Source organism: Oscillibacter sp. PEA192, from assembly GCF_003574015.1.
GTDB classification, from domain to species: domain Bacteria; phylum Bacillota; class Clostridia; order Oscillospirales; family Oscillospiraceae; genus Oscillibacter; species Oscillibacter welbionis.
The window spans coordinates 1421170-1476893 of sequence record NZ_AP018532.1 but is presented as its reverse complement, the minus strand read 5'-3'; the positions used below and the strand labels follow the sequence as shown (position 1 = coordinate 1476893).

Annotated in this window: 54 protein-coding genes, 1 pseudogene and 1 other annotated feature (2 of these 56 only partly in view); of the genes and pseudogenes, 36 read left to right on the top strand and 19 right to left on the bottom strand. The window is 63.5% G+C overall.

Translation table 11 applies throughout. The features are described 5' to 3' along the window. Both DN611_RS07150 and DN611_RS07145 read left to right on the top strand, forming a co-directional pair. On the top strand, positions 1-584 hold the 3' portion of the coding sequence (locus tag DN611_RS07150; RefSeq protein ID WP_021750679.1) for a M24 family metallopeptidase. It extends 490 nt beyond the left edge of the window; only the last 584 of its 1074 coding nucleotides appear in the window; the start codon falls outside the window, past its left edge; its stop codon occupies positions 582-584. A 125-nt stretch (positions 585-709) separates the two neighbouring features. After that, positions 710-1978 (top strand): replication-associated recombination protein A, encoded by a 1269-nt coding sequence (locus DN611_RS07145; protein ID WP_119310974.1) that lies wholly within the window; start codon positions 710-712, stop codon positions 1976-1978. Here the strand turns inward: DN611_RS07145 and DN611_RS07140 are convergent. Next, positions 1959-2894 carry a S1 RNA-binding domain-containing protein gene (locus DN611_RS07140; RefSeq protein WP_021750677.1) on the bottom strand — a complete coding sequence of 312 codons (936 nt, stop codon included), beginning with the start codon at positions 2892-2894 and terminating at the stop codon, positions 1959-1961. The two genes, DN611_RS07145 and DN611_RS07140, sit on opposite strands and share 20 nt — an antisense overlap. A gap of 94 nt (positions 2895-2988) precedes the next feature. Here DN611_RS07140 and DN611_RS07135 point away from each other — a divergent pair, with 94 nt between their 5' ends. From DN611_RS07135 to DN611_RS07100, 7 genes and pseudogenes are all read left to right on the top strand, one after another. Further along, positions 2989-3180 carry a DUF951 domain-containing protein gene (locus tag DN611_RS07135; protein ID WP_021750676.1) on the top strand — a complete coding sequence of 64 codons (192 nt, stop codon included), beginning with the start codon at positions 2989-2991 and terminating at the stop codon, positions 3178-3180. Between the two features lie 143 nt (positions 3181-3323). Next, positions 3324-4259, top strand: a pseudogene (locus DN611_RS16970) (sigma-E processing peptidase SpoIIGA); the annotation flags it as partial. 64 nt (positions 4260-4323) lie between these two features. Continuing rightward, positions 4324-5028 carry an RNA polymerase sporulation sigma factor SigE gene (gene sigE, locus DN611_RS07125; protein ID WP_197714239.1) on the top strand — a complete coding sequence of 235 codons (705 nt, stop codon included), beginning with the start codon at positions 4324-4326 and terminating at the stop codon, positions 5026-5028. A 46-nt stretch (positions 5029-5074) separates the two neighbouring features. After that, positions 5075-5300: a binding site (T-box leader), on the top strand. A 150-nt stretch (positions 5301-5450) separates the two neighbouring features. Next, positions 5451-8087: a valine--tRNA ligase gene (locus DN611_RS07120; RefSeq protein WP_119310973.1), complete on the top strand. Its 2637-nt coding sequence runs from the start codon at positions 5451-5453 to the stop codon at positions 8085-8087. Positions 8088-8524: 437 nt separating this feature from the next. Continuing rightward, the gene (locus tag DN611_RS07110; RefSeq protein WP_119310972.1) at positions 8525-8992 is read left to right on the top strand and encodes a VOC family protein; all 468 of its coding nucleotides are present in this window, start codon (positions 8525-8527) and stop codon (positions 8990-8992) included. A 54-nt stretch (positions 8993-9046) separates the two neighbouring features. Then, positions 9047-9592, top strand: coding sequence for a CD3072 family TudS-related putative desulfidase (locus DN611_RS07105; protein WP_119310971.1), 546 nt, complete (start codon positions 9047-9049; stop codon positions 9590-9592). Between the two features lie 8 nt (positions 9593-9600). Beyond that, on the top strand, positions 9601-10035 hold the full coding sequence (locus tag DN611_RS07100; RefSeq protein WP_119310970.1) for a GNAT family N-acetyltransferase: 435 nt from the start codon (positions 9601-9603) through the stop codon (positions 10033-10035). 59 nt (positions 10036-10094) lie between these two features. Here the strand turns inward: DN611_RS07100 and DN611_RS07095 are convergent, their stop codons facing one another. Next, the gene (locus DN611_RS07095) at positions 10095-10721 is read right to left on the bottom strand and encodes a flavodoxin family protein (protein WP_021750669.1); all 627 of its coding nucleotides are present in this window, start codon (positions 10719-10721) and stop codon (positions 10095-10097) included. Between the two features lie 192 nt (positions 10722-10913). Between DN611_RS07095 and DN611_RS07090 the strand changes: the two genes are divergently transcribed. The 3 genes from DN611_RS07090 to DN611_RS07080 are packed head-to-tail and all read left to right on the top strand — an operon-like array spanning position 10914 to position 12387. Beyond that, positions 10914-11219, top strand: a complete 306-nt coding sequence (locus tag DN611_RS07090) for an STAS domain-containing protein (protein WP_025544241.1) — start codon at positions 10914-10916, stop codon at positions 11217-11219. Between the two features lie 17 nt (positions 11220-11236). Then, positions 11237-11686, top strand: a complete 450-nt coding sequence (gene spoIIAB / locus DN611_RS07085; protein WP_021750666.1) for an anti-sigma F factor — start codon at positions 11237-11239, stop codon at positions 11684-11686. Further along, a complete protein-coding gene (locus DN611_RS07080; RefSeq protein WP_119310969.1) occupies positions 11683-12387 on the top strand; it encodes a sigma-70 family RNA polymerase sigma factor in 705 nt (234 codons plus the stop codon). The genes spoIIAB and DN611_RS07080 overlap by 4 nt, the downstream gene beginning before the upstream one ends. Here the strand turns inward: DN611_RS07080 and DN611_RS07075 are convergent. The 4 genes from DN611_RS07075 to DN611_RS07065 all read right to left on the bottom strand — a co-directional run bounded on the left by DN611_RS07075 (position 12275) and on the right by DN611_RS07065 (position 15736). After that, positions 12275-13132, bottom strand: coding sequence for a TIGR03915 family putative DNA repair protein (locus tag DN611_RS07075; protein ID WP_119310968.1), 858 nt, complete (start codon positions 13130-13132; stop codon positions 12275-12277). The genes DN611_RS07080 and DN611_RS07075 overlap by 113 nt on opposite strands. A gap of 12 nt (positions 13133-13144) precedes the next feature. Next, the gene (locus DN611_RS07070; RefSeq protein ID WP_119311900.1) at positions 13145-14410 is read right to left on the bottom strand and encodes a putative DNA modification/repair radical SAM protein; all 1266 of its coding nucleotides are present in this window, start codon (positions 14408-14410) and stop codon (positions 13145-13147) included. Position 14411: 1 nt separating this feature from the next. Then, complete coding sequence (locus DN611_RS16965) at positions 14412-14540, bottom strand: hypothetical protein (protein WP_256264507.1); 129 nt, start codon at positions 14538-14540, stop codon at positions 14412-14414. A 173-nt stretch (positions 14541-14713) separates the two neighbouring features. After that, on the bottom strand, positions 14714-15736 hold the full coding sequence (locus DN611_RS07065) for a threonine aldolase family protein (RefSeq protein ID WP_036631050.1): 1023 nt from the start codon (positions 15734-15736) through the stop codon (positions 14714-14716). Between the two features lie 185 nt (positions 15737-15921). Between DN611_RS07065 and DN611_RS07060 the strand changes: the two genes are divergently transcribed. From DN611_RS07060 to DN611_RS07050, 3 genes are all read left to right on the top strand, one after another. Continuing rightward, positions 15922-16428 carry a DUF4358 domain-containing protein gene (locus DN611_RS07060; RefSeq protein WP_021750661.1) on the top strand — a complete coding sequence of 169 codons (507 nt, stop codon included), beginning with the start codon at positions 15922-15924 and terminating at the stop codon, positions 16426-16428. Between the two features lie 66 nt (positions 16429-16494). Beyond that, complete coding sequence (locus DN611_RS07055; protein ID WP_021750660.1) at positions 16495-17889, top strand: MBOAT family O-acyltransferase; 1395 nt, start codon at positions 16495-16497, stop codon at positions 17887-17889. A 15-nt stretch (positions 17890-17904) separates the two neighbouring features. Then, a complete protein-coding gene (locus DN611_RS07050) occupies positions 17905-19023 on the top strand; it encodes a DHHW family protein (RefSeq protein WP_119310967.1) in 1119 nt (372 codons plus the stop codon). A 51-nt stretch (positions 19024-19074) separates the two neighbouring features. On the opposite strand, the gene DN611_RS07045 is transcribed toward DN611_RS07050, so the two are convergent. Together DN611_RS07045 and DN611_RS07040 are read right to left on the bottom strand one after the other, a co-directional pair. After that, the gene (locus tag DN611_RS07045; RefSeq protein ID WP_119310966.1) at positions 19075-23448 is read right to left on the bottom strand and encodes a M56 family metallopeptidase; all 4374 of its coding nucleotides are present in this window, start codon (positions 23446-23448) and stop codon (positions 19075-19077) included. Next, entirely contained in the window at positions 23441-23821 is a 381-nt protein-coding gene (locus tag DN611_RS07040) for a BlaI/MecI/CopY family transcriptional regulator (protein WP_021750656.1), read from the bottom strand. Before DN611_RS07040 ends, DN611_RS07045 begins: the two co-directional genes overlap by 8 nt. Before the next feature lie 195 nt (positions 23822-24016). Between DN611_RS07040 and DN611_RS07035 the strand changes: the two genes are divergently transcribed. Together DN611_RS07035 and DN611_RS07030 are read left to right on the top strand one after the other, a co-directional pair. Further along, positions 24017-26506, top strand: coding sequence for an ATP-dependent helicase (locus DN611_RS07035; RefSeq protein ID WP_036631046.1), 2490 nt, complete (start codon positions 24017-24019; stop codon positions 26504-26506). Beyond that, a complete protein-coding gene (locus DN611_RS07030) occupies positions 26506-27174 on the top strand; it encodes a nucleotidyltransferase domain-containing protein (RefSeq protein WP_025544775.1) in 669 nt (222 codons plus the stop codon). The genes DN611_RS07035 and DN611_RS07030 overlap by 1 nt, the downstream gene beginning before the upstream one ends. Positions 27175-27288: 114 nt before the next feature. On the opposite strand, the gene DN611_RS07025 is transcribed toward DN611_RS07030, so the two are convergent. Continuing rightward, complete coding sequence (locus DN611_RS07025; RefSeq protein ID WP_119310965.1) at positions 27289-27900, bottom strand: pentapeptide repeat-containing protein; 612 nt, start codon at positions 27898-27900, stop codon at positions 27289-27291. Beyond that, entirely contained in the window at positions 27897-28547 is a 651-nt protein-coding gene (locus DN611_RS07020) for an HAD family hydrolase (protein WP_025544772.1), read from the bottom strand. Before DN611_RS07020 ends, DN611_RS07025 begins: the two co-directional genes overlap by 4 nt. Positions 28548-28696: 149 nt before the next feature. Between DN611_RS07020 and DN611_RS07015 the strand changes: the two genes are divergently transcribed. The 3 genes from DN611_RS07015 (at position 28697) to DN611_RS07005 (ending at position 31119) form a co-directional block, all read left to right on the top strand. Next, a complete protein-coding gene (locus DN611_RS07015) occupies positions 28697-29623 on the top strand; it encodes a DMT family transporter (RefSeq protein WP_021750650.1) in 927 nt (308 codons plus the stop codon). A gap of 111 nt (positions 29624-29734) precedes the next feature. Then, the gene (locus tag DN611_RS07010; protein ID WP_119310964.1) at positions 29735-30454 is read left to right on the top strand and encodes a WecB/TagA/CpsF family glycosyltransferase; all 720 of its coding nucleotides are present in this window, start codon (positions 29735-29737) and stop codon (positions 30452-30454) included. After that, positions 30451-31119, top strand: a complete 669-nt coding sequence (locus DN611_RS07005) for a dTMP kinase (RefSeq protein WP_021750647.1) — start codon at positions 30451-30453, stop codon at positions 31117-31119. The genes DN611_RS07010 and DN611_RS07005 overlap by 4 nt, the downstream gene beginning before the upstream one ends. A 61-nt stretch (positions 31120-31180) precedes the next feature. On the opposite strand, the gene DN611_RS07000 is transcribed toward DN611_RS07005, so the two are convergent. Continuing rightward, complete coding sequence (locus DN611_RS07000) at positions 31181-31372, bottom strand: hypothetical protein (RefSeq protein ID WP_036627932.1); 192 nt, start codon at positions 31370-31372, stop codon at positions 31181-31183. A 124-nt stretch (positions 31373-31496) separates the two neighbouring features. Here DN611_RS07000 and mltG point away from each other — a divergent pair, with 124 nt between their 5' ends. The 8 genes from mltG (at position 31497) to DN611_RS06960 (ending at position 40605) form a co-directional block, all read left to right on the top strand. Beyond that, positions 31497-32678 carry an endolytic transglycosylase MltG gene (mltG, locus tag DN611_RS06995; RefSeq protein ID WP_119310963.1) on the top strand — a complete coding sequence of 394 codons (1182 nt, stop codon included), beginning with the start codon at positions 31497-31499 and terminating at the stop codon, positions 32676-32678. Continuing rightward, entirely contained in the window at positions 32668-33897 is a 1230-nt protein-coding gene (locus DN611_RS06990; protein WP_119310962.1) for a peptidase U32 family protein, read from the top strand. Before mltG ends, DN611_RS06990 begins: the two co-directional genes overlap by 11 nt. A 22-nt stretch (positions 33898-33919) precedes the next feature. Continuing rightward, positions 33920-35317, top strand: coding sequence for an NAD(P)/FAD-dependent oxidoreductase (locus DN611_RS06985; RefSeq protein WP_021750642.1), 1398 nt, complete (start codon positions 33920-33922; stop codon positions 35315-35317). 82 nt (positions 35318-35399) lie between these two features. After that, complete coding sequence (locus DN611_RS06980) at positions 35400-37025, top strand: ABC-F family ATP-binding cassette domain-containing protein (protein ID WP_119310961.1); 1626 nt, start codon at positions 35400-35402, stop codon at positions 37023-37025. Between the two features lie 79 nt (positions 37026-37104). Beyond that, entirely contained in the window at positions 37105-38283 is a 1179-nt protein-coding gene (locus DN611_RS06975) for a hypothetical protein (RefSeq protein WP_025544769.1), read from the top strand. Between the two features lie 108 nt (positions 38284-38391). Continuing rightward, positions 38392-38907 carry an RNA polymerase sigma factor gene (locus tag DN611_RS06970; RefSeq protein ID WP_021750639.1) on the top strand — a complete coding sequence of 172 codons (516 nt, stop codon included), beginning with the start codon at positions 38392-38394 and terminating at the stop codon, positions 38905-38907. Further along, positions 38904-39560, top strand: a complete 657-nt coding sequence (locus tag DN611_RS06965) for a DUF4367 domain-containing protein (protein ID WP_119310960.1) — start codon at positions 38904-38906, stop codon at positions 39558-39560. Before DN611_RS06970 ends, DN611_RS06965 begins: the two co-directional genes overlap by 4 nt. A gap of 19 nt (positions 39561-39579) precedes the next feature. Further along, entirely contained in the window at positions 39580-40605 is a 1026-nt protein-coding gene (locus DN611_RS06960) for a hypothetical protein (RefSeq protein WP_025545279.1), read from the top strand. A gap of 41 nt (positions 40606-40646) precedes the next feature. On the opposite strand, the gene dapA is transcribed toward DN611_RS06960, so the two are convergent. Further along, positions 40647-41540 (bottom strand): 4-hydroxy-tetrahydrodipicolinate synthase, encoded by an 894-nt coding sequence (dapA, locus tag DN611_RS06955; protein WP_119310959.1) that lies wholly within the window; start codon positions 41538-41540, stop codon positions 40647-40649. On the opposite strand from dapA, the gene DN611_RS16455 reads away from it, so the two are divergent. After that, positions 41540-41737 carry a hypothetical protein gene (locus tag DN611_RS16455; protein WP_145985070.1) on the top strand — a complete coding sequence of 66 codons (198 nt, stop codon included), beginning with the start codon at positions 41540-41542 and terminating at the stop codon, positions 41735-41737. The genes dapA and DN611_RS16455 overlap by 1 nt on opposite strands. 7 nt (positions 41738-41744) lie before the next feature. Here DN611_RS16455 and asd read toward each other — a convergent pair whose 3' ends face one another. Further along, a complete protein-coding gene (gene asd, locus DN611_RS06950) occupies positions 41745-42830 on the bottom strand; it encodes an aspartate-semialdehyde dehydrogenase (protein WP_021750225.1) in 1086 nt (361 codons plus the stop codon). A gap of 193 nt (positions 42831-43023) precedes the next feature. On the opposite strand from asd, the gene DN611_RS06945 reads away from it, so the two are divergent. From DN611_RS06945 to DN611_RS06930, 4 genes are all read left to right on the top strand, one after another. Beyond that, positions 43024-44406, top strand: a complete 1383-nt coding sequence (locus DN611_RS06945) for a SpoIID/LytB domain-containing protein (RefSeq protein ID WP_021750224.1) — start codon at positions 43024-43026, stop codon at positions 44404-44406. Positions 44407-44421: 15 nt separating this feature from the next. Then, positions 44422-45447, top strand: a complete 1026-nt coding sequence (queA, locus tag DN611_RS06940; RefSeq protein WP_119310958.1) for a tRNA preQ1(34) S-adenosylmethionine ribosyltransferase-isomerase QueA — start codon at positions 44422-44424, stop codon at positions 45445-45447. Positions 45448-45498: 51 nt separating this feature from the next. Further along, positions 45499-47202 (top strand): DNA repair protein RecN, encoded by a 1704-nt coding sequence (gene recN, locus DN611_RS06935; RefSeq protein WP_119310957.1) that lies wholly within the window; start codon positions 45499-45501, stop codon positions 47200-47202. Between the two features lie 131 nt (positions 47203-47333). Further along, the gene (locus tag DN611_RS06930) at positions 47334-47837 is read left to right on the top strand and encodes an amidase domain-containing protein (protein ID WP_021751804.1); all 504 of its coding nucleotides are present in this window, start codon (positions 47334-47336) and stop codon (positions 47835-47837) included. Positions 47838-47889: 52 nt separating this feature from the next. On the opposite strand, the gene DN611_RS06925 is transcribed toward DN611_RS06930, so the two are convergent. The 3 genes from DN611_RS06925 to DN611_RS06915 all read right to left on the bottom strand — a co-directional run bounded on the left by DN611_RS06925 (position 47890) and on the right by DN611_RS06915 (position 51494). Beyond that, entirely contained in the window at positions 47890-48912 is a 1023-nt protein-coding gene (locus DN611_RS06925; protein ID WP_119310956.1) for a tyrosine recombinase XerC, read from the bottom strand. Between the two features lie 431 nt (positions 48913-49343). Next, positions 49344-50720 (bottom strand): DNA repair protein RadA, encoded by a 1377-nt coding sequence (radA, locus tag DN611_RS06920; protein ID WP_119310955.1) that lies wholly within the window; start codon positions 50718-50720, stop codon positions 49344-49346. A gap of 51 nt (positions 50721-50771) precedes the next feature. Next, the gene (locus DN611_RS06915; RefSeq protein WP_119310954.1) at positions 50772-51494 is read right to left on the bottom strand and encodes an N-acetylmuramoyl-L-alanine amidase; all 723 of its coding nucleotides are present in this window, start codon (positions 51492-51494) and stop codon (positions 50772-50774) included. Between the two features lie 167 nt (positions 51495-51661). Here DN611_RS06915 and DN611_RS06910 point away from each other — a divergent pair, with 167 nt between their 5' ends. Together DN611_RS06910 and DN611_RS06905 are read left to right on the top strand one after the other, a co-directional pair. Beyond that, positions 51662-52159 carry a spore coat protein CotJB gene (locus DN611_RS06910; RefSeq protein WP_025545340.1) on the top strand — a complete coding sequence of 166 codons (498 nt, stop codon included), beginning with the start codon at positions 51662-51664 and terminating at the stop codon, positions 52157-52159. Further along, a complete protein-coding gene (locus tag DN611_RS06905; RefSeq protein ID WP_021750721.1) occupies positions 52159-52755 on the top strand; it encodes a manganese catalase family protein in 597 nt (198 codons plus the stop codon). The genes DN611_RS06910 and DN611_RS06905 overlap by 1 nt, the downstream gene beginning before the upstream one ends. A gap of 58 nt (positions 52756-52813) precedes the next feature. Here DN611_RS06905 and DN611_RS06900 read toward each other — a convergent pair whose 3' ends face one another. Beyond that, positions 52814-53059, bottom strand: a complete 246-nt coding sequence (locus tag DN611_RS06900) for a hypothetical protein (RefSeq protein ID WP_021750720.1) — start codon at positions 53057-53059, stop codon at positions 52814-52816. A gap of 177 nt (positions 53060-53236) precedes the next feature. Continuing rightward, the gene (locus tag DN611_RS06895; protein ID WP_025545342.1) at positions 53237-53887 is read right to left on the bottom strand and encodes a GNAT family N-acetyltransferase; all 651 of its coding nucleotides are present in this window, start codon (positions 53885-53887) and stop codon (positions 53237-53239) included. 90 nt (positions 53888-53977) lie between these two features. On the opposite strand from DN611_RS06895, the gene DN611_RS06890 reads away from it, so the two are divergent. Beyond that, the gene (locus DN611_RS06890; protein ID WP_119310953.1) at positions 53978-54790 is read left to right on the top strand and encodes a MerR family transcriptional regulator; all 813 of its coding nucleotides are present in this window, start codon (positions 53978-53980) and stop codon (positions 54788-54790) included. 81 nt (positions 54791-54871) lie between these two features. On the opposite strand, the gene ligA is transcribed toward DN611_RS06890, so the two are convergent. Further along, on the bottom strand, positions 54872-55724 hold the 3' portion of the coding sequence (gene ligA, locus DN611_RS06885; protein ID WP_119310952.1) for an NAD-dependent DNA ligase LigA. Its footprint extends 1193 nt past the window's final position; the window shows 853 of its 2046 coding nt (coding positions 1194-2046); the start codon falls outside the window, past its right edge; it ends in the stop codon at positions 54872-54874.

The following is a 55724-nucleotide window of genomic DNA, read 5'->3' as shown; positions in this document are numbered from 1 at the left end:
GGGAGGTGGCCGACTACATCGTGGCCCAGTATGCCGCCGAGGGCTGTGACTCCACTGCGTTCCTGCCCATCGTCTCCTACGGCGCCCACGCCGCGGACCCCCACCACGAGGCGGACCAGACCCGCCTGAAGGCTGGGGACTGCATCGTCATTGACATGGGCTGCCGGAAGAACCGCTACTGCTCCGACATGACCCGGACCTTCTTCTGCAGGGCGGCGGATCCCAAGTACGCCGCCATCCACGACCTGGTGCGGGAGGCCAACGAGCTGGCGGAGTCCATGCTGCGGCCCGGCGTGCCCCTGTGCGACCTGGACAAGGCCGCACGGGACCACATCTCCGCCGCCGGATACGGAGAATACTTCACCCACCGGCTGGGCCACTTCATCGGCCAGACGGAGCATGAGAAGGGCGACGTCAGCGCCACCAACACCACCCTGGCCAAGCCGGGTATGATCTTCTCCATTGAGCCCGGCGTGTATCTGCCCGGCGAATTCGGTGTCCGGGTGGAGGACCTAGTGCTGGTGACGGAGGACGGCTGCGAGATTTTGAACCACGTGGACAAGCACTGGAAGACCGTTGGCTGAGTTTACAGGCCGAAAGCCGGGAGGACGGACTGTCTTCCCGGCTTTTTGGCGTTTTCCCGGTGGAAATTTCCAATGGGCCATGCTATAATGAATGTTCCGAGATCAACAGGGAAGGGGGTGCCGCCATGCAGCGGCCTCTTGCGGATGAGATCCGCCCCAAAACATTGGACGAGGTGGTGGGCCAGCGGCATCTGCTCTCCCCCGGCGCCGTGCTCCGGCGGCTGATCGACAGCGGCACGGAGGCGAATATGGTGTTCTACGGCCCCTCCGGCACCGGAAAGACCACCATCGCCAACATCATCGCCCGGCAGACCAATAAGACCCTCCACCGGCTCAACGCCACCACCGCATCCTTGCAGGACGTGAAGGACATCATTGCCGACGTGGGGACGCTGCTGGCCCCAGGGGGCATTCTGCTGTACCTGGACGAGATTCAGTACTTCAATAAGAAGCAGCAGCAGAGCCTGCTGGAATTCATGGAGAACGGCTCTTTGACCCTCATCGCCTCCACCACGGAGAACCCGTACTTTTATGTGTACGGAGCCCTGCTGTCCCGCAGCACGGTGTTTGAGTTCAAGGCCGTGTCGCCGGAGGAGGTGGAACCCGCTGTCCTGCGGGCACTGAAGATCGAGCAGGACCGTTCGCCTCTGCCCCTGGACTGGGAGCAGGATGTGCCCCGGCAGATCGCCACCGCTTGCGGCGGCGACGTCCGCAAGGCCATCAATGCGGTGGAACTTCTGTGCCGGGCAGCCATGCCCAGAGATGGGAAGCTGATGCTGACCCTGGACGACGTGGAGCAGGTGGCCCAGCGCAGCGCCATGCGGTACGACAGAGGCGGCGACGCCATGTACGACGCCGCCTCCGCCCTGATGAAGTCCCTCCGGGGCAGCGACCCGGATGCGGCGCTCCACTACCTGGCCCGCTTTCTGGAGGCGGGGGACCTCATCACCCCCTGCCGGCGGCTGCTGTGCTCCGCCAGCGAGGATGTGGGGATGGCGTACCCCCAGGCGGTCTCCATTGTGAAGGCATGTGTGGATACTGCCATGCAGCTGGGGCTGCCGGAGGCCCAGCTGCCCCTGGCCCAGGCGGCTATCCTGCTGGCCACGGCCCCCAAGTCCAACAGCGTGACAGCCGGTATCGGCAGGGCCTGGGCAGACGTGAGGGCAGGCCGCACCGGGGACGTGCCCCGGGAACTGCAGAACGTTCACGCGGACTCCGCCGGTATGGAGCGGGAGCAGGGCTACCTGTACCCCCACGACTTTCCCCGCCACTGGGTACAGCAGCAGTATCTGCCCGATGCCCTGAAGGGTGTCCATTACTACGAATACGGCGATAACAAGACGGAGCAGGCCGCCAAGCACTACTGGGACGAGATCAAGGGTCCTCAGCCGTGAACACCGTCTCCACGGCCGGCTTCTCATACCCGGCAGGGGAGTAGACCCACCGGTCCAGTACCCCGTCGGTGATCTGATAGCGCAGCGGCTCCGGCTCTGCCAAGGGCGGCAGCTTTTCGATCACCTGGAGCTTGATCTTCATCCGCTCCGGACGGATGGACTTGATGTAGACAGAGACGCCGTCCCCCGGGCGCAGGTCCTCCCGGGCGTCTGCCAGGCCGGAGAGGTTGGGGGCCAGCTCGATGAAGCTGCCGTACTCCTTCACGCTGCGGACCTCGCCCCGGACTGTCTCGCCGGGATGAAACCAGCTGGCATTCTCCATCCAGGTGCCCAGCAGCTCCTTGTGAGTCATGGTGATCCGGCGCTTCTCCCGGTCTATGGACCGGACGGCTGCCAGAATCTTCTGCCCGGGCCGGAACCGCTCCTTCGGATGGGAAATGCGGGAGACGGAGATGTGCTCGATGGGCAGCATAGCCACGATGCCGCAGCCGATATCCAAAAAAGCGCCGAAGGACTCCAGATGCGTCACCACCGCAGTGACCACGGAGCCTGGGCGCAGGTGCTCCAGGAAGAAGTCCATGGCCCGCTCCTGAACGGCCCGGCGGGAGAGCAGTGCCGTGGGCGCGCCCTTTTCATCGGCCCGGAGGGCCGTCACGAGAAAACAGGCGGGCTTTCCCACCCGGGAGAGGACGGCGATGTCCCGCTGGGCCCCGCTGATCCAGGGGGAGAGGACCTCCTCCCGGGGAATGCGGGCCTGGATGCCTCCCAGGGAGAGAAGCAGGTTGTGTCCGGCATCACACCGGAGGACCCGATCCTCCAGCACCGTGTTCTGCTCCATGGCCTCCCGCAGGCTCTGGAGCGTGAAAGAAGAGGGAGGGCGCAGGCCCTCCGGCGGATACAGCTTGTTTTCCGGCATATTGTAATCGCATCCTATCTGCCGCAACGGCGGCGTGTTGTTCCATACCGTTACTATATGCAGCCCGGGAGGCTGCTTTGACAAGGAGGCCAATATGGACCTGCATCTGCATGACAAAGTGGAGCTGAAGAAAGCCCATCCCTGCGGCAGCACCCAGTGGGAGATTCTGCGGGTGGGCATGGACATCAAGCTCAAGTGCCTGGGCTGCGGGCATGAGCTGATGCTGCCCCGCAGCAAGGCGGAAAAGAGCATCCGCAAGATCCTGACGGAGGAGGGAAACAAGTGAGCAACAAGCACAGACTGTTTGCCGCGATCCTGGTGGTCATTCTGGTGATTTCCATGCTGGCATCGCTGATTGTTCCGTATTTATCATTGCTGTAAAGTTATTTCCCATCACAGTATTTCCATGCCGCCGGAGCCGCAGCATTTGTGCTGCGGCCCCAATCGGCTGCCGGGGGGACGCACCTTTTTACAGGGCGCGTCCCCCTTTTGCGACCGTATTTCTCTGCGGTCTGCCCTATAATAGTCCCACGGAACGGAAGGGAGGCGGATCGCTTGACCGTGGTGTATGTGGACAGCGTGTTTGTGCTGAACGCGCTGATGGACTATCTGCTGGTGCTCTGCGCCGCGCGTCTGGCGGGCATTCCCCTCCGGCGGAGACGCTACCTTCTGGCGGGCCTGCTGGGGGGCGCCTATGCCGTGGCGGTATTTCTGCCGGGGCTGGGCTTTCTCTCCGCAACGCCGGTGAAGCTGGCGGCAGGCATACTGCTGGCGCTGGCGGCCTATGGAGGAGAGGCAAAGCTGCTGCGGCTGACGCTGCTACTGTTCGCCGTCTCCTGTGCCATGGCCGGGTGCGTGCTGGCCCTGGGCCTGGTGGCGGGGGGCGGCGTGCCGATGGTGAACGGCGTGTTCTACACGGACGTGGATGCAAAGGTGCTGCTGACCGCTGCGGCCGCGGCCTATCTGGTTCTGACAGTGGTGTTTCGTGCGGCGGCGGGAAAGGGCGTCCGGGGCGAGCTGGTGCGGGCACAGGTGTGTCTGGCCGGGCGGACCACGGCGTTTACCGCTTTCTGCGACACGGGAAACGCCCTGCGGGATCCGGTCTCCGGAGCGCCGGTGCTGGTGGTGTCTCCGGGGCGGCTGGACGGTGCGCTTCCAAGAGAGGTCCGCTCTCTGCTGGACCGCGGAGCGCTGGAGCGTCCCGCAGAGCTGCTGGAGCCCATGATGCGGGCGGCGCCGGAGCTGCGGTTCCGTCTGATCCCCTACCACGCGGTGGGAGTGGCGGGCGGACTGCTGCTGGCGGTGCGCAGCGACTGGACGGAGGTGGCGGGGGAGCGGTATGCCGGACTGCCGGTTGCCTTTTCCCCCACAGAGCTGGGGACGGGATACAGCGCCCTGTGGGGCGGCACGGCTGGAAGGAGAAGAAACCATGAAGGACTGGATGAAACAATGGCGGCGGCTGCTGGTGCGGGTGGGGCTGCTGCCGCCGGCGGAGCTGCACTACATCGGGGGCAGCGACACCCTGCCACCGCCCCTGAGCCGGGAGCGGGAGGCGGAGCTGCTGGAGCGCATCGGGGAGGAGGACGCCCGCAAGGAGCTGATCGAACATAATCTGCGGCTGGTGGTGTACATTGCCCGGCGGTTCGAGAACACGGGAGTGGGGATCGAGGACCTGATTTCCATCGGCACCATCGGGCTCATCAAGGCGGTGGGCACCTACCGGACGGACAAGAACATCAAGCTGGCCACCTATGCCTCCCGGTGCATCGAGAACGAGATTTTGATGTACCTGCGCAAAAATGCCGGGCGGAAGGGGGAGGTGTCCTTCGACGAGCCGCTGAACACCGACTGGGACGGCAATGAGCTGCTGCTCTCCGACGTGCTGGGGACTGAGGCGGACGTGGTGATGCGCCCCATCGAAGAGGATGTGGAGCGGGACCTGCTGGCGGCGGCCATCAACGTTCTCTCGCCCCGGGAAAAGCAGATCATCACGCTGCGGTTCGGCCTGGGGGGCGGAAAAGAGCAGACCCAGAAAGAGGTGGCGGACCAGCTGGGCATCTCGCAGAGCTACATCTCCCGGCTGGAAAAGCGCATCATCTCCCGGCTGAAGAAGGAGATCCTGCGGCTGAGCTGACGCTTGACAATCGAACCGGGGTATACTATACTAAAATAAAATATGGTAAACTGCGAGGAAGGGAAGCAGTATCCGGTGGGCAGCGGCCAAGAGAGAGAACGGCTGGTGTGAGTTCTCCCAAAGCCGCCGGAGAAGTCGTCCCGGAGCACCGGAGCCGAAGCATCAGTAAGCCCCGGCGGAGGCCCACCGTTGACAGGGCAGGCGCAAATGCGCCGCAGAGTGCGGGTTTTCCCGAATCCAGGTGGTACCACGGACATTTGTTCGCCCTGAGCCGAAAGGCCCAGGGCGTTTTGCTGTGTAAGCGCGCATAAAGCATTCTGCTGGAGCTGAGCTGCGATCTGGTGAACGGCAGGGCGGTGCGGACCGGCGCCCCAGTCATGACAAAAAGGACGAAAGTTCAGAGAATAGGAGAGATCGAACGTATGATGAAAGAACTGCCCAAGGTGTATGAACCCCAACAGGTGGAGTCCCGCATCTACCAGATGTGGGAGGACAACGACTGCTTTAACGGGGATCCGGATCCCAAGAAGAAGCCCTTCTCCATCGTCATGCCGCCCCCCAACGTCACGGGCCAGCTCCACATGGGCCACGCCCTGGACTGCACATTGCAGGACATCCTGACCCGCTTCAAGCGGATGCAGGGCTACTCCACGCTGTGGGTCCCCGGCACCGACCATGCCGGCATCGCCACTCAGATCAAGGTGGAGGAGGAACTGCGCGTCAAGGAGGGCCTGACCCGCTATGATCTGGGCCGGGAGAAGTTCCTCCAGCGGGTGTGGAAGTGGAAGGAGGAGTATGGCAACCGCATCGTGGAGCAGCAGAAGAAGATGGGCGTCTCCTGCGACTGGAGCCGCTCCCGCTTCACCATGGATGAGGGCTGCTCCAAGGCTGTGCGGGAGACCTTCTGTGAGCTGTATGACAAGGGCCTGATCTACAAGGGAAGCCGCATCATCAACTGGTGCCCCCACTGCATCACCGCCCTGTCCGACGCCGAGGTGGAGTATGTGGACAAGCCCGGCCACCTGTGGTATATCCGCTATCCCCTGGCCGACGGCAGCGGCGATCTGGTGGTGGCCACCACCCGTCCCGAGACCATGATGGGCGACACCGGCGTGGCTGTGAATCCGGAGGACGAGCGGTTCCGTGATCTGGTGGGCAAGACCTGCATCCTGCCCATCATGAACCGGGAGATCCCCATTGTGGCGGACGACTACGTGGAGCTGGGCTTCGGCACCGGCGCCGTGAAGATGACTCCCGCCCATGACCCCAACGACTTCGAGGTGGGCCTGCGCCATAACCTGGAGGTCATCCGCTGCATCGGCGACGACGGCAGGATCAACGAGAACGGCGGCCCCTACAATGGGATGGACCGGTACGAGTGCCGCAAGCAGATCGTCAAGGACCTGGAGGAGCAGGGCTATCTCGTCAAGACCGAGCCCTACAACCACAATGTGGGCACCTGCTACCGCTGTCACAATGACGTGGAGCCCCTGATCTCCGCCCAGTGGTTCGTGAAGATGGAGCCCCTGGCCAAGGAGGCCCTGCGGGTGGTCCGGGAGGGCGAGGTGAAGTTCGTGCCCGAGCGGTTCGCCAAGACCTACACCAACTGGATGGAGAACGTCCATGACTGGTGCATCTCCCGCCAGCTGTGGTGGGGCCACCAGATCCCCGCCTGGACCTGCGACGACTGCGGCCACATCAACGTCTCCCGGGAGGACCCCACCAAGTGCGAAAAGTGCGGCTTCACCCATCTGACCCGGGACCCGGACGTGCTGGACACCTGGTTCTCCAGCGCCCTGTGGCCGTTCTCCACTCTGGGCTGGCCGGAAAAGACCGCTGATCTGGACTTCTACTATCCCACCAGCGTCATGGTCACCGGTTACGACATCATCTTCTTCTGGGTGGCCCGGATGATCTTCTCCGGCTGTGAGCAGATGCACCAGATCCCCTTCCACACCGTGCTGATCCACGGCCTGGTGCGGGACGACAAGGGCCGCAAGATGTCCAAGTCCCTGGGCAACGGCATCGATCCGCTGGAGATGGCGGAGAAGTATGGCGCCGACGCCCTGCGCTTCAACCTCATCACCGGCAACTCCCCGGGCAACGACACCCGGTTCTACACCGAGAAGTGCGAGGCTATGCGGAACTTCGCCAACAAGATCTGGAACGCCAGCCGGTTCGTGATGATGAACCTCACCATCGACAAGTGTGAACTCCCTGCGGCGGACGCCCTGGCGCCGGAGGACAAGTGGGTCCTCTCCAAGCTGAACACCCTGGTGAAGGAGGTCACGGAGAACCTGGACGCCTACGAGATCGGCGTGGCCTCCGCCAAGGTCTACGACTTCCTGTGGGATACCTACTGCGACTGGTATATCGAGCTCACCAAGACCCGCCTCCAGGGAGAGGACGAGGGGGCCAAGCTGGCGGCCCAGAATGTGCTCTGCTTTGTGCTGACGGAGCTTTTGAAGCTGCTGCACCCCTTCATGCCTTTCATCACGGAGGAGATCTATCAGGCCCTGCCCCACGAGGAACAATTCATCATGACCTCCCGGTGGCCTGAGTACCGGGCGGACCTGACCTTCCCGGAGGAAGAAGCCGCAATGGAGGCCGTCATGGACACCATCAAGGCCATCCGGGCCCGCCGGGCGGAGATGAACGTGCCCCCTTCCCGGAAGGCGGAGGTGCTGATCGTCACCGCCACCCCGGACGTCTACGCCCAGGGCAGGCACTTCATCCAGCGGCTGGCTTATGCCAGTGAGGTGAAGTTCGCGGACGCCGCCCCGGCGGATGTGTCCGGCATGGTGACTGCCGTCACCCACAATGCCACGGCTTATCTGCCCCTCAGTGAGCTGGTGGACATCGCCGCGGAGCTGGAGCGGATCCGCAAGGAAATCGAGAAAGCCCAGAACGGCCTGCGGGGCGTCGAGCAGAAGCTCTCCAACGAGAAGTTCGTCTCCCGGGCCCCGGAGGCGGTGGTGAACGCCGAGCGGGAGAAGGCCGCCAAGTACAAAGAGCTGATCGCCAAGCTGGAGGAATCCGCCAAGGCCATGCAGGCGTAAGTCCCGGCTGAAGGAGAACGTAACCCCCCACGTTCCAAAACAGAATGCAGGGGCGGCGGTCAGAGCCCGGACCAAAGGCCCGGCTCTGACCGCCGCCCCTTTCTTGCAGTCGGGGGTTGCAGTTATCTGCGGATAAACGCCTCATCCTGAGAGGTTGTTGGCGTCTCATCGGACAGATATCGCTCCACCCGCATGTGCAGGTCGTACTGCTCCCGAAGCCGGGCGATCTGCGCCATCATGGGGGAGGCGTGGTGGGTGTCATCTCCTCTGCGAATTTCCGGGCAGCTCCGCGGTTGCCCGTGTAATAGATATTGACAGTGATTGCCATCGCAGAATCCTCCCTGTATGGTTTTTTCAATTTTATCATAGAGCAAGGGTGCTGTCCAGACGGCCGTCAGGCCCGGCAGCACAATCCGTTTCAAGAAAGGGCTGATCTTGTGAAGCTGAAAAATCCCCTGCTGGCAGTCCGGGACATGGAGCGGTCCAAGACCTTTTACCGGGAGGTCCTGGGGCTTCATGTGGTGATGGATTTCGGTGCCAACGTGACCCTCACCGGCGGCCTGTGCCTCCAAACACTGGATACCTGGACGGACTTCCTTGGAAAAGAGGTGGAGGAGATCCGCTTTGGTGCAAATGACAGCGAGGTCTACTTTGAGGAGGACGACTTCGACGGCTTCCTGGCGCACCTGGCTGGGTGCGCGGATGTGGTGTACGTCCGCCCGCCCCTGGAGCATCGCTGGGGGCAGCGGGTGGTGCGGCTCTATGACCCGGACCGCCACATCATTGAGGTGGGTGAGAATATGAAGTCCGTCTGCCGTCGGTTCCGGGACCAGGGCATGACGCCGGAGCAGATCGCCGCGCGGATGGAGGTGCCCTTGAAGTTCGTCACCGGCTGTCTGCGCTGAGATGTCTGAGAGGCTGAGAAAGGGGAAGTCCCCGCCGATGAAAGGAGAGACGGGATGTTTACCGACGGAAGGAGCAGGCGTGTGGTGTTTCTGGCCCACTGCCTGCTGAATCAGAACGCCATTTCCGACGGCACGGCGGAGGTGCCTGCCGCCCACCGGGAGATTTTGCGGCTGATTCTGGATGCTCAGGTAAGCGTGGCTCAAATGCCGTGCCCGGAGCTGTGCTGTCTGGGGCTGGACCGGGGAGATCCCAAAGGAGGGGAACGACCAGTGGAGGCAGAGAACACCCGCATCCGCCGGGCCATGGGCCAGCCGGAGGCATCTGCCCGGCTGCGGGAGCTGACGGATCAGGTGGTTTGGCAGATTCGGGAGTACCAGAAGCACGGATTTGCCGTGCTGGGCATCGTAGGTATGGACCGCTCCCCCTGCTGCGGGGTGAACACCACCTCGGACCAGGACCGGGAACTGCCCGGCCGGGGCGTGTTTATCGCATCTCTCCGGGCGGCACTGGAGTCGGCAGGGCTGACCGTACCCGTGATCGGCATCAAGCCGTCGGCGCCGGAGGCGCTGGACCGGGTACGGTCCCTTCTGGGGGAATGAGGTGTGCGATGGAGATTCGACGCATACAGGGTGGCGAGCTTCCGGCGGCCATGGACCTGTGCTGGCGGGTGTTCCTTGAATTTGAGGCGCCGGAGTATCCGCCGGAGGGCGTGGAGGCATTTCGTGCTTATCTTTCAGATATTGAACAGGTAAATCACTTGACACTATTTGGCGCTTGGGAGGGGCAGGAGCTCCTGGGAGTCCTGGCGGCGGAGGGGAGCCACATCGCCCTGTTTTTCGTAGACCCGGCGTTTCACCGCCAGGGCATCGGCCGCCTCCTGTTCCAGGCATATCTGGCGGAGGGCGGCCGCGGGCGGATCACGGTTCACAGCTCCCCCTATGCAGTGGAGGTCTACCGCCAGCTGGGCTTTTCTCCCACGGCAGAGGAACAGCTGTCCCCGGACGGCATCCGATACACGCCCATGGTGTGGGAGCAAACATGAAAGAGCCCTAAATACAGCAAAGCCCCCGGAGGGAAATCCCCTCCGGGGGCTTTCGCGCTTCAGCGGATGAAGTTGGTCCGGGCCTCGCTCTCCGCCTGGGGCGGCTGGAGTCCAGCGGCCTTTCCCGCCTGGATGCACTGGACCATCCAGAGCAGGTTTCGGGCCAAATTCCGCATGGTCTGCATTCCCTCCGCGTCCTGGCGCACCTCCTCCGGCGTGTTGCCGTGGACCATGTTCCAGTAGGTAGAGGAAACTACCGGCATCTGGGCGATGGTGAAATATTTGTCCAGCACATCTACGGAGGCCGTAGTGCCCGCCCTGCGGGCGGAGGCAACAGCCGCGCCGGGCTTGTGGGCGAAGGCGTCTTTTCCGGCGTAGAACACCCGGTCCAGCACGGAGAGGATGCGGCCGGAGGGGTGGGCGTAATAGACCGGCGTACCGAACACGAAGCCGTCCGCCTCCCGGGCCTTCTCAATGATTGGGTTCACCATATCGTCATCGAACACGCAGCGGCCCGGCGTCTTCTGACAGGTCCGGCAGGCGGTGCAGTCCCGGACGGGGCCGCTGCCCAGAAAGAGGATTTCCGTCTCCGCGCCGCCGGATTCCAGCGTATCAGCGATCTCCCGCAGGGCTGTGTAGGTGCAGCCGTTGGGCCGGGAGCTGCCATTAATCAGCAAAATTTTCATGTATATGCCTGCCTTTCCCTTGAGATACCTTCATGATACCCCGCCGCAGGTGCCGATGCAAGCGGAGAAATGGGAAGATTTTGCGGCGGGGTGTGATTCCGACAAAAAAGAATGGGCCGTTTCCTTATAATGGGAGGAAAAACGGGGTACCCTGTATCTTGGTACACAAACGACAAGGAAGAAGGGAACTTTATGGAGATCGAAGCCACAAGCGCGGACCGGAATCTGCTGCTGGAGATGAAGGGGGAGCTGGACCACCACGGGGCCCGGAACGCCCTCCGGGAGTTGGAGCTGTCCATCGACGCGGCGCTGCCGAAAAAACTGGTGCTGGACCTGGCGGGCGTGACGTTCATGGACAGCTCCGGCATCGCGCTGATCCTGCGGGCCCAGCAGCGGATGCAGCTGCTGGACGGGAGCCTGCTGGTGCGGAACGTGCCTCAGCAGGCACGGCGGGTCCTGGATGCCGCCGGCATCGGCCGGCTGGTGACGATACGATAAAAGGGGGAGTACATACCATGAAGACCAAGGCCAACAACGAAGTCACGCTGGCATTTCCCAGCCGCAGCAGCAACGAGGGGTTCGCCCGGGCAGCCGTGTCCTGTTTCGCCGCCCAGATGGATCCCACCCTCAACGAGCTGGAGGACATCAAGACCGCCGTCAGCGAGGCGGTGACCAACGCCATCGTCCACGCCTATCCGGATTCCATCGGCCAGGTGGTGGTGAAAGTCCGCATCTGCCCGGACCAGGTGCTGGAGGTGACGGTGCGGGACCACGGCCGGGGCATCCCGGACATCGAGAAGGCCCGCCAGCCCATGTTCACCACCGGCGGGGAGGAGCGCAGCGGTATGGGCTTCACCATTATGGAGAGCTTTATGGACAGGCTGGTGGTCCGCTCCACGCCGGGCCGGGGCACCACCGTGGTGATGCGCAAGCGGCTGGCACCCCGGATGCAGGGCACAAAATGAGCGCCACGCTGGAGCTGCTGCGGGCGGCCCAGGAGGGGGACCGGGATGCCTGCGAGCAGGCGGTGATTGAGAACAACGGCCTGATCTGGAGCGTGGTGCGGCGGTATTACGGCCGGGGCGTGGACCCGGAGGACCTGTACCAGCTGGGGTGCCTGGGGTTTCTGAAGGCGGTGCAGGGATTCGACTTTGACTACGGCACCTGCTTCTCCACCTACGCCGTGCCCAAAATCGCCGGGGAGATTCGTCGCTTTCTCCGGGACGACGGCGCGGTAAAAGTTGGGCGCACCATGCGGGAGCAAGCTCAAACACTTTACACCATTCGGGAGCGGCTGCGGCAGGAGCTGGGCCGGGAGCCGGTGCTCAGCGAGCTCTCCGAGGCCTCCGGCCTGACGCCGGAGGAGATCGCCCAGGTGGAGATCGCCACGGACACGCCGGAGTCCCTCCAGCGGGAGACCGCAGACGGCCTCACCCTGGAGGGGATGCTGGGCACGGACGCCCCGGAGGAGGGCATGGTGGAGCGGATCGCCCTGCGGGAGTCCATCGATCAGCTGCCGGAGAAGGAGCGGATGACCATTCTTCTCCGCTACTTCAAGGGACTGACCCAGGAACAGACTGCCCGGATCCTGGGGGTGTCTCAGGTGCAGGTATCCCGGTTGGAGCGCCGGGGCCTGAAACGGTTGCGGGAGTTCCTCTCGCCCTGAAATGCGCTTCCCCCTGGAATTCCGTCATGGTGCCCCAGTACCGCTTGGGCATGTGGGTCATGCGGCAGCGGGGGTTTTCCCGCTCCCGGATGGCGATGGTGTCGTAGAATCGCTTCCACAGCAGGCGGTAGCGGGCCTCCGCCTCATCCGGCGGGGCCATCTGGAAGTGCTCCAGGGGCCGGACGGCAGAGCGGCCCTCGGCGTAGAACAGGGCCTCCTGGTGGGTACGGTCGTAGAGGAAGAACCGTTCGTTCCGGTAGCGGTCGCAGAAGTGACGGCGCAGCAGGGGCAGGACCCGGTTTTTCGGCTCGATTTCGCCCCCCAGTACGCCCCCCAGGTCGGAGAAGCGGACGAAGCCCTTGTACTGGTGGACCTCACCGTTCAGGTGGCGCACCGCCCGCAGAATGGGATACAGCGTCTCATCGGACAGGTCCCGGAGGAACCGGGGCCCCTCCTCCAGCAGCTTCACCACCAGACGGTACAGGTGCATTTCCCGGTCCGGCAGGCAGGTGAGAAAGCCGCGGCGCAGCAGGTCCGCCGCCTCCGGCGACAGCTTGACCACCTTCCGATATACCCGTGCGGCGTGGTCCCGGTCCGTCAGGACGGTCCGCACAGGGAAGAGCATGAATGGAATGTCCTCACCGCAGCTGATGGCGGTGAGGACTTCTTTTTGGGCGTAGCTCTCAAAGATGCAGGTGAGGAATCCCTCAAAGCTGCCGTCGTATTCATAGATCATCTCGGTCATGGGGAACCTCCCTCACACAGGGGCAAACAGGGACATCTGCTCCAGCTCCGGTTGGGGCAGGGAGGGCCGCTCCGCCGCGATCAGATTCCGCAGCAGGCTGTCCGGTGTGAACCGCAGGCCGTCTGCCATGCGGCCGGAGGCGGTGAGAAAATACTGGGCCCGCTTCATCACCACCCCCAGCTTGGGCAGATCCTCGATCCGCAGCTTCCGGGCCCGGCGGGACACCAGAATGCGCTTGGCGGAGACCACGCCCACGCCGGGGATCCGCAGCAGGGCCTCGTAGTCCGCCCGGTTCACCTCCACCGGGAAGAAGTCCAGGTGCCGGAGGGCCCAACTGCACTTGGGATCCACCTGGGGGTTGAAGTCCGGATGGCTTGCATCCAGCAGCTCCTCCGCCCGGAAGCCGTAAAACCGCAGCAGCCAGTCCGCCTGATACAGCCGGTGCTCCCGCAGCAGGGGCGGCTTCGTGTTCTTGGCGGGCAACAGGGCGTGCTCCACCACCGGCACGTAGGCGGAGTAGAACACTCGTTTGAGTTGGTAGCGGTCATACAGCCCCTGGGTCAGCCGCAGGATGTGGAAGTCCGTGTCCGCCGTGGCCCCCACGATCAGCTGGGTGCTCTGCCCGGCAGGGGCGAACCTGGGGGCGTGGCGGTACTTCACCAGCTCCTCCCGGCTCTGCTGTCCCCGCACCCGAATCTGCCCCATGGGAGCCAGGATGGCCTGCTTCGTCTTGTCCGGGGCCAGGGTCCGAAGTCCCGCCTCTGACGGCAGCTCGATATTGACGCTGAGCCGGTCCGCCAGGAACCCCATCTGCTCCACCAGCTCCGGAGCCGTGCCGGGGATGGCCTTGGCGTGGATGTAGCCGTTGAAGCGGTACTCTTCCCGCAAGATCCGCAGCGCCCGGATCATCAGTTCCGTGGTATAGTCCGGGGAGCGGTACACGCCGGAGGAGAGGAACAGCCCCTCGATGTAGTTCCGGCGGTAGAACTGGATGGTGAGGTCCGCCAGCTCCTCCGGGGTGAACATGGCCCGCTTCGCCTCATTGCTGCGGCGGTTGACGCAGTATTTGCAGTCATACACGCACCGGTTGGTCATCAGCACCTTCAAAAGGGTCACGCATCGCCCGTCGGCGGAGAAGGAGTGGCAGCACCCGGCGATAGAGGAGGTGGTATTGCCGATATACCCCGCCTTGGCCCTCCGGTTCCCACCGCTGGAGGTGCAGGCCGCATCGTATTTGGCCGCGTCCGTCAGGATGGTGAGCTTTTCCAGAACGTCCATCTCACCGCAGGGCTGTCCGCCGCCGGTCATGCCGCCGGTTGGGACGCTCGATGGCGTCGATGACCCGGAAGAGCTGAGAGGTCAGAAAGACCACGCCTACCAGAATAAAAAAGAAAGTCCAGCCGCTCATGGAAAAAACCTCCTTGATCGAACTTTTGTTCTAATTGCATTGTAACTCGAACAAACGTTTCTGTCAAGCAGAAATCGAACAAAAGCACGAGAGAGTTTGACAGCTCCCATGGGCCAGCAGAGCGGGAAGCACCACACAAAAAGGGACCGCCTGTTTGGCGGTCCCTTGGATGTTCAGCACCCGGCCAGGTCCCTGAGGAAGTCCTCCACCGCCGTCTCCGGCGTGGCCCAGCTGGTCACCAGACGGATGCAGGTGTGGTTCGCATCCACCGGGTGGTCGGTCTCAAATTCATAGCCCATCTCCTGGAGCTTTGCCACCGTCTCATTGGGCAGTACCGGGAACTGCTGATTGGAGGGGGAGGCCACCGGGAAGGGATATCCCAGGGCCGCGACGCCGTCCCGGAGCCGGAAGGCCAGCTCGTTGGCGCGGCGGGCCAGGTCGAAGTAGAGCCCGTCCTCCAGCAGGGCCTGGAACTGGAGTCCCAGCAGCCGGCCCTTGGCCAGCACGGCGCCCCGCTGCTTCATGTGCCAGCGGAAGTGAGGCATGGGACGGGTGAGCACCAGCGCCTCCCCGAAGAGGGCGCCGTTTTTCGTGCCGCCGATGGTGAAGGCGTGGGTGAGGGCGGCCAGCTCCGGCAATGTCAGGTCGTTGTCGGGGGAGGTGAGGGCGGAGCCCAGCCGGGCGCCGTCCAGATAGAGGAACAGGCCGTGAACATCGCAGCACTGCCGCAGGGCGGCCAGCTCCGCCCGGGTGTAGACCGTGCCGATCTCCGTGGTGTCGGAGATGTACACCATTCGGGGCAGCACCATGTGCTCCGTGCCGTTGTGGCCCGCCAGAACGGACTCGACCAGGGCCGGGGTCAGCTTGCCGTCAGGGCTCTCCACGGTGCAGACCTTGTGTCCGGTGGCCTCGATGGCGCCGGTCTCATGGGTGCTGACGTGGCCGGTCTGGGCGGCGACCACCGCCTCATAGGACTGCAGAAACGCGTCGATGGTGACGAGGTTCACCTGCGTCCCGCCCACCAGGAAGTGAACCGCCGCATCCGGCGCGGCGCAGAGGCGGCGGATGGTATCCGCCGCGGCTTGGCAGCAGGGATCCATGCCGTAGCCCACGGTCTGCCGGAGGTTGGTGTCCGCCAGGGCCTGGAGGACCTTGGGATGGGCGCCCTCGCTGTAATCGTTTCGGAAACTGTACATTGTGATCTCCCGCCTTTTTCCTTGTGATAGAGCCATGATACCGCCTCCGGCGGAGAATTGCAAGGGCAGGGCGGATGGGATGGTAAAAGAAAAAAAATTGGAAATACTGGCGGTGAGAGGGAACTTTTCAGCGGAGAGGTCCGTCTGTATTCCCCGAGAACATTCAGAAAGGAAATCAATACACCATGAAGAAATTTTTGACCCTGGCGCTGTCGGCGCTGCTGACGATGGGCCTGCTGACCGCCTGCGGCGGCAAGACTACGGACAAGACTGTGGATCTGACGGCCTTTTACAACACCCTGGCGGAGGAGTACGGCTGGGCGGAGGACGCCGCCTCCAGCGGCGAAGAGGACATCATGATGATGAACTTGGAGGGCGACATGCTGGAGGGCTCCTATCCCGGCCTGGCCGATGTGGCCACCAAGCAGCTGATCGCCAAAGCCCCCATGATCAGCGCCGTGGTGAATGAGATCGTGCTGGCGGAGTGCGGGACGGAGGAGGACGCTGCCACCGCCGCCTCCATCCTGCAGGACCGGGTGGACGCCCAGGCAGAGGGCGGCGCCTGGTATCCGGAGTCCATGGAGACCTGGTCCAACGCACAGGTAGTCCAGAATGGAACCTATGTGGCCATGATTGCCACGGCAGACCATCAGGAGGAGATCGCGGAGCAGTTCAATGCGCTCTTTGCGTAAGGAGGCAGCCAGCCGCGGCACCGCCGCGGCTGGCTGTGTGAAACGGAGAAGAGGGGAGGGGCGCCGGTGGTCTTCAGCAGCCTGACATTTTTATTTCTCTACCTGCCGCTGACGCTGCTGGTGTACTTTCTCTCGCCGCTGAGGTGGCGGAACTTCGTGCTGCTGGTGGTGAGTCTGCTCTTCTACGGCTGGGGAGAACCGGTGTACATTGTCATCATGTTCCTCTCCATCATCATCGACTACACCCACGGTCTGCTGGTGGAGAAGTTCCGCAGTGACGACAAAAAGGCCCGGTGGTTCGTGGCCCAGTCGGTGATCTTCAACCTGGCTCTGCTGGGCTTTTTCAAGTACTGGGACTTCATCGCAGCCAATCTGTCCCTGATCCCGGGCATTGATCTGCCCCAGCTGGGCATCCCGCTGCCCATCGGCATCTCTTTCTATACCTTCCAGACCATGAGCTATACCATCGACGTGTACCGGAAGGACGCACCGGTCCAGCGCAACATGGTGGACTTCGGCGCCTTCGTCACCATGTTCCCCCAGTTGATCGCCGGACCCATCGTCCAGTACAAGACGGTGGCAGCGGACCTGCGGCACCGGCTCCACACGTCGGAGAACTTCGCTCTGGGGGCCCGGCGGTTCTGCGTGGGACTTGCCAAGAAGGTGCTGCTGGCCAACTCCATCGGCGCCCTGTGGGAGGACTGCCTCGCCGCTCAGGGGGCCGGGACGCTGACGGTGCTGGGGGGCTGGCTGGGCCTCGCCGCCTATGGCTTCCAGATCTACTTCGATTTCTCCGGCTACTCCGACATGGCCATCGGCCTGGGGCGGATCTTCGGCTTCCGGTTCAACGAGAACTTTGACCACCCCTACTGCGCCGACTCCGTGGGCACCTTCTGGCGGCGGTGGCACATGTCCCTGACCTCCTGGTTCCGGGACTATTTGTATATCCCCCTGGGAGGCAACCGGGGCGGCACCGCCAGGACCATCCGGAACCTCCTGATCGTCTGGTTCTGCACGGGCTTCTGGCACGGGGCCAGCTGGAATTTCATCCTGTGGGGACTGTACTTCGCCGCCTGGCTGATCTTGGAGCGGTACGTCCTTCGGGGCGTACTGGAGAAGACCCCGGCGATCCTCAAGCACCTCTACACCCTCATCGTGGTGTTCGTGGGCTGGGGCCTCTTTGCCATGGTGGACCTGGGCGTGTGCGGGGACTACCTTGCCGCCTGTTTCGGCGGTGCGCCGCTCTGGAGCGGGGCGGACCTGTTCCGGCTGCGGAGCTACGCCGTGACACTGGCGGTACTGGTGCTGGCTTCCACCGCTCTGGGCCAGCGGCTGTGGGCGAAGCTGCCCCGGCAGGCAGAACAGCTGGCCACCCCGGTGCTCATGGGCCTTTCCCTGGTGGTCTGCACGGCCTATCTGGTGGACGGCAGCTACAACCCCTTCCTGTATTTCCGGTTCTGAGAGGAGGCAGAGACCTTGTCCAAACGATACGCAAGATTTCTCACAGCGGTGTTCTGCCTCTTTCTGGGGGGGCTGATGGTGTGGCAGATGCTCCTGCCGGACCGGGAGCGGTCCGACGTGGAGAACCGCACCCTCCAGCAGCGGCCGGCACTGACTCTGTCCAGCGTGCTGGACGGCAGCTATATGGAGGACGTGGAGGCCTACGTCCAGGACCAGTTTCCCCTGCGGGACCAGTGGACGGGCCTGAAGGCCCGGACGGAGCAGCTGATCGGCAAACGGCTGTTCAACAACATCTATCTCTGTGAAGGCGAAACATTGATCTCCAAGGTGGACGCCCCTGCGGACGGCCTGGAGAAGGCGAACCTGAATTACGTCTCCCAGCTGGCGGAGAAGTCGGACATCCCCATGTATCTGGGGCTGATCCCCTCCGCGGCGGAGGTGTGGCGGGACAAACTGCCGGAGGGCGCGGAGTCCTGGGACCAGAACGCTTACCTCTCCCAGGCGGCGGGCCTGGGGCTGCCCATGATCGACTTCTCCGCCGCCCTGACCGCTCACGCCGACGAGCCCATCTTCTACCGCACAGACCACCACTGGACGTCCCTCGGGGCCTTCTATGGGGCCAATGCTCTGCTGGAAGTCCTGGGAAGAGAATCATTAAAGCAGGAAAGCTTTACACCAGAGATTGCCAGTACCAGCTTCAATGGCACGCTGTACTCCCAGTCCGGCATCCACTGGCTGACGCCGGACACCATGGAATTCTGGGTCAAAGAGGACGGCCTCATGGTCACCTCCTGGCGCACCGGCTCTCCGGAACCCGGCATACTGTACGACCGGAGCTATTTGACCGAGAAGGACAAATACGCCTCCTTCCTGGGCGGCAACCAACCCCTGTGCGTCATCCAGAATGAGAACGCCCGAGACGGCGGCAAGCTCCTGCTGATCCGGGATTCCTACTCCGACGCCCTGGCACCCTTCCTGGCCCAGAGCTTTGCCGAGGTCCACCTGCTGGACCCGCGGTATTACCGGATGCCCCCCGCCCAGTACGCGGCGGAGAACGGCATCGACGCCATCTGCGTCGTGTATAGTATCCCCAACTTCATCACGGACCGGAACCTGGTGTTCCTGGCCCAGTGAGCGCAGAAAAGAGCGGCCGGAGTTTCGGCCGCTCTCTTTTTTGATCCGAATTCACGGGCCGGTGCCGGTGCCGTCGCACCGCCAGCCCTCATCCGTCAGGTAGAGGACCCCCACCTGGAAATTCTCATAGGCGCCCTCCGGGGCCTCGCCGTACCTGCCGTCGTACTCCACGGTGTTGCCGGCCATCTGCCAGCTGCGGGCCGCCTCATTCTCCGGTACAAAGATGCGCCGGTAGGAGAACCAGAACCGCTCGTGCCCCTCCGATTGCTCCGGATAGGAGGTCTCCGGCATATCTGCCCAGCTATCCACATCGGCCACAGTCCGCACATAGGTGCAGGCGAAGATGCTGCCGTCTGTGACCTCCAGGGCGGGCTGCGTATCCGCATCGGCCCAGGCCTGGGCGATCTCCAGATGGCTCTGTCCCCGGTCCGGGATGATGATGCCCTCCCGCAGGGCCTCCCATTCTACTTCGTCATAAATCTGGCGCAAGGCTGCAAAGACCGTGCCGTTGAAGACTGCGTCCGCCGTCACCGGCGGGGCGTAGAACCACTGTGTCACGCCGCTCCGGGTGCAGCGGACCAGGGAGCTGCCCTCCCAGCACTGGAGGGCGGCGCTGCCGTCCTCTGCGGTGAGGGTCAGGGAGGCCAGGCCCGCCGGGGGCGAGCCCGCCTCCGCGGGGTACCAGAGGAAATTCTCCGGCATCCGGGAGATGGCCGCCGCCATATCCAGCGGCAGTATATAGCTTCCGCCGCCGGACCCACCAGGGGCGGGGGAGAGGGTCAGGGAGAAGGCACCGGGGGCCAAAATCCCGTCCATCGCCGCCTGAACAGCAGCCTTGGCCGCCTCGTTCACCTCCGGCCGCCCCGAAGCTTCGGGGCCCACATAGCACCCGTCGGCGTCCGGGCAGTCCGGGTTGGGGGTGATACCGTTGCGGAAGAAGAAGCCCTCGATTACCGTCTGGGACTGATTCCGCAGCAGCTCATACTGGGCCATACTGGTGGGGTCCTCCACCAGGAACTGCACGTCCGTGGGGGTGGAGAGCAGATAGATGTAGGCGTCGTCAGAGCCGATCACATAGCTGGAAGCCCCTAAAATCTCCGACCAGTCCGCGTCCCCAAAGGCGGCCTGGAACTGGGCACGGGTGAGGGCCCGGACATTCCAGACCAGACCTGTATCGGGATTTGATATGTGGGCAAGTCGCTCATAGACGTCGAACCCCGGCACAGATTCTCCGAACCAGACAGCGTCCTCAGCGGTGACCGCCGCCATGTCTGCCCAGCCCTCCGGCACCCACAGGGAGAGGCCGCCGCTCTCATAGACCGTGCCATCTCCCGCCGCTGTCCAGATGGACAGGGCAGACTGGAGCGCCTGCCACGCGGCCCGACCGCCGTCTGTCAGATCATCGGAGAAGATTTCCATATAATGGGCAATGCTGTCATAGATCTCCTGAGTGCCGGGATCGTCTCCGGCGGCGACACAGGCCGCCATGGCGGCAAGGGCCTGGGACTGCTCCGAGAGGTTCGTCTCCGACAGCGTGTTGAAGAAGTGGACTGGCTGACTGCAGCTGATATCCAGCAGCTCCCGCCCCGTCAGGTCATAGAAGGACAGCAGCCCCATCTCCCGGAGCTGGTAGGCCATGCCTGAGAAAAACAGCTCTGTTCCGGGGACGCAGTCGTTCTCCATGCGGTGATACAGATAGGTGCGGGTTCCGCCCTCGTCCAGTTGGAAGTAGAAGTAGTCACACCCGGGGTAACCGGGGCTGACCCAGCAGTCCTCGGTCATGTACGTTCCGCCGGCCAAAATGACGCTCTCCGGCGTGGTGGTGTGCAGTTCATAGTTCATGCTCCAGATGGCAAAATCCAGGCCGCCCACGGATACATAGGAGGGGCCCTCGATGGACTCAATCCGCCAGTCGTCATATTCCAGCGGGGCGGGGACAAAGTCGCCGCCCTCCACGAACAGCAACCCCTCATGGTCGCCGGTGTACTGCTCCTGCACGTAGTCCCGCAGGACCGCCATTACGTCCTCCGGCGCTTCCGCGCCCTCCATCAAGTGGTCCGCCGTGGCACGGCCGTCCCGGTACACCAGCAGGTTTTCTCCATCAAAGTACAGCCACCGGTCGGCGGTGCCGTCCTGGGGACTGTCGGGAATGGGGACGAATGCCCACAGGGCCAGATTCCGGCGGCTCACGTCCCAACGGTTGAAGCTCAAGTACTCCGCGTCCGGCCAAGCCTGTTTCAAATCCTCGTCGATGTCCGCCTCATAGATCCGCCCATCCCGCTGGAAAAAGATCTGGGCGGTGTTTGCCGAAGAGGCACACAACTCGTCTGCGCCGTTGCCATCCAGGTCGAACTGGGCGGTGTCACCGTAGACCCGGGCCAGGAGGACGGGATTTCCCTCGGTGTCGAAATAGTAATAGTCGTGGAAGGTGGCACCTGTATGTTCGTCCAGCTCGCCGGAGTAACGGATGACCAGCCCATCATGGCCGAACAGATCGGAGAAGGAGTCCATGGAGACGGCGTAGCCGCCGGAATCGCTGTAACTCAGCGTGTTATGCTCCGGGAAGGTGAAGAAGCAGCCCACATCCCATGTGCGCATCCCGTCCCGGCCCGCCGCCTCGTCATAAATCACGGCGGCGTAGAGATTGCCGTCGGTGGAGAGATAGGTGCGGACAGAGAGTTCATCGCCGTCCTCGGTGTGCATGATATAGCCAGTGCCACGCTCGGCGCAGTCATTCCGGTGCCGAATGGCCTCCATGGTCTCCGGCTCATAGGGTGTGAGGTCTGTCAGCGGAATGGTCAGCACCGGCTCCCCCTCCGGGTACACGGTAGGGATGGCGGGCCGCTCACTGGGCTGGTTGGAGACAAACCAGTAGGAGCCGTCGGCCTGTTCTTCCAGTGTCACGCACTTCCAGCCGTCAACATGGAACGTGTCGTCGTAGTAGAGCCGGATGGTATCGCCCACCCGCTCCCCGGCAGTGATGTTGACGCCCGAGAAGTAGTTGGTATCCCCGTGGCTGTGATAGTAGGCATCATACTCCGGGAGGTACTGGAAGTAGTCCATCCCGATCCGCCCCGTCTCCTCCAGCGTGAGGCCGGTGTTCTCCAGCAGCACCTGGTTGATGGCCTCCACGGACATCTTGTCCACAGGGCAGATCAGCTCCCCTGCGGTGTCAAAGCTGCCCACCTGCCGCAGCTCCTCATCGGTCATAGGCGCGTCGATCCCCGTGCCGCAATAGAACAGCTCAAAGAGGTCGATGTCCTCCGGCTTCTCGTACAGGGAGTTCAAAAATTGGTTGCGGATGCTGTAAGTACCCTCCTGATTGAAGAACTCCTCATTAAAATACGCCAGCTCGTCGCCGGTGAGGGAGCGGACACCGCCGGTTTCCCCATCCGCCTTGGCCCCGGTGAAGGTGACGGCGCAGACGCCCGCTGCCAGCGCCAGAACCAGAAACAAAGCCGCTGCCCGGGTCTGTTGTCCCTGGGCGATGCGGGTGATCCGGTCCTTCAGCTGCCGCTTATCTGCCGTCATGGTGGTGGCGGACAGCAGGGGAGAGCCGGGACCCGTCCGCACCGGAATCAGGGACAGCAGCGTTTTGCCGTAGGGGATGCGTTCGCCCTCTCCCAGGGCCTGGATGGCGGCCTCGTCGCAGGCCAGCTCCCCGTCGGCCTTGGAGACGGCGGCGGCGATCCACACCAGAGGGTCGAACCAGTACACCGCGAGGCACACGCTCCGCAGCAGCGACCACAACGGGTCCAGATGGCGGGCGTGGGCGGTCTCATGGGCCAGCACATGCCGCAGCCGCTCCGGCGTCTCCACCGCGGCAGGCGTCAGGTAAATGGCGGGCCGGACAGGTCCGAACAGACAGGGGGAGGGGAGACCCGCCTCCACCAGATAGACGGGATACCTGTAGTTCTCCGCGGCATAGGGCGCCCTCGTCCTCCGGAGCTTTTGCCAGAAGCGCAGGTTGGTCACCAGAAACCACACCGCCATGGCGGCGATGCCGATCAGCCAGAGGACCGTCAGCAGGTCCGCCGCCGTCACCACCCGCTCCCGGATGACCGGGTAAGAAAAGGCTTCCTCCCCGCCGGAGGGCGCGGCCGCCTCCCCGGAGGGGGAGCCGCCTCCCTCTATCTGAGGTGCGGGGGATGTGACCTGGGGCGCTGTCCCCATGGGAGAGGGGGCCAGCGGCACTCTGTAAATTTCCCGCTGTTCCAGCCGTTCCGTCACTGTCCGGCCCACCGGCTCCGCCGCCGACAGGACGGAGAAGTCCGCTCCCGGCAGGCTCACCGGCACCAGCAGCCGCACCAGCACCAGCGCCCACAGGACATACTGGGCCCGGCGGGAAATCCGGTCCCGGAAGGCCCGCCGCAACAGCAGGACCGCCAGGATCAGCACGGAAGATGTCAACAGGATCTCACGCATGTTCCTCGCCTCCCGCTCGTTCCAAAATAGCGGACAACTCCGCGATGTCCGCCTCCGTCAGCTGGCGGCTCTCCACCATGGCGCTCATCATCAGGCCCAGGCTGCCGCCGTAGACCCGGGAGAGGAAGCTCTCCGTCTCCGCCGCCGCGGCGTCCTCGCGGTCCACCGCGGGGAAGTACCGCTTGGCCCGGCCGCCCTCCTCGTGCCGGACGGCCCCCTTGGCTTCCAGCCGGGCGAGCATGGTGATCACCGTGTTCTTGCTCCAGCCTGTGTCCTCCTTCAGGGAGGCCGTCAGCTCCATGATGGTCCGGGGGGACTGCTCCCACAGCCGGTTCATCAGCTTCCACTCGCTGTCGGACAGGTTCACCTGCATAGTCTCACCTCCATGGTATACGAGTGTCTACCTGGTCTTCTGATTGGACCATATCAAATAGGTAGACATTTGTCAACCTCAAATTGGTAACAAAAGCGGCAAACCGGCAACAGCCGTTTCCCGCCTTGACCGGAAGGGGATTTTGCCGTAAAATAGGGGCCGAGACTTTTGAGACGGATGGAGAACGGTGGACTTATGGAAGACTTCAAACAACGCTACATTGCCGCCCGCCGGGCGGTCATCGCCCAGGACTTATCCAGGCTGAACCCCATGCAGCGCCAGGCTGCCATGACCACGGAGGGTCCGCTGCTGCTGCTGGCGGGCGCCGGCAGCGGCAAGACCACGGTGCTGATCCAGCGGGTGTACAACCTGCTGACCTACGGCCGGGGAAGCGATTCGGAAGAGGTGCCGGCCTGGGCCACGGAAGAGGATCTTCAATTTCTGGAGAGCTTCCCCGCCCGGCCCACGGAGGAGGACGTCCGCCGGGCCCGGCGGCTCTGCGCCCTGGACGCGCCCAAGCCCTGGGAGATCATCGCCATCACCTTCACCAACAAGGCGGCAGGGGAGCTGAAGGACCGGCTGGCCGCCCGGCTGGGGCCGGAGGCCAACGACATCTGGGCCTCCACCTTCCACTCCGCCTGTGTGCGCATCCTGCGGCGGGACATCGACCGGCTGGGATTCGACAAGGACTTCACCATCTATGACACCGACGACTCCAAGCGGGTCATCAAGGACATTCTGAAGGAGCTGAACCTGGAGGAGAAGACCTTCCCGCCCCGGAGCGTCCTGGCCGCCATCAGCCACTCCAAGGACCAGTATGAGACGCCGGAGGACTTTGCCAAGCGGTACGAGGCGGCGGGGGACTGGAAGATGACCCGCATCGCCAAGATCTATGCCGCCTATGCGAAGAAGCTCCGCACCGCCAATGCCCTGGACTTTGACGACATCATCTTTCACACGGTAACACTACTGCAGCAGGAGCGGTCGGTGCTGGACTACTACCAGCGCAAGTTCCGCTACGTGCTGGTGGACGAGTACCAGGACACCAACCACTTACAGTATCTGCTGACAAGCCTCCTGGCGGGGGGGTACAAAAACCTCTGTGTGGTGGGCGATGACGACCAGTCCATCTACCGCTTCCGGGGGGCCAACATCGAAAACATCCTGAACTTCGAAGAGCAGTACCCCACCGCCCGGACCATTCGCCTGGAGCAGAACTACCGCTCTACCCAGAACATTCTGGATGCGGCCAACGCCGTCATCCAGAACAACCAGGGCCGCAAGGGCAAGACCCTCTGGACCGACAACGGCGGGGGCGATGTGGTGACGGTCAAGACCACCTTCAACGAGAGCGACGAGGCCAACTACGTGGCCGGGGACATCCTGATGGGGGTGAACCGGGGCAGGAACTTCCGGGACACGGCGGTCCTCTACCGGATGAACGCCCAGTCCAACGCCCTGGAATACGCCATGAAGCGCAACGGCATCCCCTATAAAGTAGTGGGGGGCATGAAGTTCTTCGACCGGGCGGAGGTCAAGGACATGCTGGCCTATCTGTGCGTGCTGAACAACCCCCTGGACGACCTGCGGCTGCGGCGGATCATCAACAACCCGCCCCGGGGCATCGGCGCCACCACATTGGACAAGGTGGGCGCCTTGGCGGAGAGCCAGGGGGCGTCGCTGTATGAGATCATCCGCAACGCGGACCTGTTCCCGGAGCTGAAAGCGTCTTCCGCCAAGCTGCTGAAGTTCGCGGACCTGATCGACGGCCTGCGGCGGGCGGGCACGGAGCTGGCCCTGCCGGAGTTCTATGACGCCGTCTGCGACCAGACCGGCTATGTAAAGGCCCTGGAGGAGAAGAACGACATGGAGAGCCGGGGCCGCATCGAGAACGTTCAGGAGCTGAAATCCAACATCCTGGGCTTCCTGGAGCAGCAGCCGGAGGACGCCACCCTCTCCGGCTTCCTGAACGAGATTGCCCTGTACACAGATCTGGACAGCGTGGAGGCCAGCGACGACTGCGTCACCATGATGACCATTCACTCCGCCAAGGGGCTGGAGTTCCCGGTGGTGTACGTGGTGGGGATGGAGGAGGGGATCTTCCCCGGCGCCTCCGCCCAGTACGACCAGGAGGAGCTGGAGGAGGAGCGGCGGCTCTGCTACGTGGCCATGACCCGGGCCAAGGAGAAGCTGACCCTCACCAACTGCCGGCAGCGGATGCTGTACGGCCGTACCAGCGCCAACCGGGCCTCCCGGTTCCTGGAAGAGATCCCGGAGGAGAACATGCGCTGGGAGAGCAAGCCGGAGCCCCGTTTCGGCGGTATGGAGCACGACGGCACCTTCGGCGGCGACCGGTACGAGGACGGCTGGGGCAGCTCCCCCGCCCGCGCCGGCGGCTCCTGGAGCAGCGGCGGCGTCCACAGCTACCGGGCCCCGGCCCAGGCGCCCCAGCGGCCCCTGGCCTCTGTCCAGCAGGCGTCCTCCACCCGGAAGAACGCCGCCCCGGCGGCGCCTCTGCTGCAATTACAGCAGGGGGACATGGTGGAGCACACCGCCTTCGGGAAGGGCATGGTGCTCTCTGTCCGGCCCATGGGCGGCGACGCCCTGGCGGAAGTGGCCTTTGACACCGTGGGCAAAAAGAAGCTGATGCTGAAATCCGCGGGAGCCCACATGAGGAAACTGTGATGATGGAGATCGAAAACTGGATGAAGCAATACTGCGGGGCCGTCCGGGCCGCCTTTGGGGACCGGGTGCGGTACATCGGCCTCCAGGGCAGCCGGGGCAGGGGAGAAGCCGGACCGGACAGCGACATCGACGTGGTGTGCATTCTGGACAGCTGCTCTCTGCAAGACCTGGAGACCTACCGGGCAGCCGTGAAGGACCTGCCGGACCGGGACAAGCTGTGCGGCTTCGTCTCCGGTACGGCGGAGCTGGCGGCCTGGGACCGGGGGGAGCTGTTCCAGTTCCGCCGGGACACCACCGACTGGTGCGGACGCCTTGCGGACCTGCTGCCGCCGGAGGAGCCAGGGGACGCCCGCCGGGCCCTCCATCAGGGGGCCTGCGGACTGTATCACCTGTGCTGCCACAACTTTCTCCACGGCAGAAGCCGGGAGGCGGTGGCGGAGGCCTGCAAGGCCGCCGTGTTCCTGCTGCAGGCCAAGCTGTATGCAGAGCAGGGGCTCTACTGCCGCCGGAGATCAGACCTGGAACAGCACCTGACCGGGCAGGACCTGGAGATTCTGCAAACTGCCCAGGCCCTGAAAGCAGGGGAGTGCCGGGAGGACCTGACAGCCCTCACGGACCGGCTGTTTGCCTGGTGCCGGGACGTGATCGGCCAGCAGAAAGCAATCTGAACACCAGGGCCCGCCGTTTTCGGCGGGCCCTGGTGTTTTGTGTGTGATCGGGGGTGGGAGATCCGGTCCATTGCACGGGGATCAGCCATGCCTGCGGCTGGACAGATGCCCCCCCTACGGCTCCACCCGGATGCCCAGAATCCGGGCCACCACCGCGGCCTGGGCGGCGTTGATGACGGCGCCCTTCAGCTCCCGGCAGGTCTCCGACAGCACGATCCGGTCCAGGGTGCAGGCCGTCAGGTCCATGCCGGCAAGGCTGGTGCGAAACAGCTCCGCCCCGGTCAGATCCGTCTTCTCCATGGCAGCTTTTTTCAGCCGCATCTCCGAGAGCGTAGACTCTGTGAAGTCACATTCCTTCACGGAAATACGCTCCCAGACGCCGCCGGAAAAGTTGACATAACGAAGCAGAGTCTCCTCCAGAACGCTGTCCTTCCACCGGGAGCGGCGCAGGTCCGCGCCGTCCCATTTGCAGCCGGAGAGGCGGCAGTCCTTCCAATAGGTGGCGGAGAGGCGGCAGTTCTCCAGGAGACATCCGGTGAAGGTGCAGCCGTAAAAGGCTGCGCCGGTGAAATCGCAGTTCCGCAGGCGGCAGGACTGGAACCGGCAGTCCCGGAAGTCCAGGCCGGAGCCGTCCAGCCCCTCGGCGTTTTCCTGGGAAAGGACCGCGGCGGAGAGCACCTCTCCGGCCTCCCGCGCCGTCTCCAGGGCCTCAGGCAGGCCGCTCATGGGCGGAGTGCCTGCCGGGGCGGGAGCAGCAGCTCCTCAAAGCTCCGGATATACACGTCGCAAAATCCCCGCATGGCCGCCTCGTCCTGGGCGAAGAAACCGTCGTAAACGCCCACCACCCGCATTTTTGCAGCCCTGGCGCCCTTGCAGGCGGAGAGGCTGTCATCGAACACCGTGCAGTCCTCCGGTGCCACGCCGTAGTGCTCTGCGGCGGCACGCCACAGGGCCGGGTCCTTTTTCTCCAACCCCAGGTCGTGGGCCAGAGTGACACCCTCAAAGTACTTCATCAGGTCCAGGTGGGTCAGGGCGGTGCGGCAGTGCTCCGGCACGCTGGAGGTCACCACCGCCATCCGGCGGCCCTCTGCCCGGCACTGCTTTAAATACGCCCGGACGCCGGGCTTCACCGTGACATGGGCATAGGCGTCCCTGGCCATCTCCATCCACTCGGCAATGATCTCCTCGCAGGACTCCGTGAGGCGGCAGTACTCCTTGGTGAACTTGGCGGCCAGGGGAAGGATGGTATGGGCTACGCCCTCGTAATAGGCGTGGGTGTACGCAATGCCCCGCCGGGCCAGAAATTCCCGGTCCACGTTTTTCCAGACGCCGTTGGAGTCGATCAGCGTCCCGTCCATGTCAAACAGCAGCATGGGCCGCCTCCTTTTCTCGGGGAGGAACCGGGTCTTGCCATTTCCGCCCCGTTGTGTTAAAATTTTTATTTGTTCGCGGCTTTTGGTCCCGGACATCTCTGCGGGAGTTTGCAAAAGTATAGCATAGATCCTGGTGAGGAGCAAGTCTGATGAAAGTCAACCACATCCGTCAAAATGTATTCCCCGTGCTGGCGGCTCTGATCTGGGGCACCGCCTTCGTGGCCCAGAGCGTGGCCGCCGACCATGTGGGTCCCTTCACCTTCACCGCCGCCAGAAGCGCGGTGGCCTTTGTGTTTCTGCTGGTGCTGTGTCTGGTGTTCCGCTGCCTGCGGCGGCGGGATTTTCAGGAGGAGGCCCAGGCCCGGCCCGGTTCCTGGCGGGATCTGGCCATCGGCGGTATCTGCTGCGGCGTGGTCCTGACAATGGGCACCAACCTCCAGCAGATGGGGCTGGAGACCACCACCTCCGGCAAGGCGGGGTTCATCACGGCCCTCTATATTGTCATCGTGCCCATTGCGGGGATTTTCCTCCGGCAAAAGGCGCCCCGGGCGATCTGGCTCAGTGTGGCGCTGGCGGTGGTGGGATTGTATCTGCTGTGCGTGCAGGAGTCCTTTTCCATCACGGAGGGGGACTGGTACGTGCTGCTGTGCTCCTTCTGCTTCGCCGGACACATCCTGCTGATCGACCACTTTACCCGGAAGGTGGACGGGGTGGCCCTGTCCTGCGTACAGTTCCTGGTGATGGCGGTGCTCTCTGCCGGACTGATGCTGGTCATGGAGACGCCTGACTGGGCGGGGCTGCTGGCCTGTATCGGGCCTGTCCTGTATGTGGGCATCTTCTCCAGCGGCGTGGGATACACCCTCCAGATCCTGGCGCAGAAGGACTCCAACCCCACGGTGGTGTCCCTGCTGCTGAGTCTGGAGTCCGTGTTCGCCACCGTCGCCGGGGCGCTGATCCTGGGGGACCGGATGAGTGGGAAGGAGTACCTGGGCTGCGTGCTGATGCTGGCGGCGGTGGTGCTGGCCCAGCTGCCGGACTTCCGGAAAAAGCAGGCGGTACCGGCGCCGGAAAACTGAATCGTTCAGCAGGGACGCCGGTTTTTGGCGTCCCTGTTGATTTTTGGTTGGACAAACGCGGCGGCTTGTGGTATACTGCTATCCTGTATGAGTATGTAGCGAGGTGATTCCATGCGCATCGACGTGCTGGGCGTCGGCTTTGACAACCTGACCATGGCAGAGGCCGTGGAGCGGGGGATGGAGCTGGTCCGCAGTCCGGGCCCCCACTATGTGGTGACCCCCAATCCGGAGATCGTGGAGGTCTGCCGGGAGGACAGCGGGGCCAGGGCCGCGGTGAACGGCGCGGATCTGGTGCTGCCGGACGGCATCGGCGTCATCAAGGGCGCGGCCATGCTGGGGACGCCTCTGAAGGAAAGGACGCCGGGCGTTGAATTCGCGACCCATTTGATGGATAAACTGGCGGAGGAAGGGAAGTCCCTCTACCTCCTGGGCGCCAAGCCCGGTGTTGCGGAGCAGGCGGGAGCGAAGCTGGCCGCGGCCCATCCGGGGCTGCGGATCGCCGGCACCCACGACGGCTATTTCAAGGAGGACGGCCCGGTGGTAGCGGCCATCCGCCAAAGCGGCGCGGACGTAGTGTTCGTCTGCCTGGGCGCCCCCAAGCAGGAGAAGTGGATGGCGAAAAACGGCGCCGCCACAGGCGCCCGGCTGTTGTGCGGCCTGGGGGGCAGTCTGGACGTATTCGCCGGCGTGGTGGAGCGGGCCCCAAAATTCTGGACCGACCACGGGCTGGAGTGGTTCTACCGCCTGTGCAAGGAGCCCCGCCGCATCGGCCGGATGATGAAGCTGCCGCTGTTTTTAATCCATGTCAAGCAGGAGAAGAGACTCAGATGAGCGGAAAACTGATTGTATTCGAGGGCACGGACGGCTCCGGCAAGGCTACCCAGGCAAAGCTCCTGTGCGAGACCCTGGCCCAGCGGGGCATCGCATATCGGGAGATCGACTTTCCCCGGTATGGCAACCCCTTTGCCGAACCGGCGAACCTCTACCTCCACGGAGCCCTGGGCAACAGGCCCGGGGACGTGAACGCCTACGCCGCGTCGGTGCTGTACGCCGTGGACCGCTTCGCCTCCTACAAGGAGGACTGGGGCGGGTTCTATGAGGAAGGCGGAATCGTGGTGGCCAACCGGTACACCACCTCCAACGCCGTCCACCAGGCATCCAAACTCCCGGAAGGGGAGCGGCAGGCATTTCTGGACTGGCTCTTCGACCTGGAATACGGCCGCATGGGCCTGCCCGCGCCGGACCTGGTGCTGTACCTGGATCTGCCCACAGAGGTGTCTGAGAAGATGCTCCGGCATCGGGAGCAGGCGACCGCCACCGCTGCGGACATTCACGAGCAGGACGGGGCTTATCTCCGCCGCTGCCGGGAGGGCGCCCGCGAGATTGCCCGGGATCTGGGCTGGTCGGTGATCGACTGCGCCGCCGGGGACGCGCCCCGGACAGTGGAGGACATCCGCCGGGAGGTGCTCTCTCGGGTGGAGCCGCTGCTGAACTAGGGGCTGTCCCCGACGGGAGCAAAGAAAATGGGACGAACACGCCCCATTTTCTCCGCAGCCGTCAGCAGCAGCCGTTGTTGCAGCCGTCGTTGCCGCACCCGCAGCCGCAGCCACAGCCGCAGCTATTGCCGCCGAGGGCGTTCCCGCTGCCACAGCAGCAGCAGATCAGCACGACGATGATGATGAGCCACAGGCAGGAACAATTGTTGTTTCCGTTGTTGAAGCACATGATTGTCACCTCGCTTTGAGACATTCTATGCGCCCGGCTTCCAAAGGGAGCCTGGCCGCTGAAAAAAATTGCAGGGAGGGGAAGATTTCTTCCCCATCCCGGGACGTTTCCGGCGGCGCACCGCCGGGGCGAGAAAATGGAGGTTCCTATGTCTGATTACAAAAACGGCGATACCGCCAGCTGGGACGCGTCCCAGGTGCGCCGCAGCCAGGCGGGCCATACGGGGAGGAGCCAGGGCAATCCGTCCCAGCAGCCGCAGCGGCGGCGGCGCAAGCGCCGCCGGATCAACCCGGTCCTGTATATCCTGTGCGTGCTGGTGGCCTCGGCCATCCTGGCTGGCGTGGGCTGGCTGCTGGCCAGCGACCTGTGTGCTTTCAGCCGGGACATCCCCTCCACCACCAAGATCACCATTGAGATCACCGCGGATGACGACATGGGCAGCATCGCGGAAAAGCTGCAGGACGCCGGACTGATCCGCTACAAGTGGTTCTTCCGCCTGTTCGCGGCCGTCACCGGCGCCAGCGAAGAGGTGGGCATCGGCACCTATGAGCTGAACACCGACATGGACTACCACGCCCTGATCGCTGGGATGCGCAGCTCCTCCGGCAACCTGAGCGCGGAGACGGTGACCGTCACCATTCCGGAGGGCTACACCGTCCGCCAGACCATCGCCCTGCTGGCGGAAAAGGGCGTCAACACGGAGGAGGCCCTGACCGAGGCCGCCCAGACCGGCGATTTTGACTACGACTTCATCGACAACGAATCCGAGGACCTGAGCCGACTGGAGGGCTTCCTCTTCCCGGACACCTATGAGTTCTATGTGGGCCATAACGCCGAGGACGCCCTGGACCGGCTGATCCGCAACTTTGTCAGCCGCATGGACGAGGAGCGGATGACCCAGGTGGAGGAGTCCAGCTACTCCCTGCAGGAGATCATCACCATCGCCTCCCTGATCGAGGAGGAGACCGACGGCACGGATCAGGCCAACATCGCCTCTGTCATTTACAACCGGCTGGAGGGCTCCGGCAACAAGCAGGGGACCTACGGCCTGCTGCAGATCGACGCCTCTCTGCTCTATGCGCTGCCGGACCACACCGGCCCCATCACCAGCGCGGACATGCAGACCGACTCCCCCTACAACCTGTACCAGAACGCGGGCCTGCCCCCCACGCCCATCTCCAACCCGGGCCTGGCCTCCATCGACGCGGCGCTGAACCCCAACAGCACGGACTACTATTACTACGCCCTGGGCACGGACGGCAAGCACCACTTCTCCACCACGCTGGCGGAACACAACGCGTTCGTCAACAGCAGCTCCTATGGCGGTTAAGCGGGACAAGCCGGAGCTGCTGGCCCCGGCGGGGGACATGGAGCGGCTGAAAATGGCCGTGCTCTATGGCGCGGACGCAGTGTATCTGGCGGGCACCAGCTTTGGGATGCGGGCCTTTGCGGGGAACTTCTCCGACGAGGAGCTGCCCCAGGCGGTGGCCTTTGCCCACAGCCACGGCGTCCGGGTCCACTGCACCATCAATACCATGCCCCGGAACGACGAGGCGGCCCGCCTGCCGGAGCACCTGGAACGGCTGGCGGACGCCGGGGTGGACGCCCTGATCGTGGCGGACCTGGGGGCCTTTACCATGGCGGGGAAGTACGCCCCCCGGTGTGAGCGGCACATCTCCACCCAGGCCAGCATCTGCAACTACGAGACCGCCCGGGCCTGGCACGACCTGGGGGCCAGCCGGGTGATCCTGGCCCGGGAGCTGAGTCTGGAGGAAATCCGCACCATCCGGGACAAGACCCCGGCGGACCTGGAGATCGAGGCCTTCGTCCACGGCGCCATGTGCGTCAGCTACTCGGGGCGGTGCCTGCTCTCCAACTATATGACCGGCCGGGACTCCAGCCGGGGCGCCTGTGCCCAGCCCTGCCGGTACCAGTACGCCCTGGTGGAGGAGAAGCGTCCGGGAGAGTATTTCCCGGTGTTTGAGGACGAGCAGGGCACCTATATCCTGAACTCCCGGGACATGTGCATGATCGACCACCTGGGGGACCTGTGCGGCGCGGGCCTCTCCAGTTTGAAGATCGAGGGCCGGGCCAAGTCCGCCTACTACGCGGCCATCGTCACCGGGGCCTACCGCCACTGTTTGGACGCCGCGGCGGCAGGGGAGTCCGTCGATCCCGTGTGGCGGGACGAGGTGGAACACGTGAGCCACCGGCCCTACTCCACCGGCTTCTACTACGGCCCGCCGGGCCAGTATTACGCCACCTCCCGCTATGTCCGGGAATGGCAGGTGGCGGCGGTGGTGACGGACTGCGACAGCGCCGGGCACGCCGTGCTGTCCCTTCGGAACAAGTTCCGCGCCGGGGACACGGTGGAGATCGTGGGCCCGGATCTGCGGCCCTTCTCCATAACCGTGCCGGAGATGCGGGACGAGGCGGGGGCGCCCCTGGTGGAACCCCGCACCCCACAGATGAAATTCTATATGGACCTTCCCAAGGCGGTGCCGCCGTATTCCCTGGTGCGCCGCGGGGTGGACCTGTCAGCCAAATGAGGAAAAACGAGGAGAGAAGACTATGAACGCAGATGTTGTCATTGTTGGCGCCGGCCCCGCCGGTATCTTCACCGCTTTGGAGATGATTAAGAAGGGCAGCCGCCAGAAGATCGTCATGGTGGAAAAGGGACAGCCGGTGGAAAAGCGCCACTGCCCCAAGGACAAGACCAAGAAGTGCGTGAACTGCAAGCCCTACTGCCACATCACCACCGGCTTCTCCGGCGCCGGCGCCTTCTCCGACGGCAAGCTCTCCCTCAGCTATGAGGTGGGCGGCGACCTGCCCACCCTGATCGGGGCGGACCTGGCTCAGGAGACCATCGACTATGCCGACCAGATCTACCTGGAGTTCGGCGCGGATGAGCACATCGAGGGCCTGGGCCACGAGGAGGAGCGGAAGGAGATCCGCCGCCGGGCCATCCAGGCGGGGCTGAAGCTGGTGGACTGCCCCATCCGCCACATGGGCACCGAGAAGGCCCAGGGCATTTACCTCGCCATCGAGCGGTACTTACAGGAGAACGGGGTGGAGATGTACTTCGGCTATGAGTGCAGCAACCTGATCCTGGAGAACGAGGTCTGCAAGGGCGTGGCCATCTCCGACGGCAAGACGGACCTGGAGATCTACGCCAAGCATACCGTGGTGGCCACCGGCCGCCGGGGCGCCGACTGGCTGGAGAAGCTCTGCGCCGAGCACAACATCGCCCACGCCCCCGGCACTGTGGACATCGGCGTCCGGGTGGAGGTCCGCAACGAGGTCATGGAGATGGTGAACCGGGTGCTGTACGAGTCCAAGCTGGTGGGCTATCCCAAGCCCTTCAAGAACAAGGTCCGCACCTTCTGCCAGAACCCCGGCGGCTTCGTCAGCCAGGAGAACTACGACAACAACCTGGCAGTGGTGAACGGCCACTCCTACAAGGACCTGAAGAGCGACAACACCAACCTCTCCATCCTGTGCTCCCACAATTTCTCCATCCCCTTCAACCAGCCCATCGCCTATGCCCAGAAGGTGGGCGAGCTGACCAACATGCTGGCCAACGGCCAGATCCTGGTCCAGCGGTTCGGGGACATTCTGGACGGCAAGCGCACCTGGCAGAAGGAGCTGGCCCAGTCCAACATCCGGCCCACCCTGCCGGACGCCGTGGCCGGTGACATCACCGCCGCCATGCCCTACCGGGCCATGACCAACATCATCAACTTCATCCAGGCCATGGACTACGTGGTGCCGGGCTTCGCCGCCTATGAGACGCTGCTGTACTCCCCGGAACTGAAGTTCTATTCCAACCGGGTGAAGATGGACACCGACTTCAACACCAGCCTCCAGGGCCTCCACTGCCTGGGCGACAGCTCCGGCTGGACCCGGGGATTGATGATGGCCTCTGTCATGGGCACCCTCATGGGCCGCAAGATCGCGGAAGAGGGCTAATCGGATCACAGAGCGGCAGCAGGCGCGGAAAACGCGCCTACTGCCGCGATGAAATACGCAGATATGAAAAAGGATACAAGCTATGATCACAGTCAATGACGTCAGTCTCAATTTCAGCGGACAGACCCTGTTCAAGCACGTGGACCTGAAGTTCACCCCCGGCAACTGCTACGGCATCATCGGCGCCAACGGCGCGGGAAAGACCACCTTCCTGCGGATCCTCTCCGGGGATCTGGAGCCTACCACCGGCGAGGTGGTGATCTCCAAGGATCAGCGGATGAGCGTTTTGAAGCAGGACCACTTCCAGTACGACCAGTACACGGTGCTGGACACGGTCATCATGGGCAACCAGCGGCTCTACGATATCATGAAGGAGAAGGACGCCCTCTACGCCAAGGAGGACTTCACCGACGCCGACGGCGTGAAGGCCAGCGAGCTGGAGGCGGAGTTTGCCGACATGGACGGCTGGGAGGCTGAGAGCGACGTGAGCCGCCTGATCCAGGGCCTGGGATTGTCCGAGGACATTCTGTACAGCGAGATGAGCACGCTGACCGCCAAGGAGAAGGTGAAGGTGCTGCTGGCCCAGGCCCTCTTCGGCAAGCCGGACATCATCCTGCTGGACGAGCCCACCAACCACCTGGACATCCACGCCGTGGAGTGGCTGGAGGACTTCATTCTGGAGTGCGAGAGCCTTATTATCGTGGTGAGCCACGACCGCCACTTCCTGAATACTGTGTGCACCAATATCGTGGACGTGGACTACGGCGGGATCAAGATGTATGTGGGCAACTACGAGTTCTGGTACGAGTCCAGCCAGATGATGCAGCGGCTGATCCGGGACCAGAACAAGAAGAAGGAAGAGAAGATCAAGGAGCTCCAGGAGTTCGTCTCCCGCTTCTCTGCCAACAAGTCCAAGAGCAAGCAGGCCACCGCCCGCCGGAAGCTGCTGGACAAGCTGACGGTGGAGGAGATGCCCGCCTCCTCCCGGCGCTATCCCTTCGTGGGCTTCAAGATGGACCGGGAGCCGGGCAAGGAGATTCTGGCGGTGGAGGGCCTTACCAAGACCGTAGACGGCCGGAAGGTGCTGGACAACGTCAGCTTCCGGGTGAACAAGGGCGACAAGATCGCTTTCGTGGGGGAGGACGAGATCGCCACCACCACGCTGTTCAAGATCTTGATGGAGGAGCTGGAGCCGGATGCGGGCACCTTCAAGTGGGGCACCACCATTACCACCAGCTACTTTCCCCTGGACAACTCCGCCTTCTTCAACGACTGCGACCTGAATCTGGTGGACTGGCTGGGCCAGTACACCGCCGACAACGCGGAGGAGGGCACCGAGTCCTTCAAGCGGTCCTTTCTGGGGCGGATGCTGTTCTCCGGCGACGACGTGTACAAGCCCGTCAAGGTCCTCTCCGGCGGCGAGAAGGTCCGGTGCATGTTGTCCCGGATGATGCTGTTCGGTTCCAATGCCCTGGTGCTGGACCAGCCCACCAACCACCTGGACCTGGAGTCCATCACCGCCGTCAACAACGGTCTGATCGACTTCAAGGGCGTGGTCCTCTTCGCCAGCCACGACCATGAGTTTGTCCAGACCATCGCCAACCGGGTCATGGAGTTCGTGGACGGGAAGCTCATCGACAAGATGTGTACCTACGATGCGTATATCGCCGGGGCCCGGGAGGAGATGCTTGCCCGGCTGAACGGCTGAGCTGTTACTGGATTGTAGTTGACATCAGGCAAAACCACCCTGTAAACTGTTTGCAAAACAGCTTGCGGGGTGGTTTTTCATGGACAAACGGCGGATTTTTGGCGTGTTGGCACTGGCAGTTATCACGGCGGTCACAGCGGGGGTGGCGTCCCCCCAAATGGCGGCACAGCGGCAGGAGACGGCGGAGTACCAAGCGCCTCTGGAGGCCGCACCGGTAGCCCAGGTGGAGGGAGAGACCCTGTCCCCCAACGGGCGGTTCCAGGTCCGGACAGCGGGAAAGAGTGAGATGTATGTCAGCGGATACGTGGTGCCGGAATTCCTGCAGATCGTGGACACGGAGACCGGTGAACTTCTCTGGCAGGACCAAGGGGCGCTCTGGCAGTCGGCGCGGTGGTCTCCGGCAAATAATCTGGTGGCTATCGCCTATGGCGGCCGGACCTGGACCCAGGTGAAGGTCATCTCCACCGCCTGCTGGATCAGCTGGGACTTCACCCTGCCGGACGGCAGCCCCATCCCGGAGTACGAATTTCTCCCGGAGGACTGGGGCACATGGCCGGACATGGACACCCTGTTGCTGACGGTCGGCCGGGGTGGGGACGCAGGGGAGCCCCACACCTACCGCTGCACCGTGCGTATGAACCAGGACGGAACGCTGTCTGGCTCCGCTTTGGAACAGACCACAGAGGTACTGTCGGAGGACTACGACTTCGACCACGACGGCATGCCGGAGACCACGGAGCTGGTGACGGTGCTCACCCCGGAGACAGATTACTATCCCGCTTGGTATATCCTGCAGGTCATCCGGCAGGACGGCGTGGAGTTGTGGTCCGCCGGAGCCCATCCGTCCCATGCCGGCTGGACCAGCGTATTTGCCTGCAAGATCGATGGCGAGGACTACCTGCTGCAATACGAGCCGGAGATGTACCAGGGCTGGGCGGAATACGCCTATGAATTGTGGGCCTTTGATGGGAACGGGCAGGCATACACATCGGACAACAGGTCGGTAACCTTTGACATCAACTTTGGCCGGGAGGAACACCAGTTTGACCCGGAGGCCATCGCCGGGTTTTTCTGGGAGCTGCGAGGTCTCCTCCAGGACAGCATCCTTTTGGCCAGCACGGAAAACGGGGAGTTCCAGACTGGTATTCCGGGGCTGGAGCTGCAGAATTATATATTCAGCGATCTGCTGTCCCTGGACAGCCTGGAGGCCATGGAGGCCTCGGTCCGGCAGCAGGAGGCGGAGCTGGGCGCTGCATAGCAGAACAGGCGGGAGTACTCCCGCCTGTTTTCATGAATTTTCAAATCCGGCCGTCAGATTTGCGCCCGCTCCAGCGTCATAGAGAGCAGAGGGACAGGAGGGAACGCCATGCTGGAATATCTGGCAACCATGGAGACAGCGGATGATCGGACCAGGTTTGAATCGCTGTACCTGGCCTACCGGGGCCTCATGTACCATGTGGCCTATCACATCCTGAAAAATCCACAAGACGCAGAGGACGCGGTGCACCAGTCCTTCGTGAAGCTGGCGGAGCACATGGCGACTATCCCCGACGGCCCCTGTCCCCGGACGCGGAATCTGGTGGTGACGGTGGCGGAGCGGAAGGCCATCGACCTATATCGCTCCCGCCAGCGCCATCCGGAGACGGAGCTGGATGAACAGACCGTCTGGTCCGCACCGCCGGAGGGCGGCGGTCTGGCCGATGCCATGGCATCCCTGCCGCCCCGGTACCGGGAGGTGCTTCTGCTAAAATACTACAACGGCTATTCCGCCCGGGAGATCGCGGGATTTCTCTCCGCCACCCCTGATGCCGTGACCCAGACCTTGCACCGGGCCCGGAAGAAGCTGGCGGAAATTCTGGATGAGAGGGGGGAGACGCCATGATGATCTCAGAGGAGGCCCTGTACGCGGCGGCGCCGGAGGCGGCGGAGAAATTCCTCTCCGCTCTGCCGGACCGGGAGGACTGCGTCCATGACTTCTCCCCGGACTTCGAGGCCCGGATGGCGACGCTGCTCCGCCGTCAGCGGAGACGGCGGCACTGGCGGGCCCTGCTGGCGGCGGCCGCCGTGCTGGGCGCCCTGGCGGCGGGACTCTCCGTGGGGGCGGGGGACCGGACGGACTGCCAGATCTACTGGTCCCAGACGGACGGGGAACTGCGGTACGTTATCCGCCTGGAGCACGCCACCACCCGGCCTTTCCAGGACGCCCAACTGCGCTGTGTGCCGGAGGGCTTCATCCTGGTCCGCAGCAGCACCAGTGAGATCCGCGGGGAGCGAAGTCTGGCGTACCGAAGGGGGGAGGATGCCTCCTTCACCCTGATGCAGACCCAGGGAGAGGACCTGGTGGGTTCCAAGGGGACCGCCTGCCAGGGCTCTGAGGTGGAGGTCAACGGCCGCCTGGGCCTGCTGGTGGAAGAGGAGACGGACAGCACAGAAAAAGACCTGCTGTGGACGGACGGGCCCTACATCTTCGCCCTCCATGGGAAGGGCCTGTCCGCCGAAGAGCTGCTGGAGATTGCCAGGAATGTGACCTGGTGACAGGAAAGGAAGGAATCTGATGAAACGCAATTACATTCCCTTTATCGCGGGCATGAGCACCATGCTGCTGTTGGTAGGGCTGGTGGGGGCCTCCCTGGCGGGGGAGACCAGGCCGCCTGCTGTCCCTCAGAGCGGGACGCTGAACGGACAGGTGGCCTACGGCGAGGCGGGTGTGGCTCTGTTCGGCAAGGAACAGGTACCTGCCGGCGCTGCCTGGACTACGGAGGACGGAGCGCAGATCCCCACTGTGCTGACCTACACTGATGAAAACGGGGAGGACCACTACTTCATCAGCGCCGAGACCGCGGCGGAGGTGCTGGACATGGTCTACGGCGCGGTGTACCGGGAGGACCTGAACTGCATTGATTTCGGCACTGAGGCGGCCGTAGATGCGGAGGGCAATCCCCGTCTGGACGGGAACGGCCAGCCCATCTACTGGACGGGGGCTGAGTTCTTCTCCAGAAGGACCACGCAGAACGAAGACGGCACGGAGCGCATCGTCGCCATCGGCGACCAGAAGGCGGAGATTCAGGTGGGGGACGGCACCTCCGTCATCGTCGGACACGGGCTGGAAGAGGACTCGCCCATCCGGGAGGAACTCATCCAGCGGCAGATGGAGACACCCACCGTGCCGGAGTATGGCGTCAGCTGCGGGGTGTTCACCGAGGTGGACCCGGCGGTGCTGGATCCAGCCGCCTATCTGGGGCGGTTCGTGGACGGCGTGGCCCTCCAGGGGGCGGATCTGACGTACACCTTCCACTTCATGCCGGAGCTGCCCTATGCCGCCCTGGTGATCGAGAACCAGGGGGACCAGGACATCCTGGTGCGTGTCTTCCGCCCCTGGACCGTGGGCCATATCAACCAGGAGCTGTTCTCCATGGTTCGCATCCCCGCCGGGGAGACGCTGGTCCGGGCTTTCCAGGTCCAGGAAGGGGAGAGCGCCGACCTGCGGAACAAGCTGACGGTGGAAATCACCGGCATCGGCGATGGAGAGGCCCAGGTGCGCCTGTCCTCGGAGCAGTACGGCGGCAGTACCCGGAAATAAACCGAACAGCAGCCGCCCGGCTTTCGCCGGGCGGCTGTGGCTTATACTCTGGAGGTCAGCCCGTGCTTTTCCAGGGCCGCCCTGATTTTCTCCAGCCCGGCCTCGGTGGGGTCGCACAACGGCAGGCGCAGGGGGCCCACGTCCCAGCCCAGCAGGTTCAGCGCCGTTTTGACGGGGATGGGGTTCACGTCGCAGAACATGGCGTCGCAGAAGTCCTTCAGCTCCAGCTGCAGCTTTCCGGCGGCGGCGAAGTCGTTCCGCAGGCACAGCTCCGTCAGCCGGTGCATCTCCGCCGGCAGGACGTTGGCCACTACGGAGATGACGCCCTTGCCGCCCAGCATACAGATGGCCGCTGTCTCGTCATCGTTGCCGGACCAGATGGAGAAGTCCTCGGGGCACAGGTTCCGGGTCTTCTGAATGTTGGAGAAATTGCCCCCCGCCTCCTTGACGCCGTTGATGTTGGGGTGCTTGGCAAGCTCCGCATACGTCTCCGGCGCGATGGTGACGCCGGTGCGGGAGGGTACGTCGTACAGGATCAGCGGCACATCCACGCCGTCGGCGATCACCTGGAAGTGGCGGATGAGCCCGGCTTGGCTGGCCTTGTTGTAGTAGGGCGTCACCAGCAGCAATCCGTCGGCCCCGGCCCGCTCCGCGTCCCGGGACAGGGCCAGGGCGTTCTCTGTGGAGTTGGAGCCGGTGCCGGCGATCACCGGCAGCCGCCCGTCCACGTGGTCCACACAGAACTCGATGGTCCGCATCCGCTCCCGGTAGCTCATGGTGCTGGCCTCGCCGGTGGTGCCGCAGACGATGATGGCGTCGGTGCCGTTTTTCATTTGAAAGTCCAGCAGCTTCCCCAGGGTGGGGAGATCCACGGTCTCTTTGGTAAAGGGCGTGACAATGGCCACACCGGACCCGGTGAAGAGAGGCTTTTTCAATGTACACACGCTCCTTTTCAGCTGGAAATGGGGAATTAGAAATTTTGGTGCCCGGTGGAGCTTGGAAATTTAAAATCGTTCCGCCTGCGGCGGAACACCTCCATTTCAAATTTCCAATTCCTAAATTTGATGCAGGTCTGAGGATAAAAGAGGCGGCCTGCCAACTCCGGCAAGCCGTCTCTTTTGTGGATGTATGAGATGGAATCAGTCCATGTATCCCTTGGCGCACAGCAGCTCCGCCAGGAGTACCGCGCCGCCCGCAGCGCCCCGCAGGGTGTTGTGGGAGAGGCACACGAACTTGTAGTCGTACTGGGTGTCCGGCCGCAGGCGGCCCACGGACACGGCCATGCCGTGCTCCAGGTTCCGGTCCAGCCGGGTCTGGGGCCGGTCAGGCTCCTCAAAGTAGTGGAGGAACTGCTTGGGGGCGGAGGGGAGCTCCAGCTCCTGGGGTACGCCCCGGAAGGCGGCCCAGTCGGCCTTGATCTGCTCCATGGAGGGGGCCTTGCCGTCCGCGAATTTCATAAACACCGCGGCCATGTGACCGTCCTGGCAGGCCACCCGGAAGCACTGGGCGGTGATGGAGGGGCCGTCGGCCCTGACGATCTTCCCGTCCTCCACGCGGCCCCACAGCTTCAACGGCTCCTGCTCGCTCTTCTCCTCCTCGCCGCCGATGTAGGGGATGCAGTTATCCACCATCTCCGGCCAGCGCTGGAAGGTCTTGCCGGCGCCGGAGATGGCCTGATAGGTGCAGACCAGGATTTTGTCCAGGCCGTACTTCTTCAGGGGGTGCAGGGCCGGGACGTAGCTCTGGAGCGAACAGTTGCTCTTCACGGCGATGAAGCCCCGGCGGGTGCCCAGGCGCTTGCGCTGGGCCTCGATCACCGCCAGATGGTCCGCGTTGATCTCCGGGACTACCATGGGTACATCGTCGGTCCACCGGTGGGCGGAGTTGTTGGAGACGATGGGACACTCCAGTCTCGCGTATTTCTCCTCCAGGGCCCGGATCTCCTCTTTCTTCATGTCCACGGCGCAGAAGCAGAAATCCACCATGGAGGCCAGCCGCTCCGCGTCCTGCTCCGCGTCCAGGACCACCAGATTTTTGGCCTCCTCCGGCATGGGGACGTCCAGGGCCCAGCGGCCCGCCACCGCCTCGGCGTAAGGTTTGCCGGCGCTGCGTGCGCTGGCGGCGATGGCCGTCAGCTGAAACCAGGGGTGATGCTCCATCAGCGTGATGAAGCGCTGGCCCACCATGCCGGTGCCGCCGATGATTCCGACTTTGTACTGTTTCATAGTATGTGCCTCCTGCTCCCATGTTGCGGCGGAAAAACGCGATGCCTTCCGTCGATTTTGGTTGAATATGGCGCCGGAATGTACTATAATGATCCATATTGATGTAGAAAGCCTGTACTTCCAGCGCGGACATTTGTACATATATTAGCATACTTCTGCGATTCCGTCAAGGTGCATGGCTTGGGGAGGTTCCATGAAAAAAGGCTTGTTCCTGCTGTCGCTGATTGTGACATTTTACGCCCTGGGTACTGTCAGCGCCTCCGCCGTCACCAATGATACGGTGAAGGTGGGGCTGCGGTACGGCTCCTCCGTCATGTCCTCCGCCAACCTGGAAAACGATGAGGGCAGCGGTTACGAGTTCGGGTACTTCGAGGACGACCGGACCTTCGTGTCCCTGGGTGAGACGGACGAGACCGCCATCACCATGGAGCCGGCAGGCCGGGACGGCATCCAGGTGACCATCACCGGCACAGACCGGGTCCTCTATGAGAGCAGGGAGGACACCCTGGCCGTGATGCCCCAGGGCCGGGACCCCGTCACCTGGTTCCGGGGGAACCGCTATCGGGGCGGGTTCGAGTACACCGTCAGCGGCGGCGGGCTGCAGGTGGTGAACGTGGTGGACCTGGAGGACTATGTGAAGGGCGTTCTGCCCTCTGAAATGCCGGGGAACTGGGAGCTGGAGGCCTTGAAGGCCCAGGCCGTGTGCGCCCGGACCTTTGCCTGCCTCACCACCAAGCACCTGTCCGCCTACGGATTCGACGTGTGCAGCTCCACAGACTGCCAAGCGTACAGCGGCATCGGTGAGGCCACCTCCGCCACGGACCGGGCGGTGGAGGAGACGGAGGGGGAGTGCCTCTATTATGACGGCGAGCTGGCCCAGGCCTACTACCACTCCTCCGACGGCGGCGCCACCGAGGACGCGGAGAACGTCTGGGGCACCGACGTGCCCTATCTCCGGGGAAAGGAAGACCCCTACGAGGCGCAGATCTCCATTCCTGATTACAGGTGGACGGTCACCTATACCTGGGAGGAGCTGACCTGGGTGCTGCAGAACAGCGGCTACGACATCGGGGACGTGGTGGACGCCTATGTATCGGAAGTCACCGATCTGGGCAACGTGTATTCCGTGACCTTTGTGGACAGCCGGGGAAAGACCCTGGTCCGCACGGGGGACGACGCCCGGATGGCCTTTTACAGCACCACCCTGGGCAAGAACGTCCCCAGCCTGCGGTTCACCATCACCGGCGGCACCGGGGGCGGCAGCAGCTACGCGGTGAACAGCGCCTCCGGCACCCTGTCGGCTCTGGACGGTGCGTCCGTCATCTCCGGCAGCGGCACCGTCAGCCGCCTGGAGGGGGAGGACCACGCCGCCATCTCCGCCTCCGGAACGGCGGACCTCACCGGCGGCAGCTCCGGCGGGCGGGGCTCCGCCTCCCGGGGCGGCATCACCATCACCGGCACCGGAAACGGCCATAACGTGGGCATGAGCCAGTACGGCGCCAGGGCCATGGCGGAGCAGGGCCACGACTACATCGACATTTTGGAATTTTATTTCACCGGCATCCGTGTCCGGTAATGAGAAGGAAGCAACATGAAGACCAGTGATTTTTACTACGACCTGCCCCAGGAGCTGATCGCCCAGACCCCCATTGAGAAGCGGGACACCTCCCGCCTGATGACCCTGGATCGGGTGAGCGGCGCCACGGGACACCACCATTTCTACGACCTGCCGGACTACCTGAACCCCGGCGACTGCCTGATTTTGAACAACTCCCGGGTGCTGCCCGCCCGTCTGGTGGGACAGCGGCTGCCCGGCGGCGGCATCTGCGAGGTGCTGCTGCTGAACGACAGGGGAGACAAGGTGTGGGAGTGTCTGGTCCGCCCGGGCCGGAAGCTCCGCAAGGGCACCAGACTGTCCTTCGGCAACGGGGAGCTGACCGCCGAGATCGTGGAGCAGCTGGAGGAGGGCGGCCGCCTGATCCGCTTCGACTACGAGGGCATCTTTCTGGAGACGCTGGAGCGGCTGGGCAAGATGCCCCTGCCCCCCTACATCAAGGAGGAGCTCCAGGACCAGGAGCGGTATCAGACCGTGTACTCCAAGGTCCTGGGCAGCGCCGCCGCCCCCACGGCGGGGCTCCACTTCACCCCGGAGCTGCTGGAGAAGATCCGGGCCAAGGGCGTAAAGATCGGGTATGTGACGCTCCATGTGGGCCTGGGCACCTTCCGGCCCGTGAAGGAGGACACCATTGAGGACCACCCCATGCACAGCGAGTACTGCACCATCCCCCAGGAGACGGCGGACCTCATCAACGAGACCCGGAAGGGCGGGGGCCGGTGCATCTGCGTGGGCACCACCTCCTGCCGGACGCTGGAATCCTGGGCCGCCGAGGACGGACACATGGAGGCCAAGTCCGGCTGGACGAACATCTATATCTACCCCGGCTACCGATTCAAGGTGATGGACGGCCTGGTGACCAACTTCCACCTGCCGGAGAGCACCCTCATCATGCTGGTGTCCGCTTTCGCCGGGCGGGAGCATGTGCTGGCCGCCTATGAGGAGGCGGTGCGGGAGAAATACCGCTTCTTCTCCTTTGGCGACGCCATGTTCATCAGCTGATATTGCCGCGCCCGGCGGACCTGCCGGGCGCTTTTTCAGAGGAGGAGTCCCATGCTGGAGCTTCTGCACATTGAGAATATCGCGGTCATCCAGGAGGCGGACATCCAGTTCCGCCCCGGCTTCAACGCCCTCACCGGCGAAACCGGCGCCGGCAAGTCCATTGTCATCGACGCCATGGGCGCGGTACTGGGCGGGCGCACCTCCCGGGACCTGGTCCGCACCGGCGCGGACCGGGCCTTTGTCAGCGCCGAATTTTCCCAGGTGCCCGGTGATCTGGCCGGGTTGGCGGAGACCGGAGCTGCCCCGGACGAGGACGGCCACCTGCTGCTCCAGCGGGAGCTGACGGGGGACGGCAAGAACCTCTGCCGGGTCAACGGCCGCCCTGTCACCGTGGCCCAGCTGCGCAGGATCGGAGAAGAGCTGCTGAACATCCACGGCCAGCACGACGGCCAGCAGCTGCTGGACGAGGAGCAGCACCTGAGCTATCTGGACCGCTTTGGCCGGACGGAGGCACCCCTGGGGCGGTATCAGGCGGCCTATGAAGCCATGGCCGACTTACAGGCGAAGATTCGGGCCCTCCAGATGGACGAGGCGGAGAAGGCCCGGCGGATGGACAGCCTCCGCTTTCAGATCGACGAGCTGGAGCGGGCCCAGCTGGTACCCGGCGAGGAGGAGAGCCTCACAGAGCGGCGGGACCTGCTGCGGAACGGGGAGAAGTACCTCTCCGCCCTGTCGGGGGCGGACTACTGCCTGAACGGTGGGGAGGAGGGAGGCGGCGCCGTCTCCGCCCTCCGGGACGCGGAGGAGGCCCTTGCCGGTGTCCGCACGCTCTCCGGAGACATGGGGGAGCTGTACCAGCGCCTGGAACAGCTGCGGTGTGAAGCCTATGACCTTGCCGAGATCATTCGGGACAAGCGGGAGGCGTTCGACTTCTCCCCGGCGGAGCTGGACGCGGTGGAGAGCCGGTCCGACCTGCTGTACCGGCTGAAAAAGAAGTACGGCGCCACGGTGGAGGAGATGCTGGCCTACCTGGACAAGTGCCGCCGGGAGCTGGACGATATGGAGACGGCGGACGACACCCTGGCCCGGCTGGAACAGCAGCTGGAGAAGGCCCGGAAGGCCGTCCTGGCAGCGGGGGCGGAGCTGACCGCCGCCCGGAAAGAGGCCGCCGCCGTTCTGGAGCAGCGCATCCAGTCCGAGCTCCGGGACTTGGACATGCACAAGGTCCGGTTCGCCATCGACTTCGGGGAGAAGGAGCCGGGCCCCGACGGCTGTGACGCCGTCCGGTTTCTGATGTCTGCCAACGCCGGGGAGGACTTGAAGCCCATCGCCCGGATCGCCTCCGGCGGTGAGCTGGCCCGGATCATGCTGGCCCTGAAAAACGTGCTGGCGGAGCAGGAGTCCATCGGCACGCTGGTGTTCGACGAGGTGGACACCGGCGTCTCCGGCCGTGCGGCCCAGAAGGTGGCGGAGAAGCTGGCCCAGGTCAGCCGCCGCAAGCAGGTGCTGTGCGTGACCCACCTCCCGCAGCTGGCCGCCATGGCGGACACCCACTTCTCCGTGGAGAAGGGGGAGCGAGACGGCCGCACCTATACCCGTGTGGTGCTGCTGGACTGGGAGCAGCGGAAGGCGGAGCTGGCCCGGATCACCGGCGGCAGCCGCGTGACAGAGGCCCTGCTGGCAAGCGCCGGAGAGCTGCTGGACCAGGCGGAGCGCTATCGGAGCGAATTAGGAATGAGGAATCATGCGGAATGAGCAATTTCTGGGTCCGGCTTTGCCGGACCCATTCCAATTGTTCCGCCTGCAGCAGAACACATGAATTCCGAACTCCCAACTGACCAAACGTCCCTCTTTCGCATACAATGGCGGGAAGAGGAGGGGAGCCCATGCGCTTTTTTGCAGACTACGACCGCAGTGCCGCCGTGCTGTATGCCCACCAGTGGGCCTATGGCCGGAACCCGGCCTTTTACGACTACGAGAACGTGGGGGGAGACTGCACCAACTTCGCGTCTCAGTGTGTGTTCGCCGGCAGCGGTGTGATGAACTTCACCCCGGATTTCGGCTGGTACTACATCGACGCCAACCAGAAGTCCCCCTCCTGGACCGGGGTGCCCTATTTCTGGAATTTCATGACCAGGCAGGCGCCCTCCGTGGGGCCGGTGGCCCAGCCCTGCGCCCTGGAGGACCTGCAGCCCGGGGACCTGGTGCAGCTGAGCTTCAACGGCCAGGAGTTCCAGCATACGCCGGTGGTGGTGCGGGTGACGGCGCCCATCACCCTGGAGACGGTACTGATCGCCGCCCACAGCTACGACGCCGACAACCGGCCCCTGTCCACCTACACGTTCCAGGACATCCGGTTTCTGCACGTACTGGGCACCATCCGGCCTTAGGCAATCGTTTGCGCAAAATGAACAGGGAAAACCGGCTGGGAGGGAGCGCCTCTCAGCCGGTTTCCTTTTGCTTTTTCCTTGATTTTTTCACGTGTGACAAGGGATTTGCCTTTGCAGCTATCCGCAGGGATTCGTTGTCGATGTGGGTGTAGATTTCCGTGGTGTTCAAATGGTCGTGGCCCAGCACCTCCTGGACGGCCCGGACGTCCACGCCGTTCTGCAGCATCAGCGTGGCGGCGGTGTGCCGCAGCTTGTGGGAGCTGTACTCCGCCGGGTCGATGCCCGCCTGACCCAGCCGCTTTTTCACCATGGCGTGGACCGTGGAGCGGCTGATCCGCTCGTTCTGGGAGGAGAGGAAGAGGGCGTTTGCGTCCCGGCCGGTGATGGGCCGCCGCACTGCCAGATATTTGGCGATGGCGTCCTGGCAGGCGTCGTTCAGGTAGATGATCCGGACCTTGTTGCCCTTGCCAAGAACCCGCAGGGCATCCTCCTGGATGTCGGAGAGGTTCAGACCCACCAGTTCGCTGATCCGCAGCCCGCAGTTGAGGAACAACGTCAGGATACAGTAATCCCGCTCCTGATTTTTGCCGTCCACGGAGTCCAAGAGCTGGATGCTCTCGTCCAAGGTCAGGTATTTGGGCAGGGTTTTCTTCAATTTCGGAGAATCCATATCTTTGACAGGATTTTCACGAAGTAAGTGCATCTTATTGGTGAGGTAGTTGTAAAACGACCGGATCGTGGCGATCTTCCGGGCCCGGGACGCGGCGTTCAGGCCGTAGCCGGAATTCCGGCTGTTCTGGTGCTGGACCCGGTCCCGGCTGAGGTACGTCATGTAGCCGTAAATGTCCGTCAGGGTCACGGAGGCCACGAAGTCCAGATCCACGTCCATGATGTCGATCTCATCCAGAGACCGGTCACACAGGGACGGGTCCCGGGTCTGCTTGAGATAGCGGAAGAAATTCCGCAGGTCCAGAAAGTATTCGTCCACGGTCCGCTTGGAGTGGGCTTTGATGGTCTCGTGGTACGAGAGAAAGTCCCGCAGAATCTGCGGCGCTTCGGTGCGGTAATCAGCCATAACGGTGTCAACTTGCGGGCAGATACTCCGCGCAGCCGCCGGAGCGGCTGCTGGGGGGGGTAGGTCGTGCCGGGGGCCTGAAACGGGCCCCGGAGCGGTTTGGCTCTCCCCCAAATTGAACAAAATTTTTATTTTGTTCAATTTTCTGTCTCCCCGCAAAACCTCCTTCCCTGACAGGTCTTTTGAAAATTTCCCGGCCGGACCGCAGCCGCAGCGCCGGCGGCACACGCCGGAATGCGCGGCGCATCTCCGGACCGGACATAAAAACCGCCGCTTTCGGCAAAGCTAGTCCCAAATCCATGGAGATGGGATGATGTGTATGAGTTTGATTCCCTGTACCAGCCAATGTGTGTATCAGCAGGACGGCGTCTGCACGCTGGACAGCGCCGCCGCGGCGGGCCTCCCCGCCCTGGGCGGCGCCTGCGTCCACTTCATTCCGACGGACGAAGGGCGGCTCGGATCGCCTCACCGATATTCCGCACCGGGATCAGACGAAGCCCCGCAGGCGCGGCCAGCTCCCCGGTCCGGCGGGACGGAATCAGGCACTGGGTAAAGCCCAGCCGCCGGACCTCGCTGACCCGCTGGCCCAGCTGGCTGACGGACCGCAGCTCTCCGGTGAGGCCCACCTCCCCGATGGCCACCAAATCCGCCGGCACCGGCCGGTCCAGATAGCTGGAGGCCAGGGCGATCACCGCCGCCAGATCCGCGGCGGGCTCGTCCAGGCTCAAGCCGCCGATGATGTTCAGGTACGCGTCGCAGGCGGAGACCTTCAGGCCGCCCCGCTTCTCCAGCACCGCCAGCAGCATGGCGAAGCGGTTGTAGTCAAAGCCGTTGCTGGTGCGGCGGGGGTTGCCCGCCGGAGACGACACCGCCAGCGCCTGAATCTCCGCCAGCACCGGCCTTGCCCCCTCCATCACACAGGTGACGCAGGTCCCGGGGGCGTCCTCCGGCCGACCGGACAGCAGCATCTCTGACGGGTTCTCCACCTCCACGAGGCCGCTGTCCCGCATCTCGAAGACGCCGATCTCATTGGTGGCGCCGAAGCGGTTCTTGGCCGCCCGCAGGATGCGGTAGGCGGTGTGCTGGTCCCCCTCAAAGTACAGCACGCAGTCCACCATGTGCTCCAGAACCTTGGGGCCGGCGATGGACCCCTCCTTGTTCACATGGCCGATGACGAACACCGTGATCCCCTGCCCTTTGGCCAGCTGCATCAGGGCCATGGTGCAGTCCTTCACCTGGCTGACACTGCCCGCCGGGGACTCCAGCGCGTCATTGTACAGGGTCTGGATGGAGTCCACGATCAGCACGTCCGGCGCCTCCGCCGCCACGGACTCCAGCAGGTCCCCCAGGCTGGTCTCGGAGATCACGAACAGCCGTTCGCTCTGCACGTCCAGCCGCTTGGCCCGGAGCTTCAGCTGGTGCTCCGACTCCTCGCCGGATACATACAGGACCTTATTCTCCCGGCAGAGGCTCTCGCAGATCTGAAGCATCAGCGTGGACTTGCCGATTCCCGGCGCGCCGCCCACCAGCACCAGCGAGCCCTTGACGGCACCGCCGCCCAGGACCCGGTCCAGCTCTCCCATGCCAGTGGAGAACCGGATTTCCGCATCCGCCTCCAGCTCCGTCACCGGCCGGGCCCTGCGGACGGCCCCCCCTCCTGCCGGGCGGGAGGCCCCCTTCCCTGCCGCCCGGGCGGCCTGGGGCTGCTCCACGATGGTATTCCACGCCCCGCAGGCCGGGCACTTCCCCGCCCACTTGGGCGTCTCATTGCCGCACTCCGTGCAGTAGAACAGAGTCTTTGGCTTCATTGCAACCTCCCATGGAAAGAGAAAGGAACAAACTGTCTGATCTTTTCTCTTTCAACGCTTATCTGAATTCAGCACGCCCGCCGCGATGGCCGCCGCCAGCTTTGTCTGGTAGGCCGGGTCCTTCAGCTGTTCCGTCTCCGCGGCGTTGGAGAGAAATCCGCACTCCACCAGCACGCCGGGGGCGGTGATCTCCTTCATCAGGTACACCGAGGACGGCACCTGGGCGGCCTTCTTCTCATGTCCGGCGTTGACGGCGCCGTTCAGGGACTCCTGAATGGACGACGCCAGTTCCTCCGCCCCCTCCTGGCGGTTCCAGAACACCTGGGCCCCCCGGGTGGAGGGCGACGACGGCAGGCTGTTCTGGTGGATGCTCAACAGCACCGCGCCGGGCAGCTCATCCACCAGAGCCACCCGGTTGTGGAGGTCGGAGACCTTCTTCTCCCGCAGAGTGGCGCTGCCGGGGTCGTAAATGGCGGCGTCCCCCTCCCGGGTGACGGTGGTGGGCACCCCCGCAAAGGTCAGCAGGTCCCGGACCCGCCGGGCGATGGCGAGGTTCAGGCCGCTCTCCACCGTGCCGTCGGCGGCCACAGCGCCGCCGTCCTCCCCGCCGTGGCCGGCGTCCACCACCACAACGGGAGACGCGCCCTCCTCCCCCGGGGCGAACGCCGCCGTGAAGGCGGCGTTCCCATGCCACAGCACGGCGGAGAGCCCGGCGACAAAACAACACAGCAGCACAACATACGCCACATGGCGCTTTCGGATCAGAATAATCACAGGCGGCACCCCCTGGGGAAAGCCTATTCCCGCCTGCTTATCCCATATTCCCGATTATAGCGGCTCGGACGGCGGAAATCAAGGGCAGGCTCCTCCCGGACCATCTCCGCATAGGATGGCATGGGCGCATGGTTCCCATGCGCACCCTACCCCAGAAGGAGGCATCCATGCAGATGGAGAAACCCAACACCAATACGCCGCCCACGCCGTCCGTGCCTTCCATGCCGCCGTCCGGCTCCTGCCAGCCGAACCAGGGCACTCTGCCCGGCACCTGTGCACCCATGGTGTTTCCCTTTGTAGCCATGCAGGAGGAGAACCCTGTCCGGTACAGCCGGATGGAGGCCCTGCAAACCGGCACCCTGTTCCCGGGGCTTGACCTGCCTTTCAAGGCGGCCATCCAGGCCAAGACGAAAATGGCCAACACCGCCCTGGTGGAGCTGATGGCCCTGGACTTTGCCATTGACGAGCTGGGCCTGTATCTCACCACCCACGCCCAGGATCAGGAGGCGCTGCAGCTGTACTGGTCCTATATCAAGCTGGCGAAAGAGGGCCGTGAGAAGTACCAGAAGATGTACGGCCCCCTGCTGCAGACGGACCTGACGCCGGAGGACGGCTTCGCCTGGCTGAAGGACCCGTGGCCCTGGGAGGAAGGAGGCAATGACTGATGTTCATTTATGAGAAGAAGCTCCAGTACCCGGTGAAGATCAAGAACACCAATCCCAAGCTGGCCTCCGTCATCATCTCCCAGTACGGCGGGCCCGACGGTGAGCTGGGCGCGTCCCTGCGCTACCTGAGCCAGCGGTACTCCATGCCCTATGCGGAGCTGAAGGGCCTGCTGACCGACATCGGCACTGAGGAGCTGGGCCATTTGGAGATGATCGGCGCCATCGTCCACCAGCTGACCAGGGACCTCACCGAGGAGCAGATCCGGACCGCGGGCTTTGACACGTATTTTGTGGACCGGACCGCCGGCGTGTACCCCACCGCCGCCTCCGGCTTCCCTTACAGCGCCGCCAGCATGGCGGTGAAGGGCGACCTGATCGCCGACCTGACGGAGGATCTGGCCGCCGAGCAGAAGGCCCGTGTCACCTACGACAACATCCTGCGCCTCTCCGACGATCCGGACGTCAACGACGTCATCAAGTTCCTCCGGGCCCGGGAGATCGTCCACTTCCAGCGCTTCGGCGAGGGACTGCGGCTGGCCAAGGACAAGATGAACGAGAAGAATCTCTACTTTGTGAACCCGTCCTTTGACAAGTGACCCACTGAATGGAAAGCGCCCGCCCCGATCTCCCGGGGCGGGCGCTTTTTGCGGGGACTCAGTCCCCGTTCTTCATCAGGTCTTCCACCAGGGGCATGAGCCGGGCCTGGTCTTCCTTCCGGTCGGCAAAGAGCTCCAGGGTATCGCCCTGCTCCTCGATGAGGCGGCCGATGGCGATATACCGGGACATGGAGGATTTCAAATTAAAAATGTCTCCCTCCGGGCTCTTCAGGTACACGTCGCCGCCGCACTGGCTGACGGCGTCCAGGAACTCCTGCACGTCCGCTTCGGAACGCAGTCGCATGGGAAACACATCCTTTCTGTATCAGACTCCCAGCCTTCCCGGCTGGTGCTTAACAAAGATACCACGCAGAGCCGCCGGTGTCTATGGCCGAACTGGATAATGTTTCGGAGTGACTCGCTCCAGAATATTGATGAACTGCACAAAAAAACAATTATTTTTTATGCAGTTAATACAATTTCAAAAATTGCAGCCCGCAGCGTCATGAAATACCGTTGCGCGGTCATAAAGAAAGAAATTCATGCTTACGGTCTGCCCGTTTATCTGGAAAAGATGCTCTCTCTGGCCGCGGCGGCACATGCCCTGGTGTTCATAAAAGCCGTAGTTGCAGCTGGTATCTGTAAACAGGTAGAATTCATCCAATCCCTGCTGTTTCAAATAGGCAAGCGCGGAATGAAACAGCTTTTTGCCGATGCCCTTTCCCTGACAGGATGAACGGACAGCAAACAGAGCCAATTCCGCCGGATAGGTCTTTTTGCAGCCGCGCAGCAATTGCTCATCGATCTCATTGACGTTTTGGAAGATTTGAGAGACTGCCCTTCCCTCTTTGGACGCATACAGCTTCACAATGGACAGGATTTGCTGAAATCTGGCAGAGAGGGCGCATCTGTGATCCTTGTTGTTCTTTACCAAAATGATCCCTGCCGCAGTTCCGTCAAGTACGGCCACCTGTGAAAAGGTGTAATTTGTCAGGCAGCTGCGCAGAAAAACCTCCGCCAGCCTGGAAGCCGTTTCGGGACTGCTGAACTCATCATAGTGCCACGTGCTTCGGATGATTTCCTTTAAGGGCTGAAAGTCCTGTTTCTGATATTCTCTGATTTGCATCTCCATGATATTCCCCCTGGTATTGGTCTCGGATACCCCGTATAATAGTCCTTACAGCAGCTGTAATGTCAATACCGGAAAAGGAGCTATTTTGTGATGAGGCAAAACACTGTAAAAATGACCACCGCCCAGTTTGCGGAACTGCACGGTGTCAATCGGAGAACGCTGCATTATTATGACGACATCGGCCTGTTTTCCCCCTGCCAAAAGGGGGAAAACGGTTACCGCTATTACGACGCATCACAGAGCATTGTTTTTGAGTATATCCGTATGCTGAAAGAGTTGAATATGAGCATCGCGGAAATTGCGGACTACTGTAAGCATCCTGCTCCGGAAAAGTTTTTGCAGATCGCAGATCGGAAAGAGGCGGAAATCGATCTGGAGATACGAAGGCTGAAGCGCGCGCGGAACATACTGAAGACCAAAAAAGCGCAGGTGCGTCTTTGCGAGGGCCTGCCGGATGAGGAAATCAGGGTCGAGGAGTGCGGCGCGGTCAAAATTTCTGTTTTGCCGTATGATTTTTCCGGAGACGATTTATCCCGGCTTTTTACCGATTTGAAAAGTCAATGGGGCATTGAGCAGATACGCATGGGAATCGGGAGCTTCCTCTCCCTGGACAAAGTCACCGCCGGGTCCTTTGAAACATACGACGGGCTGTTTACCTATTCGTCCGGCAGCGCATCCGGTCCGCATACGTTCGTCAGGCCGGCGGGGCGGTATCTTTGCGGCTATCAGAAGGGACCTTGGGACAAGGCGCCCGCCATGTACCAAAAAATGATCGACTATGCCCGCCGGCAGCATCTGACACTGACGGGCTTTGCCTACGAGCTTGGATTGAACGAATTTGCGATCTCCAGCCCGGAGGAATACGTCACAAAATTCATGATCCAGATCGATGACCCCTGCTGACGGTACGCCCGCCGGGCACGCATCGCAGCGCAGCCTGCACACAAGCCGAAAGAGCGGGGGCGTGAGCCCCCGCTTCCCTGTTTATTCCGCTTCTTTTGCCGCCTCGTCCCGGCCCAGCAGGGCCAGGATTTCCGCCTTGTCGCCGGGGACCTCGTCCACCAGCACCCGGTACTGCTCCTCGCTGAGAACCGGCACCCCCAGCTCCTGGGCCTTCCGGAGTTTGCTGCCCGCGGCCTCTCCGGCCACCACGGCGCCGGTCTTTTTGGACACGGACCCGGACACCTTGGCCCCCAAAGCCTCCAGCTTCTCCCCGGCCTCCTTGCGGGAGGCGGACTCCAGCTCGCCGGTCAGGACGAAGGTCAATCCCGCCAGCAGGTCCCCGGTGGGCTGGGCGGTGCTCTCCATGTTCACCCCCGCCTCTTTCAGGCGGCGGATCAGGTCCTTCGCCTGGTCGCCCCGGAAGTAGTCCGCGATGCACCGGGCGGTGATGCCGCCCACGTCGGGAATCTCCGTCAGCGCCTCCTCTGTGGCGGCCATCAGCGCGTCCATGGAGCCGAAGTGGGCGGCGAGGGTCTTGGCGGCCTTCTCCCCCACCTGCCGGATGCCCAGGCCGTACAGCAGGCGGCTCAGGTCGTTGGCCTTGGAGTTCTCAATGGCCCGGATCAGGTTCTCCGCGGACTTCTCCCCCATCCGGTCCAGCTTGGCCACGTCCGCGGCGTGGAGGCTGTACAGGTCCGCGGCGTTGGAGATCAGCCCGGAGTCGATCAGCTGCTGGATCACCGCCGGACCGCAGCCGTCGATGTCCATGGCGTCCCGGCTGGCGAAGTGGGTGAGGTTCCGCAGCAGCTGGGCCGGGCACTCCGCGCCGGTGCAGCGCAGGGCCGCGCCGTCCTCGTCCCGGACCACTGGGGCGCCGCACACCGGGCAGGCGTCC

Bases quoted from the DNA above. Each gene is read 5' to 3' on its own strand.
- DN611_RS07145 (WP_119310974.1), top strand. From the start codon at position 710: ATGCAGCGGCCTCTTGCGGATGAGATCCGCCCCAAAACATTGGACGAG.
- DN611_RS07140 (WP_021750677.1), bottom strand. From the start codon at position 2,894: ATGCCGGAAAACAAGCTGTATCCGCCGGAGGGCCTGCGCCCTCCCTCT.
- DN611_RS07135 (WP_021750676.1), top strand. From the start codon at position 2,989: ATGGACCTGCATCTGCATGACAAAGTGGAGCTGAAGAAAGCCCATCCC.
- sigE (WP_197714239.1), top strand. From the start codon at position 4,324: ATGAAGGACTGGATGAAACAATGGCGGCGGCTGCTGGTGCGGGTGGGG.
- DN611_RS07120 (WP_119310973.1), top strand. From the start codon at position 5,451: ATGATGAAAGAACTGCCCAAGGTGTATGAACCCCAACAGGTGGAGTCC.
- DN611_RS07105 (WP_119310971.1), top strand. From the start codon at position 9,047: ATGTTTACCGACGGAAGGAGCAGGCGTGTGGTGTTTCTGGCCCACTGC.
- DN611_RS07100 (WP_119310970.1), top strand. From the start codon at position 9,601: ATGGAGATTCGACGCATACAGGGTGGCGAGCTTCCGGCGGCCATGGAC.
- DN611_RS07095 (WP_021750669.1), bottom strand. From the start codon at position 10,721: ATGAAAATTTTGCTGATTAATGGCAGCTCCCGGCCCAACGGCTGCACC.
- DN611_RS07090 (WP_025544241.1), top strand. From the start codon at position 10,914: ATGGAGATCGAAGCCACAAGCGCGGACCGGAATCTGCTGCTGGAGATG.
- spoIIAB (WP_021750666.1), top strand. From the start codon at position 11,237: ATGAAGACCAAGGCCAACAACGAAGTCACGCTGGCATTTCCCAGCCGC.
- DN611_RS07080 (WP_119310969.1), top strand. From the start codon at position 11,683: ATGAGCGCCACGCTGGAGCTGCTGCGGGCGGCCCAGGAGGGGGACCGG.
- DN611_RS07075 (WP_119310968.1), bottom strand. From the start codon at position 13,132: ATGACCGAGATGATCTATGAATACGACGGCAGCTTTGAGGGATTCCTC.
- DN611_RS07070 (WP_119311900.1), bottom strand. From the start codon at position 14,410: ATGGACGTTCTGGAAAAGCTCACCATCCTGACGGACGCGGCCAAATAC.
- DN611_RS16965 (WP_256264507.1), bottom strand. From the start codon at position 14,540: ATGAGCGGCTGGACTTTCTTTTTTATTCTGGTAGGCGTGGTCTTTCTG.
- DN611_RS07065 (WP_036631050.1), bottom strand. From the start codon at position 15,736: ATGTACAGTTTCCGAAACGATTACAGCGAGGGCGCCCATCCCAAGGTC.
- DN611_RS07060 (WP_021750661.1), top strand. From the start codon at position 15,922: ATGAAGAAATTTTTGACCCTGGCGCTGTCGGCGCTGCTGACGATGGGC.
- DN611_RS07045 (WP_119310966.1), bottom strand. From the start codon at position 23,448: ATGCGTGAGATCCTGTTGACATCTTCCGTGCTGATCCTGGCGGTCCTG.
- DN611_RS07040 (WP_021750656.1), bottom strand. From the start codon at position 23,821: ATGCAGGTGAACCTGTCCGACAGCGAGTGGAAGCTGATGAACCGGCTG.
- DN611_RS07035 (WP_036631046.1), top strand. From the start codon at position 24,017: ATGGAAGACTTCAAACAACGCTACATTGCCGCCCGCCGGGCGGTCATC.
- DN611_RS07030 (WP_025544775.1), top strand. From the start codon at position 26,506: ATGATGGAGATCGAAAACTGGATGAAGCAATACTGCGGGGCCGTCCGG.
- DN611_RS07025 (WP_119310965.1), bottom strand. From the start codon at position 27,900: ATGAGCGGCCTGCCTGAGGCCCTGGAGACGGCGCGGGAGGCCGGAGAG.
- DN611_RS07020 (WP_025544772.1), bottom strand. From the start codon at position 28,547: ATGCTGCTGTTTGACATGGACGGGACGCTGATCGACTCCAACGGCGTC.
- DN611_RS07015 (WP_021750650.1), top strand. From the start codon at position 28,697: ATGAAAGTCAACCACATCCGTCAAAATGTATTCCCCGTGCTGGCGGCT.
- DN611_RS07010 (WP_119310964.1), top strand. From the start codon at position 29,735: ATGCGCATCGACGTGCTGGGCGTCGGCTTTGACAACCTGACCATGGCA.
- DN611_RS07005 (WP_021750647.1), top strand. From the start codon at position 30,451: ATGAGCGGAAAACTGATTGTATTCGAGGGCACGGACGGCTCCGGCAAG.
- DN611_RS07000 (WP_036627932.1), bottom strand. From the start codon at position 31,372: ATGTCTCAAAGCGAGGTGACAATCATGTGCTTCAACAACGGAAACAAC.
- mltG (WP_119310963.1), top strand. From the start codon at position 31,497: ATGTCTGATTACAAAAACGGCGATACCGCCAGCTGGGACGCGTCCCAG.
- DN611_RS06990 (WP_119310962.1), top strand. From the start codon at position 32,668: ATGGCGGTTAAGCGGGACAAGCCGGAGCTGCTGGCCCCGGCGGGGGAC.
- DN611_RS06985 (WP_021750642.1), top strand. From the start codon at position 33,920: ATGAACGCAGATGTTGTCATTGTTGGCGCCGGCCCCGCCGGTATCTTC.
- DN611_RS06980 (WP_119310961.1), top strand. From the start codon at position 35,400: ATGATCACAGTCAATGACGTCAGTCTCAATTTCAGCGGACAGACCCTG.
- DN611_RS06975 (WP_025544769.1), top strand. From the start codon at position 37,105: ATGGACAAACGGCGGATTTTTGGCGTGTTGGCACTGGCAGTTATCACG.
- DN611_RS06970 (WP_021750639.1), top strand. From the start codon at position 38,392: ATGCTGGAATATCTGGCAACCATGGAGACAGCGGATGATCGGACCAGG.
- DN611_RS06965 (WP_119310960.1), top strand. From the start codon at position 38,904: ATGATGATCTCAGAGGAGGCCCTGTACGCGGCGGCGCCGGAGGCGGCG.
- DN611_RS06960 (WP_025545279.1), top strand. From the start codon at position 39,580: ATGAAACGCAATTACATTCCCTTTATCGCGGGCATGAGCACCATGCTG.
- DN611_RS16455 (WP_145985070.1), top strand. From the start codon at position 41,540: ATGTACACACGCTCCTTTTCAGCTGGAAATGGGGAATTAGAAATTTTG.
- asd (WP_021750225.1), bottom strand. From the start codon at position 42,830: ATGAAACAGTACAAAGTCGGAATCATCGGCGGCACCGGCATGGTGGGC.
- DN611_RS06945 (WP_021750224.1), top strand. From the start codon at position 43,024: ATGAAAAAAGGCTTGTTCCTGCTGTCGCTGATTGTGACATTTTACGCC.
- queA (WP_119310958.1), top strand. From the start codon at position 44,422: ATGAAGACCAGTGATTTTTACTACGACCTGCCCCAGGAGCTGATCGCC.
- recN (WP_119310957.1), top strand. From the start codon at position 45,499: ATGCTGGAGCTTCTGCACATTGAGAATATCGCGGTCATCCAGGAGGCG.
- DN611_RS06930 (WP_021751804.1), top strand. From the start codon at position 47,334: ATGCGCTTTTTTGCAGACTACGACCGCAGTGCCGCCGTGCTGTATGCC.
- DN611_RS06925 (WP_119310956.1), bottom strand. From the start codon at position 48,912: ATGGCTGATTACCGCACCGAAGCGCCGCAGATTCTGCGGGACTTTCTC.
- radA (WP_119310955.1), bottom strand. From the start codon at position 50,720: ATGAAGCCAAAGACTCTGTTCTACTGCACGGAGTGCGGCAATGAGACG.
- DN611_RS06910 (WP_025545340.1), top strand. From the start codon at position 51,662: ATGCAGATGGAGAAACCCAACACCAATACGCCGCCCACGCCGTCCGTG.
- DN611_RS06905 (WP_021750721.1), top strand. From the start codon at position 52,159: ATGTTCATTTATGAGAAGAAGCTCCAGTACCCGGTGAAGATCAAGAAC.
- DN611_RS06900 (WP_021750720.1), bottom strand. From the start codon at position 53,059: ATGCGACTGCGTTCCGAAGCGGACGTGCAGGAGTTCCTGGACGCCGTC.
- DN611_RS06895 (WP_025545342.1), bottom strand. From the start codon at position 53,887: ATGGAGATGCAAATCAGAGAATATCAGAAACAGGACTTTCAGCCCTTA.
- DN611_RS06890 (WP_119310953.1), top strand. From the start codon at position 53,978: ATGAGGCAAAACACTGTAAAAATGACCACCGCCCAGTTTGCGGAACTG.